Raw genomic sequence first — 57,671 nt, 5'->3', positions numbered from 1 at the left:
CCTTCTCGGGGGCCTTGCCGAGGAACTTCTCGTTGCCCAGCTTGCCCTCGGCCTGCGCCTTGTCCTTCTCGGCGGCGGCCAGGTCCTTGGCGAGGCGCTTGCGCTCGGCGGCCACGTCGATGGCGCCGGACAGGTCGAGCGCCACCTCGGCGCCGGCCACCGGCAGCGTCGCCGTCGCGTGGAACTCCTCGCCCTCCGGCTGGAGCTTCAGGAGCTGGCGGATCGCCGCCTCGTGCGGGGCGAGCGCCGTGCCGTCCAGCGTGAGCCGCGCCGGGACGCGCTGGCCCGCCTTGAGGCCCTGCTCGCCCTTGAAGCGGCGGACCTCGGTGACGACCTGCTGGAGCGTCTCGATCTCCCGCTCGGCGGCGTCGTCGCGGAAGCCGCTGTCCTTCGGCCAGTCGGCGACGACGACGGACTCGCCGCCCGTCAGCGTGGTCCACAGCGACTCGGTGACGAACGGGACGATCGGGTGGAGCAGGCGCAGCGTCACGTCCAGGACCTCGCCGAGGACCCGGCCCGACACCTTCGCCGGCTCGCCGCCCGCCATGAACGTCGTCTTCGACAGCTCGACGTACCAGTCGAAGACCTCGTCCCAGGCGTAGTGGAAGAGGGAGTCGGAGACCTTGGCGAACTGGTAGTCCTCGTAGAACGCGTCGACCTCGGCGACCGTCTTGTTGAGCCGTGACAGGATCCACCGGTCGGTGGCCGTCATCCGCTCCGGCTCGGGCAGCGGGCCCTCGACCGTCGCGCCGTTCATCAGCGCGAAGCGCGTGGCGTTCCAGATCTTGTTGGCGAAGTTGCGGGACGCCTGGACCCAGTCCTCGCCGATCGGCACGTCGGTGCCCGGGTTGGCGCCGCGCGCGAGGGTGAAGCGCAGCGCGTCGGAGCCGTACTTGTCCATCCAGTCGAGCGGGTCCACCACGTTGCCGAAGGACTTCGACATCTTCTTGCCGTTCTCGTCGCGGACGAGACCGGTCAGGGCGACGGTCTTGAAGGGGACCTCGCCGTCCATCGCGTACAGGCCGAACATCATCATCCGCACGACCCAGAAGAAGATGATGTCGTGGCCGGTGAGCAGGACGTCGGTCGAGTAGAACTTCTCCAGGTCCGGGGTCTGCTCGGGCCAGCCCAGCGTGGAGAACGGCCACAGGCCGGAGGAGAACCACGTGTCCAGGACGTCCTCGTCCTGCGTCCAGCCCTCGGCCGCGGTGCCCGGCGGCTCCTCGTCGGGGCCGACGCAGACGACCTGGCCCTCGGGCCCGTACCAGACCGGGATGCGGTGGCCCCACCACAACTGGCGCGAGATGCACCAGTCGTTGAGGTTGTCGACCCAGTCGAAGTACCGCTTCTCCATCTCCTTGGGGTGGAGCGTGACGCGGCCGTCGCGGACGGCGTCACCGGCGGCCTTGGCCAGCGTCTCGACCTTGACCCACCACTGGAGCGACAGGCGCGGCTCGATGGTGGTGCGGCAGCGCGAGCAGTGGCCGACGGAGTGGACGTACGGGCGCTTCTCGGCGACGACACGGCCCTGCTGGCGCATCGCGTCCACGATGGCGGCGCGCGCCTCGAACCGGTCGAGGCCCTGGAACGGGCCCGGGACCGTGATGACCCCGCGCTCGTCCATGATCGTCATGGTTTCGAGGTCGTGCCGCTGCCCGATGGCGAAGTCGTTCGGGTCGTGGGCGGGCGTCACCTTGACGGCGCCGGTTCCGAACTCCGGGTCGACGTGCGCGTCCGCGACCACCGGGATCGTCCGGTTCGTCAGCGGCAGCTTGATGCGCTTGCCGATGAGGTGCGCGTACCGCTCGTCGTCCGGGTGGACGGCGACCGCGGTGTCACCCAGCATCGTCTCGACGCGGGTGGTCGCGACGACGACGCTCTGGTCGCCCTCGCCGTACTTCAGCGAGACCAGCTCGCCGTCGTCGTCCTGGTAGTCCACCTCGATGTCCGAGATGGCGGTCAGGCAGCGCGGACACCAGTTGATGATGCGCTCGGCGCGGTAGATCAGCTCGTCGTCGAAGAGCCGCTTGAAGATGGTCTGGACGGCGCGCGACAGGCCCTCGTCCATCGTGAACCGCTCACGCGACCAGTCGACGCCGTCGCCGAGGCGGCGCATCTGGCCGAGGATCTTGCCGCCGTACTCGCGCTTCCACTGCCAGACGCGGTCGACGAACTCCTCGCGACCCAGGTCCTGCCGCGACTTGCCCTCCTCGGCGAGCTGCTGCTCCACCTTGTTCTGCGTCGCGATACCGGCGTGGTCCATGCCCGGCAGCCACAGCGCCTCGAACCCCTGCATGCGCTTGCGGCGCGTCAGGGCGTCCATCAGCGTGTGCTGGAACGCGTGCCCCAGGTGGAGCGAGCCCGTGACGTTCGGCGGCGGAATGACGATCGTGTACGGCTCCTTCTCGCTCTTGGCGTCAGCGGTGAAGTAGCCGCGCTCTACCCAGCGCTGATACAGCGCCCCCTCTACCTCGGCCGGCGCGTACTGGGTCGGCAGTTCGGAGGTGGGCGCTGGGTTCTGCTGCTGAGAGTTCTCGGTCACGGGGTCAGTTTAGAGGGGTCACAAGCTCGTACTGAAACCGATTCCGGGGGACCGAACCGCACGCGCGTACGTCAGGATGTCGGAAGCACATAAACCTCGGGAGGGAACCTCAGTAATGAGCCACAACCAGCCGGGCCCGTACGGGGGCCAGCCGCAGCAGCCACAGCAGCCCGGACCGTACGGCCAGCAGCCACAGCAGCCGGGTCCGTACGGCCAGCAGCCGCAGGCCCCGCAGCCCGGCTACGGGTACCCGCAGCAGGCACCGCAGCCCGGATACGGCTACCCGCAGCAGGGCCAGCCCGGCGTTCCGCCGCAGCAGCCCTACAGCCAGCCCCAGCAGCCCGGCCCGTACGGGCAGCAGCCGCAGGAGCCCTACGGCCAGTACCCGCCCGCCCCGCCGACGGGTGGCGGGAAGAAGAAGACGGGCCTGATCATCGCGGCGGTCGCCGTGGTGGCGGCCATCGGCGTCGGCGCGTACTTCGTGTTCGGCGGGGGCGGCGCCGGCGCCTCGGTGGCGGACGACGGCGCGCACAAGCTCACGACGCCGGCGACGGTGCTGACCGAGTACAAGAAGAGTTCCGAGACCTCGGACGGCTTCGACGAGCAGGACATGAAGGACGCCGAGAAGGACGGCCTGAAGAACGGCAAGCCCGTCAGCGCCGGTTACGAGGTCAAGGACGCCGCCAACCCGCTGGGCGGCAAGGTGCTCCAGTTCCAGGGCGCGTACGGCGAGGTCGACGACCCCGAGCAGCTCGTCGACGGCATGTTCGCCAAGGCGGCGGACTCCGCGGCGAAGGACGACGGCGACGGCAAGACGAAGGGTTCACTCGTCGGCAGCCCGACCGACTACAGCACCGACGACTACGTGCTGAAGTGCCAGGAAGTGAAGATCGAGAACACCGACACCTCGTCCAGCTCCGCGGGCACTCCCAAGGTGATGCACATGCCGGTCTGCATCTGGGGTGACCACAGCACGGTGGCCATGGTCATGTCGATGCAGATCTCCGATCTGATGAGTGGCAAGACGGCCGATCTCAAGGCCGCCTCGGACATCTCCTCGAAGCTCCGCCAGGAGATCCGCGTCAAGGCGTGACGCCGCGCGCACACGTCGAAGGGGCCCCGGTCGGATGTCCGACCGGGGCCCCTTCGACGCGTCGGCCGTGCCGACCGTGAAGCGACTACGCCGACTTCTGCTCCCCCGCGCCCGGGCCCCGGGAGTCGCGCGGGATCAGCGTCGGGTTCACGTTCGAGTGGACGGCCTCCGCCGTGATGACCACGCGGGCCACGTCCTTGCGGGACGGGACCTCGTACATCACCGACTGGAGGACCTCCTCCATGATGGCGCGCAGACCGCGCGCGCCGGTGCGGCGCAGGATGGCCTGGTCGGCGATGGCCTCCAGCGCCTCGCGCTCGAAGTCCAGCTCCACGCCGTCGAGTTCGAAGAGGCGCTGGTACTGCTTGACCAGCGCGTTGCGCGGCTCGATGAGGATCTGGAGCAGCGCCTCGCGGTCGAGGTTGTGCACGCTGGTGATCACGGGGAGGCGGCCGATGAACTCGGGGATCATCCCGAACTTCACCAGGTCCTCCGGCATGACCTCCTGGAACTGGTCCTTCTCCTCCAGCTCGCGCTTGGAGTGGATCGTCGCGCCGAAGCCGATGCCCTTGGCGCCGGCCCGCGACTCGATGATCTTCTCCAGACCGGCGAAGGCGCCGCCCACGATGAACAGCACGTTCGTCGTGTCGATCTGGATGAACTCCTGGTGCGGGTGCTTGCGGCCGCCCTGCGGCGGGACCGAGGCCGTGGTGCCTTCGAGGATCTTGAGCAGGGCCTGCTGGACGCCCTCGCCGGACACGTCACGCGTGATCGACGGGTTCTCCGACTTGCGGGCCACCTTGTCGATCTCGTCGATGTAGATGATGCCCGTCTCGGCCTTCTTGACGTCGTAGTCGGCGGCCTGGATGAGCTTCAGCAGGATGTTCTCGACGTCCTCGCCGACGTACCCGGCCTCCGTGAGCGCCGTCGCGTCGGCGATGGCGAACGGCACGTTCAGCATGCGGGCGAGCGTCTGGGCGAGAAGGGTCTTGCCCGAGCCGGTCGGGCCGAGGAGCAGGATGTTGGACTTCGCGAGTTCGATCGCGTCGTCGCGGCCCGCGCCCCCGCCGTTCTCCCCGGCCTGGACGCGCTTGTAGTGGTTGTACACCGCCACGGAGAGCGCCTTCTTGGCGGCCTCCTGGCCTACGACGTAGCCCTCGAGGAACTCGTAGATCTCCCGCGGCTTGGGGAGTTCCTCCCAGCGCACTTCGCTCGTCTCCGCGAGCTCTTCCTCGATGATCTCGTTGCAGAGATCAATGCACTCGTCGCAGATGTACACACCGGGACCTGCGATGAGCTTCTTGACCTGCTTCTGACTCTTTCCGCAGAACGAGCACTTGAGCAGATCGCCGCCGTCACCGATGCGTGCCACGAGGTACTTCCCCTTCGCCTGGGAGACGCCACGTTCAGCGGCTCCTGGTGCCTGTATCCGACGGTACCTTGCCGGGCCCCCCGTTCGGGCCCCCCTTGGCACGGTTCACTTCTTACGTGAACCGTGCCGGGGAGTGGCAGACGATACAACGCCTTGTCAGGCGATTGCCTCGTTGTTCATCTTGCGCGTCGAGATGATCTGGTCGACCAGGCCGTACGCGAGCGCGTCCTCGGCCGTGAGGATCTTGTCACGCTCGATGTCCTCGCTGATCTTCTCCAGCGGGGTCGTCGAGTGCTTGGCCAGCATCTCCTCGAGCTGCGTCCGCATGCGGAGGATCTCGTTGGCCGCGATCTCCAGGTCGGAGAGCTGCTCACGGCCTGTACCACCGGAGGGCTGGTGGATCAGCACACGGGCGTTGGGCAGTGCCATGCGCTTGCCCGGGGTTCCGGCGGCGAGCAGGACGGCGGCGGCCGAGGCGGCCTGGCCCATGCAGACCGTCTGGATGTCCGGCTTCACGAACTGCATCGTGTCGTAGATGGCCGTGAGGGCCGTGAACGAGCCACCGGGGCTGTTGATGTAGATGGAGATGTCACGGTCGGGGTCCATCGACTCCAGGCACAGGAGCTGCGCCATGACGTCGTTGGCTGAGGCGTCGTCGATCTGGACGCCGAGGAAGATCACGCGCTCCTCGAAGAGCTTCGCGTACGGGTCGTACTCGCGCACGCCCTGCGAGGTGCGCTCGACGAAGCGCGGGATCACGTAGCGGTTGTCGACCTGCGGGCCGGTGTACAGGCCGCTGCCGGGGATGTTGTTCATGATGGCGGTGTTCCGTCCTGGTGAGGGAGGCAGAGGGCTTGGGGCCGGTGCGCGATCGGTGCGAGCCGATCAGGCGCCGGTGCCGCCGCCGCCCGGAACACCCGTAGCGGCAGAGATGATCTCGTCGATGAGGCCGTACTCCTTGGCCTCCTCCGTGGTGAACCAGCGGTCGCGGTCACCGTCGCGGATGATCCGCTCGACGGACTGGCCGGAGTGCCGGGCCGTGATCTCGGCCATGCGCTGCTTCGTCCGCAGCAGGTACTCGGCCTGGATCTTCACGTCCGAGGCCGTACCGCCGATGCCCGCGGAGCCCTGGTGCATCAGGATGTCGGTGTGCGGCAGCGCGAAGCGCTTGCCCGCGGAGCCGCCGGTGAGCAGGAACTGGCCCATCGAGGCGGCCATGCCCATGCCGATGGTGATGACGTCGTTCGGGATGTACTGCATGGTGTCGTAGATCGCCATGCCGGCCGTCACCGAGCCACCGGGGCTGTTGATGTAGAGGTAGATGTCCTTGTCCGGGTCGGCGGCAAGGAGCAGCATCTGCGCGGTGATCTTGTTGGCGATGTCGTCGTCGACCTGCTGGCCGAGGAAGATGATCCGCTCGCCGAGCAGTCGGTTGTAGACATGGTCGCCGAGGCCACCACCGATGGACGGCTCGCCGGCGGCGGAAGGCATCAGATTCGTCACGTATCCACCTGCTCGTCTCTGACGGCCTCGTGCCGTCTCGCGTCTCTTACTGAGGCCGGGGCCCTCGCTCGGGGACTCCCCTGCCCTCGTATTCATGGACCCTAACGCGCGGCCCCCTCCGGGGAATCCCGCAGAAGGAACTGTTCGCTGTGAGCGCAGGTTGGCGCCTGTCGGGGCCCCTGCGCACCAGGGCACGACAGGCCCCCGGGAGCGCGTCCCGAGGGCCTGTCGTGTGCGACTGCGGTGAGGCTCTAGGCCTCGGTCTTCTCCTCGTCACCGGAGGTCTCCGCGGAGTCCTCCGTGGACGTCTCGGCGGCGGCCTCGGCGGCCTCCTCCTCGTCGTCCGACAGGTCGACGACCTCGCCGTTGGTGTCCTTGACGGTGGCGGCCTCGACGACCACGGCAAGGGCCTTGCCGCGAGCGACCTCGCCGACCAGCATCGGGACCTGGCCGCCTTCGACGACGGCCTGGGCGAACTGGTCCGGGGACATGTTGGAGGAAGCGGCGCGGCGCATGAGGTGCTCGGTGAGCTCCTCCTGGTTCACGTTCAGCTTCTCCTTGTTGACGAGCTCGTCGAGGACGAACTGCGTCTTGATGCCCTTGACCGCCTGCTCGCGGGTCTCGGCGTCGAACTCCTCGGCCGTCTTGCCCTGGATCTCCAGGTACTTGGCGAGGTCGAGGCCCATCTGGCCGAGCTGGTGGTGCTCCAGGTTGTGCTTGCGGGTCTGGACCTCGTCCTCGAGCAGCTTCTCGGGAACGGGGACCTCGACCAGCTCGAGCAGCTTCTCCAGGACGCGCTCCTGGGCCTGCGTGGCCTGGTCGTACTGCTTCATGTTCTCGAGGCGCTTGCGGCTGTCGGCCTTGAGCTCGTCGAGGGTGTCGAACTCGGAGGCGAGCTGGGCGAACTCGTCGTCCAGGGCCGGGAGTTCACGGGCGGCGACCTGGGTGACCTTGACGGTGACCTCGGCCTCCTTGCCCTCGGCGGAGCCGCCCTTGAGCTCGGAGGTGAACGTGGCCTCGGCCCCGGCCTCCAGGCCCTTGACGGCGTCGTCGATGCCGTCGAGGAGCTCGCCGGAACCGATGGTGTAGGAGACGCCGGACGCGACGCCGTCCTCCAGGACCTCGCCCTCGACCTTGGCCTCCAGGTCGATCGTCACGACGTCGCCGTCCTCGGCGGCGCGCTCGACCGGGGAGGTCGAGGCGAAGCGCTCACGGAGCTGCTCCACGGACTTCTCGACGTCCTCGTCGGTGACCTCGACGGCGTCGACCTCGACCTCGATGCCGGAGTAGTCCGGGATCTCGATGGTCGGGCGGACGTCGACCTCGGCGGTGAAGTTCAGCGTCTCGCCGTCCTTCAGCTCCGTGATGTCGACCTCGGGCTGGCCCAGGACATTGAGCTCCGCCTCGTTGACCGCGTCGGTGTAGAACTTCGGGAGGGCGTCGTTGACCGCCTCCTCCAGGACCGCACCGCGGCCGAACCGCTGGTCGATGATGCGGGCGGGGATCTTGCCCTTGCGGAAGCCCTTCACCGTGACCTGCTGGTTGATCTTCTTGTACGCCGCGTCGAGGCTGTCCTTGAGCTCCTCGAAGGGCACCTCAATGCTGAGCCGAACCCGGGTCGGGTTCAGGGTCTCGACGGCGCTCTTCACGGTTCGGTCTCCTTGGGGGCTGACTTTAGGGATCGTGCCCGGCTTGAGAGACACACGGGCATGCAGCTTGCATAGTAACGGCACGCCGGAGCACACCCACAACGCGATCTTGTGGTTCTGTCCGGCGAGGACGCCCGTGGAAGATCCGCGGTCGTCGTGTCGCCGCGGCAACGCTGGTCGGGGTGGCGGGATTTGAACCCACGGCCTTCCGCTCCCAAAGCGGACGCGCTACCAAGCTGCGCCACACCCCGTCGGTGCGACACGTAGGGTACATGCCCCCAGGCGGCGCGGCTGCCGCATTACGGGGGGCGTGCCGGGGCACAGGGCGGGGCGCGTCGCGAGCCCGGCGCGGACGCCGGCGCCGGGGTGTGCGTGCGGGGCCGGGGACCCGCTACGATGCCTTTCGTGCCGCGGTCAGCGACCTGTGGCGCGAGCTGTGCGGGCGTAGCTCAATGGTAGAGCCCTAGTCTTCCAAACTAGCTACGCGGGTTCGATTCCCGTCGCCCGCTCTGTACGAGGGCCTCCGGGCCGGTTCCCATGCGGGACCGGGCCGGGGGCTTTTTCGCTCCCCCGGCCTGTGGCCCGCTCGCGGGTGGTGCTCAGAACTTGATCGCGCTGATGCTGTCCGCGACGGAGTTGAGGAAGTTGTTGATCGCGGGGGCCATTCCGGTCGAGGCCAGGAAGAAGCCGAAGAGCACCGCCACCACGGCGGGTCCCGCCTTGATCGAGCCGCCTCGCATCAGCACCACGAGGACGATCGCCAACAACAGCACCACTGATAGCGAAATGGCCACACTGATCACACCCTAGGTCGGTCCGCTCTCCCGGCCCGGGGGGCCCAGCCCCGCACACCCCCCGCCAGGACCATCGTGCCACCAACGGGGCCTCCGTATGCGGCCGGTGACGCATCGTCGGCCACGCGCGCGTGGGGGCGCGGGGCCCCGACGCCCTCGGGGCGCATGATCGTCGCACGTCGGCGGGGTCGTCGGCGGGCGGGCGCGGGCTCCGGATTCGGCTTGATCGTTTCCATCGGCGCACATGCGGCCCACACCTGCCGCACGCACGTCTTTCGCATGTCACCACCGGTTTTCCGGTATTTCCCCGCGGCGCGCACACAGGAAATTCAAAGAAGTTAAGCGGCTGAATATCCGCCCTGTTGTCGGGCTCACATTCCGACGTGACGATTGCTGATCAAACGGACAATCAGTCAGTGTCGCCCGAGGGTGTTATGCGTCGCTTAAGGTGGATTAGCGGTGTGATAACGGACAGATCGGCAATTCTTTGATGTCGTACGACGTGATGAGAACTCCCGCGAATCCGGGGTAGGCGGGGGGCGATAAGGAGGGCGCGTGTCGAGAGTTTTACGAAAGCGTTCGGGCGCCACTAGGGTGCCTCAGATGTTCCCCACTGCCTTGATCGCCGCCGACGCAGTGCGGGAGGGTCCGTGACCCACCCCCTGTACCCGCACGACGCGCGTCGCACCCCGCTCCCCGCGGCCTCCGTCGCGTCGGTCCGCGACGTCGCCGCCCCGTCCCCCACCGCCGCGCCGCCCGCTCCGGCGCGGGCCCCCGCTCCGCCCGGCGCCGCCGGGCCGAAGAAGCGGGACGCGTTCTTCGACAACGCCAAGTACCTGGCCATCGTCCTCGTCGCGATGGGCCACTGCTGGGAACCCCTGACGGACGACAGCCGTACCGCCGAAGCGCTGTACATGTTCGTCTACACGTTCCACATGCCGGCGTTCATCATCGTCTCCGGCTACTTCTCCCGCGGTTTCGACATGCGGCCGGACCGGCTCAGGCGCCTGATCACCGGCGTCGCCGTGCCCTACATCCTCTTCGAGACCGCGTACACGCTCTTCAAGCGGACCGCGGGCGACGACCCCGATTACCCGTTCAGCCTGCTCGACCCGTGGTTCCTGACCTGGTTCCTGGTCGCGCTGTTCGTGTGGCGGCTCACCACTCCGCTGTGGAAGGTGCTCCGCTGGCCCGTCCCGGTCGCACTGGTCATCGCCGTGCTCGCGTCGGTCTCACCCGACATCGGTGACGACCTGGACCTTCAGCGCGTGCTCCAGTTCCTGCCGTTCTTCGTACTCGGCCTGTTCCTGAAGCCCGAGCACTTCCAGCTCGTACGGCGGCGCGAGGTGCGGATCCTGTCCGTGCCGATCGTGGCCTGCGCGCTGGTGCTGGCGTACTGGGCCGCTCCGCGGATGACGTCGGCGTGGTTCTACCACCGCGACAGCGCGCAGGAGCTGGGCGCGCCCTGGTGGGCCGGGGTCGTCATGACGCTCGCCCTGCTCGGCTGCTCCCTGGCGCTCACCGCCTGCTTCTTCGCGTGGGTGCCGGGGCGCAGGACCTGGTTCACCGTGCTCGGCGCCGGGACGCTGTACGGGTACCTGCTGCACGGGTTCCTGGCGAAGGGGTCCCGGTTCTGGGGCTGGTTCGACGCGGACTGGGTGCACGAGCCGTACGGCGAGGTCGTCGTCACGGTCGTCGCCGCAGGGGTCGTCACCCTGCTGTGCACACCGCCCGTGCGGCGGGTCTTCCGGTTCGCCATGGAGCCGACGATGGAGTGGGCCTTCAAGAAGGACGCCGCCCGGCTGGCCCGCGCGCGGAACGAGGGCTGACGTACTTCACTGGCCCGGCAGCCCGAGGAGCGCGCGCATCGTCGCGTACTTCCGGGTGAGGCGGGCCCGGGTCGCCTCGTCGAGGACGGCGAGGCGGGCCGGGTCCGCGTTGTGGGCCAGGTCGGCTTCCTTGACCAGGCGGGCGCCGGGCGTGGACAGGATGCGCTCCGCGTACGCCTGCGGGGACTCGCCCGGACGTTTCGTCATCGCGCGGACGATGGCCTTGGTCGCCTCCGGGAGCGCGGCCGAGGCCAGCCGGTCGGCGCTGAGGGCGTCGTCCTCGATGGCGTCGTGCAGCCAGGCCGCCGCGACCTGCTCGTCCGTGCCGCCCCGCGCCCGGACACCGGCGGCCACGGCGGCGAGGTGCTCCGCGTAGGGCCGGCCCGCCTTGTCCTGCTGCCCGGCGTGGGCGCGGCGGGCCAAATCCTCGATCTCCTCCAGCGTCATCATGGGGTGACTGTAGACGCGTGTCCTACGGGGTCCGTCGCATCGCCAGCCGGGCGGGCAGGGCCGTCGCCGTCAGGCCGAGGAGCAGCGCCGCGCCCGCGAAGGAGCCGTAGAGGAGCGGGGGGACGTACGGGTTCCGGCCGGTGAGGCCGTTCATCATCGGGATCAGCGTCGCGAGGGCGATGGCCGTGCCGAGGACGATGCCGGCGCCCGCGACCAGCAGCGCCTCCCAGCGGATCATGCGGAGCACCTGGCGGCGGGTGGTGCCGAGCAGGCGAAGGGTGCCGAGTTCGCGGCGGCGGTCCAGGACGGTCATGACCAGGGTGTTGACGGCGGCGACGGCCGCGAAGCCGCCGAGGACCGCGGCCATGGTGGTGTTGGCCCAGGCGTTCAGTTCGCGTTCCATGGATGGGGTGGTGGTGTAGTCGGCGCGCGCGAGGGGGGTGCCGAACGCGGCGAGGGAGCGGGCCGTGCCGCCCTTCGTCCAGAGTTCGGTGTCGTAGGGGTTCGTGACGTGCCCGGTCAAGGCCGCGCGGGGCAGGGTGACTTGGGAGAGTCCGAGGCCGCGCTCGTAGGTGGCGGAGAGGGTCGGGGACGCCTTCGTGCCGTCGGGCAGGCGCAGGGGGACGCGGTCGCCGATGCGCAGGTGTCCGGAGCGGGCGAGCGAGGCGTCCATGGCGATCGTGTCCGGGTCGGTGAGGTCGATCGCGCCCCGGGTGACGTCGAGGTCCTGGACCCGGGCGAGGTCCTTCGCCGTGCCGGTGACGGCCTGCGTGGACGCCGATTCCAGCCAGTGGTCGCCGGCGGAGCCCGCGGGGACGAGGACCGAGGTCTTCAGGAGGCCCACGGAGGCCGAGACGCCGGGGGCCTTCGCCGCCCGGGCGGCCGAGCCGGGGGCCAGGCCCGCGTCGGCCGTGACGATGTGGTCGGCCGTGATGCCCGCTTCTTGCTGGTCGGCGGCGACGTGGTCCTCGCTCGTGTGCATGAAGACCAGCACCGAGGAGAAGGCCATGGCGAGGACGATCGGGGTGATCGCGGAGGCCAGTCGGCGGGCGTTGGACCGCGAGTTGGCGGCGGCCAGCGAGGCGGAGGCGCCCGCGCCGCGCAGCGGGAGGCCGAGGAGGGCGGCGCACAGCCGGGCCACGAGCGGGCCGAGCAGCGCGACGGCGAGCATGAAGCACATGACGATGCCGAGCGCCACGTTGGCCGCGTCGTCACCGCTGAGGGAGGCGGCGAGGGCCGCGAGGACGATGCCGCCCACCGCTGCCGCGATCCCGAGCGGGGTGCGGATCCAGCCGGGGCGCAGCCGTTCGACGGACGCCTCGGCGAGGGCCTGGCCCGGTTTGATGCGGGAGGGGCGGCGGGCCGCCAGGTATCCGGCGAGGAGCCCGGTGAGGACGGCCGTGCCGACGGCGGTGAGCAGCGGGACGTAGGAGACGGAGAGCTGGACGGCGTCGGGGACCGCGCCCTTGTCCTGGAGCCGGCCGAACCACCAGCGGGCGAGCGCGATGCCGGGCAGGCAGCCGAGGGCGCCGGCGAGCGGGGCGACCAGGAGCGTCTCGGTGGCGATGGTGCGGCGGATCTGGCGCGGGGTGGTGCCGATGGCGCGCAACAGGGCGTATTCGCGGGCGCGTTGGCCGACGGAGAGGGCGACCGCGCCGGCCGCGGTGAACACGGCGACCGCGGTGGCGATGCCGCCGAAGGAGCCGCCGAGGGCGATCAGGGTCTCCTTGGCGTAGGCGAGGGCGCCGCTCTCGGCTGCGGCGCGGTCGTCGCCGGTGTGCACCTGGACCGCGGGCGTGCCCGCCAGGGCGTGCCGTACTTGTGAGGTGAGGGTGTCCGCGGTGACGCCGTCCTCGGGGAGCACGGCGATCGCGTCGACGCGGCCGGGGTGTCCGGAGGCGCCGACGGCCTCGGCGTCGGCGAGCCAGACGCCGGGGGCCCGGGTGGTGCCCGAGACGCGGTACGTGTGCGGGCCCCGCGGCGTGGTGAGGCGGACGTGGTCGCCGACCCGGGCGCCGGCCAGGACGACCTCGCCGGCGGCCGGGGCGCGGCCCGCTGTCAGCCGCTCGCCGGTGAAGGCGGTGGAGCCCCAGTTGTGGGCGCTGACGGCGGCGCCCTCGTGCTGGACGGGGAAGGTGACGTCGGCGATCGCGGTACGCGCCCCGGGGGCCGAAGCGGCCTTCGCGACGAGGGAGTCGGGGACGCGGGCGTGGTCGGGGAGCGGGACCGCGGCGTCCTCGCGATCCTCGCCGGAACCGGTGACGTAGTGCGCGCGCTGGTCGGCGGCGACGACGACGGGGGCGCCCGCGTACCGCTCGGCCGGGACCGAGGCGCGCAGGCCCGTCTCCAGGAGGATGCCGCAGGCCGCGACGATCAGGGCGGACATCATCAGGGCGACGAACGTGCCGGCGAAGGCCGCGGGCCTGAAGCGGAGCGCGGAGCGGGCGAGGCCGTTGGGGCGGAACATCAGGCGGCCACCCTCACCGGTGCGGGCGCGGTCAGGGTGCGCATGCGGGCGGCGATGCGATCGGCGCCCGCGCCCTCCAGGTGGTCGACGAGCGCGCCGTCCGCGAGGAACAGGACCTGGTCGGCGTGGGCGGCGGCCGCGGGGTCGTGCGTGACCATGACGACGGTGGCGCCCAGCCGGTCGACGGCGGAGCGCAGCAGGCCCAGGATCTCGGCCGCGGTGGTGGTGTCCAGGGCGCCGGTCGGCTCGTCGGCGAAGATCACGTCAGGGTCGGTGACGAGGGCGCGGGCGATGGCGACACGCTGTTGCTGGCCGCCGGAGAGTTCGCCGGGGCGGCGCCGCCCCTTGTCGGCGAGGCCGACCCGGGCGAGGACGTCGGCGGCCCGGCGCCGGTCGGGGCGCCGTCCTGCGAGGCGCATCGGAAGCAGCACGTTCTGCTCGACGGTGAGCGAGGGCAGCAGGTTGAAGGCCTGGAAGACGAAGCCGAGGCGGGTGCGGCGCAAGGCGGTGAGCTTGTTCTCGCTCATGCCGGTGAGGGTGGTGCCGCCGAGGGCGACCGTGCCGTCGGTGGGGCGGTCGAGGCCGGCCGCGCACTGGAGGAACGTGGACTTGCCGGAGCCGGAGGGGCCCATCACGGCGGTGAACGTGCCGCTGCGCAGGGTGAGGTCGATGCCGCGCAGCGCGTGCACGGTGGAGTTGCCCCGGCCGTAGCTGCGCCGTACTCCGCGCAGCTCGACGGCCCGGTCCCCCGTGCGGAGCGTCTCCGCCTCGTCATGCCGCTTCTTGCGCAGACCCATGGTCGCCCTTTCGTACGTCGTCGGTCACCTGGCGGTGTCGATGTCTCGAACGTACGGACAAGGGGCTGGTCGCAGCCATGAGGGCGGCTGGCGGATCGGGGGTGGGGATAACCCCCACCCGGCACTCCCGGCCCCCTCCCCCACTCCTTTGGTAAACTAACTATTGACGCTTTCTTGACGCCCCCTTTACCACCGGGGTTGTCCCGCACCAAGGAGGAACGGGCCCATCGGACACGCAGACACCTTGATCGCCATGGGGGGCGCCTTCCTCGCCGCCGCCGTCCTCGCCCGGCTCGGCGGGCGCATCGGACTCCCCACCATTCCCCTGTTCATCCTGGCCGGGATCCTGCTCGGCCCGCACACCCCGGGCGTCGTGCTCGTCGACGACCCGCACGAGCTGGAGATGCTCTCCGCGCTCGGCCTGGTGCTGCTGCTCTTCTACCTCGGCCTCGAGTTCCACCTCGACGACCTCAGGGCGGGCGGTCGCAGGATGGCCGCGGCCGGAGCGACCTACCTCGCGCTGAACGTCGGCGCCGGCCTCGGTTTCGGATTCGCCCTCGGCTGGGGCACCTCCGAGGCTCTGGTCCTCGCCGGGGTGCTCGGCATCTCCTCGTCCGCCATCGTCACCAAGGTCCTCGTCGACACCGGACGGCTCGGCAACCCCGAGACGAAACCGATCCTCGGCATCATCGTGGTCGAGGACGTCTTCCTGGCCCTGTACCTGGCCGCGCTGCAACCCATCCTGTCCGGCGCCGACTCCCTCGCCGCCGGGGTGCTCGACGGCGGCAAGGCCTTCGGGTTCCTGCTGCTGCTCGCGCTGGCCGCGCGGTTCGGTACGCGGATCATCGGCACCCTCTTCCACACACGGGACGACGAACTCCTCGTCATCTCCTTCCTCGGCGCGGCCGTCCTCGTGGCGGGCGTCTCGGAGTGGTTCGGGGTCGCCGACGCGATCGGCGCGTTCATGGTCGGTCTGATGCTCGGGTCCACCGCGTCCGGTGAGCGCATCCTCAAGCTCGTGCATCCCCTGCGGGACGCCTTCGGCGCCATCTTCTTCTTCGCGTTCGGGCTCTCCATCGACCCGGGGGACCTGCCGAGTGTCCTGTGGCCCGTACTGGCCGCCGTCGCGGTGACGCTGGTGATGAACGTGCTGGCGGGGCTCGGTGCGGCCCGGGTGTACGGCTTCGGGCCCGGGCCCGCCGCCAACATCTCCACGACGCTGCTGGCCCGGGGCGAGTTCGCGCTGATCCTGGCCACGATGGCCGCGGGGGCGGGTCTCGACGAGCGGCTGTCGCCGTTCATCGCGGGGTACGTGCTGGTGCTGGCCGTTCTCGGACCGCTCGCGGCGGGGCGCTCCGCTTGGCTGAGCCGTGTTCTGCCCGGCCGCGCCTTGAAGGGGCCGGAGCGGGTGGGGGCCGGGGTGTGACGGTTTTCGCCGTGCGGGGTGCGGTCCCCTCGCCGGGCGTGGCGCCGTCGTGGCTGGTCGCGCGGTTCCCCGCGCCCCTGAGATGCGCATTTCGTGCGCCATCTCGGAGGGTGCGCGGGCACCGGAGCCGTCGCAGAAAGGTCCCGGGCCCTAGTCCCGGCAGATCAGCAGCAGCGCCCGGTCGTCGTTGACGTCCTTGGCCACCGCCTCGATGAGGTGCCAGGCCGCGCCGCGGAAACCGCCGGGGACATAGCGGTCGGCCTCGCCGGTGAGGCGGTCTATGCCCTCGGCGATGTCCCGGTCGGAGGTCTCCACCAGGCCGTCGGTGAAGAGCATCAGGACGTCGCCGGGGCGCAGCGTGCCCTTCGTCGCGTCGAACTCGGCGCCGTCGTAGACACCGAGGAGGGGGCCCTCGGCGGCCTTCTCCTCCCAGCGGCCGGTGCCCGCGCTGAGCTGCATGCCCGGCGGATGCCCCGCCGAGTACAGCTCGTAGTCCCCGGACTCCAGGTCGAGGACGAGATGGATCGAGGTCGCGAAGCCCTCGTCCCAGTCCTGGCGGAGCAGGTAGCCGTTGGCGGCGGGGAGGAACGCGTGCGGCGGCAGGGAGCCGAGGAGGCCGCTGAAGGCGCCCGCCAGGAGCAGCGCCCGCGAGGCCGCGTCCATGCCCTTGCCGGACACGTCGGTGAGGACGACCTCCAGGGTGCGGCCGTTGTTGGTGCGGGCCGCGACCACGAAGTCCCCGGAGAACGACTGGCCGCCCGCCGGACGCAGCGCCATCTCGCGGTGCCAGCCCGGCGGCAGTTGCGGGAGCCGGCTCTGGGTACGGATCCGCTCGCGCAGGTCGAAGAGCATCGTGCCGCCGCGCCGCCAGGGCACCCCGACCCGGCTGCGGAACTGCGCCACGAGCAGGCCGAAGAAGCCGCACGCCGCGACCGTGAGGACGGTGCCGGGCGTGACGCCCGCCGCGCGCTGGGAGTAGGGGCCGAGCTGGACGGACTCCACGATCAGCGCCGCGGCGGCGGCCGCGTACAGGCCGAGGAGGCTGGCCGGGCGCAGCACCAGGCCGCCCGCGACGATCGGCAGGACGAGGACGGTGGGCGTGCACCAGACGGGATCGAGGATGGTGAAGCAGGTGATCAGCGGGACCGTGAGGAGGAGTCCGACGAGGGCGATCCAGTCCGAGCCGTCGCCTCGGAAGTAGTCGACCCCGGATTTGCGCACGGCGGTGCGGACCCGGTGCGCACGCTTTCTCATCCGGGCCGTGAACGTCTCCGCCGCCGCGCGCTGTTCGCGCGCCCGGCGCTCTCGTCGTACCGCCATCGCTCGTGGACCTTATCCATCGGGCCAGGATCTGTGCACGGGTGGTCCCACTTGTCCCCCTTTCCGGGCATGATCCGGACCGGGTGCGCCGGTCGGTGAATTGGCTCGCCCATGTCCCGGTTGCCCTGGTAGGGATGGGCTATGACGACCGACGTACGCGTGTTGCGCCAGGACGAGTGGGAGCACTGGTACGGGCGCCTGGAGCTGGCCTTCGGCGGGGTGCCCGAGTCACCGCAGGAGCGGCGGCTGTGGGAGGACCTGACGGATCTCGACCGCTCGGTGGGGGTGTGGGACGGCGCGGAGTGCGTGGGGACGGCGGGCGCCTTCCCGTTCCGGGTCTCGGTGCCGGGCGGCGCGTTCGTGGCCGCCGCGGGCGTGACGATGGTGAGCGTCGCCGCGACGCACCGCAGGCGGGGCATCCTCACGGCGATGATGCGCCGTCAGCTCGATGACGTACGGGCCTGGGGCGAGCCGCTGGCGGTACTGACGGCGTCCGAGCCGGCGATCTACGGCCGGTTCGGGTACGGCGTCGGCAGCCGGCAGTCGCGGCTGGTCATCGACTCCTCGCGGGTGCGGATCGACGCTCCGGACGGCACTGACGACGTACGGCTGCGGTTCGCCGACCCCGGCGAGGCGGCCGACCGGTGCGAGGCCGTGTATCTGCGCACGGTCGGCACGCGGCCCGGGATGCTCGCGCGCTCCCCTGGCTGGGAGCGGCTGCCGCTGCTGGACCCGCCGCAGGGGCGGGGCGGGGCGTCGCCGTTGCAGTGTGTCGTCGCGGAGCGGGACGGGGAGACGGTCGGCTTCGCCCGGTTCCACAACAAGCCGGAGTCGGAGGGGGCGGTGCCGGACGGCCGCGTCCTGGCGCGGGAGGTCACCGCGCTCGACCCGGCGGCGTACGCGGCGCTGTGGCGGTTCCTGTGCGACATCGATCTGACGTCGACGGTGGAGGCGCGCAACCGTCCTGTGGACGATCCGCTGCTCTCTCTCGTCTCCGACATCCGGCGGTGCCAGGTCCGGGTGCGGGACTCCCTGCACGTACGTCTGGTGGAGGTCGGCGCCGCCCTCGAAGCGCGTACGTATCTCACTCCCCTGGATGTCGTGCTGGAGGTGGAGGACGCCTTCTGCCCGTGGAACGCGGGGCGGTGGCGGCTGTCGGGCGACGCGAAGGGCGCCACCTGCGAGCGCACCCGGGAGCGGCCCGATCTCGCCCTGTCGGTGCGGGAGTTGGGGGCCGCGTACCTCGGTGACGTGTCGCTCGCCGAGCTGGCGGGCGCGGGGCGGGTGCGGGAGCTGCGGCAGGGCGCGCTCGCGGAGGCGACGGTGGCGTTCGGCTCACCGGTCGCCCCCTGGCTCCAGCACGGCTTCTAGGGCCTGTCTGCCCGCGTACGTGCCGGGGGCTGGCACGTCGGGCACCAGAAGAGGTTGCGGGCCGCCAGCTCCGCCGTGCGCACGGGCGTCCCGCACAGGTGGCAGAGCTGGGCGGCGCGCCGGTAGACGTAGACCTCGCCGCCGTGGTCGTCGACGCGCGGCGGGCGGTTCATCGCCTCGGGGGTGTGCTCGGGGCGGACCGTGTCGATGCGGTTGAGACGGACGCCCTCGCGCATCAGCGCCACCAAGTCGTCCCAGATAGCCGCGAGTTGGTCCCGCGTGACGTCCTTGCCGGGGGTGTACGGGTCGATGCCGTGGCGGAAGAGGACCTCGGCCCGGTAGACGTTGCCGACGCCCGCGATGACCTTCTGGTCCATCAGGAGCGCGGCGATCGACGTACGGCTGCGGGAGATCCGCGCGTACGCCTTGGCCGGGTCGTCACCGGGCCGCAGCGGGTCCGGGCCCAGGCGCTCGTGTATCGCCCGCTTCTCCGCGTCGGTGATCAGGGCGCAGGTCGTGGGGCCGCGCAGGTCCGAGTAGTACGCCTCGTTCAGCAGGCGCAGGCGGACCGTGTCGGTCGGCGGCGGGGCGGGGGCCTCGCCGAGGGTGTACTTGCCGAAGAGGCCCAGGTGGATGTGGACCCAGGCGGGGTCCTGCGGGGCGCCGAAGCCGAGGAAGAGGTGTTTGCCGTGGGCCTCGGCGCGGGTCAGTTCCTGGCCGGTGAGGAGTGCGGCGGCGTCGGAGAACTTGCCCTGCGGGCTGTCGGCCCGCGCCGTCCGGCCCGCGAAGCGTTCGGCGTGGTCCTGGGCCAGGCGGTGGATCGTGTGGCCCTCGGGCACGGGACTTCCTCTCGGGGCGGGCGCTGTTCGGCGGGGCGGGGTCAGGGAGACGGGGCTCGTCCCGCGGACCCCGCTCCTCGAACGCCGGAGGGGGTGGACGCGTCTACTGCTGCGGGTGGTGGGCCGGGATCTCGGGGAGCTCGCCGGTCTCCTCGAAGCGCGCCAGCATGTCGATGCGGCGCTGGTGGCGCTCCTCCCCGGAGTACGGGGTGCTCAGGAAGATCTCGACGAACTTGGTCGCCTCCTCCTGCGTGTGCATCCGGCCGCCGATGGAGATCACGTTCGCGTCGTTGTGCTCGCGGCCGAGCGCCGCGGTCTGCTCGCTCCAGGCGAGCGCCGCACGGACGCCCTTGACCTTGTTCGCGGCGATCTGCTCACCGTTGCCGGAGCCGCCGATCACGATGCCGAGGGAGTCCGGGTCCGCCGCCGTCTTCTCCGCGGCGCGCAGGCAGAAGGGGGGGTAGTCGTCCAGGGCGTCGTAGATGTGGGGTCCGCAGTCGACGGGCTCGTGGCCGTGGGCCGTGAGCCATTCGACCAGGTGGTTCTTGAGTTCGTAGCCGGCATGATCCGAGCCGAGGTACACGCGCATGGAACCGAGTGTGGCACGTCGGGCGCCGGGTAGCCGCGACCGGGGCACCACCCCGTCCGTCCGGCGTCCGGACGTAAGAGCCACGTAACGAAGACAACAATCCGGATTCAGGTCTTCCGTCCTGGCTCCTTCTGCGCTTTGAATGCCAGGGCTCGTACCCCGAGAACCTAAGGATCCGTTCATGACTTCGCAGTCATCCCTTGCGACGGAAGACACTCCGCCCAGCGGCCCGCAGGGCCCCGGCGGCGGTGGCGACGGCCTTCAGGCCGGTCTCAAGAACCGCCATCTTTCCATGATCGCCATTGGCGGTGTCATCGGTGCCGGTCTGTTCGTCGGGTCAGGCTCCGGTATCGCGGCGGCAGGACCGGCCATCCTGATCTCGTACGCGCTCGTCGGCGCGATGGTCGTGATGGTGATGCGCATGCTCGGTGAGATGGCCGCCGCCCGGCCGACCTCGGGCTCCTTCTCCGCCTACGCCGACCAGGCGCTCGGGCGCTGGGCCGGGTTCTCCATCGGCTGGCTGTACTGGTTCTTCTGGGTCGTGGTGCTCGCCGTGGAGGCGACCGCCGGGGCCAAGATCCTCAACGGCTGGGTGCCGGGCGTCCCGCAGTGGGGCTGGGCGCTGATCGTGATGGTCGTGCTGACCGCCGTGAACCTGGCGGCCGTCGGCTCCTACGGCGAGTTCGAGTTCTGGTTCGCGGGGATCAAGGTCGTCGCCATCGGCGCGTTCGTGATCGTCGGTCTGCTCGCCGTCTTCGGGCTGCTGCCGGGGTCGGACAACCCGGGCAGCGGCTTCGCGCATCTGACGGATTCCGGCGGATTCTTCCCCGAGGGTCCCGGCGCGATCCTCACCGGTGTCCTGATGGTCGTCTTCTCCTTCATGGGCAGCGAGATCGTCACGCTCGCCGCCGGTGAGTCCGAGGACCCGCAGAAGGCCGTCACCCGCGCCACCAACTCGGTGATCTGGCGCATCGGCATCTTCTACCTGGGCTCCATCTTCATCGTGCTGACCCTGCTGCCGTGGAACGACGCCTCGATCGTGAAGGACGGCAGCTATGTCGCCGCGCTCAACTCGATCGGCATTCCGCACGCCGGGCAGGTCATGGACGTCATCGTGCTGACGGCCGTCCTGTCGTGCCTGAACTCCGGGCTCTACACCGCCTCCCGGATGGCCTTCTCGCTCGGGCAGCGCGGGGACGCGCCGAAGGCGTTCGCGCGGACCACGTCGCGGGGTGTGCCGCGCACCGCGATCCTCGGCTCGGTCGTCTTCGGCTTCCTCGCCGTCTGGTTCAACTACCAGTGGCCGGACACCGTCTTCGACTTCCTGCTCAACTCCTCCGGCGCCGTCGCCCTGTTCGTGTGGCTCGTCATCTGCTTCACGCAGTTGAAGATGCGCGGCATCATCCTGCGCGAGCAGCCGGAGAAGCTCGTCGTGAAGATGTGGCTGTTCCCGTACCTGACGTGGGCGACGATCGCGATGATCTCGTTCGTGCTCGTGTACATGCTGACGGACGACGCCGGGCGGGAGCAGGTGCTGCTGTCGTTGCTGGTGGCCGCGTTCGTGGTCGGGTTCTCGTTCGTGCGCGAGCGGGTGCAGCGGTCCCGCTGAGCTACGAGGTGTCACTTCCGGAGGCGGGGCCCAGCACGGTGAACGTGTTCTTCACCCTCTCGTACGTCGTACGGGCCCCGTCCTCCGCCCGGGGCTGGTACCAGGTGCCGATCTGGTAGGACTGCGCGCCCTGCTCGAAGCCGAGGAGTTCCGCGTGCCAGCGCTCGCCCTTGAGCGTGAACAGGTACTCCCAGACGACGGCGGGGCGGCCCCGGAAGGTGGTGCGTTCGAGGCGGATCTTCTCGTAGTCCTGGCCCTGGTGGGCGTCGAGTTCCGCCTTCTTCCAGGTGGCGAGGAGGTCGTCCTTGGCCAGCGCCGACTGGGCCACCAGTTCCTGGGTGCCGTCCGGGGAGGTGTAGTGCACCTCGGACGCCGTCTTCACCACGCGGTTCCAGCCGCTGGGCGGCGCCCACGCGTACCCGGCCTCGCGGCGTGAGCCGGGCGGCAGCGACCGGGGTGTCGCGGGCGGGCGCGAGGTGCCCTCGACGGTGGGCGGCCGGGACGTGGCCGTCGAGGTGCCACCACGGGCCCCCGCCCCGTCCCCGGAGGAGCCGCCGCCCGGGAGGGTGAGGACGAGGGCCACGGCGACGCCCGCGGTCAGTGCCCCGCCCGCGGCGATCAGGGCGCCCCGGCGGCGGCTCGGCCGCGCGCCGGGCTCGGGCGCCGGTTCGGGCGCCGGTTCGGGCACGGTTGCGGGCGGTGGGCCGCTCGGCGCCCCCGTCAGGGTCGGTGTCGGCGGTGGGCCGGCCGGGCGGCGCAGGCCGATGTCGAGGGTCGCGGCGGCGGGGGCCGGCGGGGTGAGGGCGCGCAGGACCTCTTCGAGGTCGGGGCGGTCCTCCGGTTCCTTCGCCAGGAGACGGGCCAGGAGCGGCCCCAACCAGCCCGCCTCCGGCGGCAGTCGGGGTTCCTCGTACAGGACGGCGTGCAGGGTCGCCAGGGTCGTGTCGCGGCTGAACGGGGAACGGCCGCCGAGCGCCGCGCACAGCGTCGTCCCCAGGGACCACAGGTCGGAGGGCGGCCCCTGCGGGTGGCCGGAGATCCGCTCGGGCGCCATGTAGTCGGGCGAGCCGATGAGCATGCCGACCATGGTGAGCGCCGTGGCGTCCTGGATCGCGGCGATGCCGAAGTCGGTGAGCATGACGCGGCGCCGCCCCGACCGTTCCAGCATGACGTTGCCGGGTTTGATGTCGCGGTGCAGGACACCGCCGGCGTGCACGGGGCGCAGCGCCTCGGCGAGACCCCGGCCGATCTCGGCGACCGGTGCCACGCCGAGCGGGCCGTCCGCGACGAGGATCTGCTCCAAAGAGCGGCCGTCGACCAGTTCCATGACGATCCACAGGCGTTCGCCCTCGTCGACCACGTCGTACACGCGCACCACGTTGGGATGGTCGATCCGGGCGGTCGCGCGGGCCTCGCGCAGGGTGCGCTCGCGGCGGGTGCGGGCGTCCTCGGGGTCGAGGCCGTCAATGCGCATCTCCTTGACGGCGACGGGCCGGTCCAGCATTTCGTCGACCGCGCGCCACACGCGCCCCATGCCGCCCTGGCCTATATGTGCGTCCAAGCGGTAGCGCGCTGCCACCACTAATCCCCGTACGCCTCCGCTGACATTCCCTGGCAATCGACTGCACCCCCGAAACACATAATCGACACTTCACGCCGTCCCAGCATAGTGCGGAGAAATCTTGTGGTACCTCTTCAAGTACTGCGAATTCGGACGCGGGCGGGGATGCACGGGAAACACCTAGGGGGACGAACATGAGTTCAAGGCGTCAGGCCAAAATCGCTGCTTCACTGCTTACCGCGACGATCTCGACCGTCATGGTCCTGCCTTTCACGGCCACCGCGGACGACGGCCCAGGTCCGGGCAGCGACAAGGGCGGCAAGGCCATGAGCGCGGCGCCCTCGGGCGTGAAACTGACCACGGGGCTCTCCGAGAAGATCTCGGTCGACAACAAGACCAGGGAAACGAATGATCTCGTCGCCAGCGTGAGCAATCAGGGCAGCAAAGGAAGCGGGAAGATCAATCTCCTCGTCGTCGGTTTCGACGGAATGGTGATCAAGGATGTGCCGGGCTGCACGGCCATCGGCACGGCCGATCTGCCGAAGGGTTCGAACAGCGGATTCACCTGCGGGACAGCCGATCTGGCGGCCGGGAAATCACGGACGTACAAGATTCTCGCCACGTTCGATCTCACCAGGACCGGGAAGATCTGTCTGCCGGTGACGACCGGGGACGGGAAGAAGACGTTGTGGCAGCAGGGGCCGGTGCCGTTCGGCACGACCAGTCCCTCGCCGAACGCGCCCGTGACACCGCTGCTGCTCGGCACGGAGAACAAGCCCGCGACGCCCGCGAGCGACCAGGGCGACGATCAGGGCGACGACCGGAAGGACCTGCCGTCGACCGGTGTCGGGGACGACGTGCTGCCGCTCGGCACGGCGGGGGCCGCGCTGCTCGCCGCGGGCGCGGCGGGCCTGTGGTGGGCGACGCGCACATCGGCGGAACGCACACGGAAAAGCTGACGGCACCTGTCAGGTTTTGCGGGGACAGTACGACCCATGACACCGCGCAACGACATCTCCGTCAGCACGTCTCCCGCCGTCCTCCGGCCGGGCGACGCCGGTTACGACGACGAACTCGCCGGATTCCAGACCGGGTTCACCCACCGGCCCGACGCGATCTACGCGGCGGCCGGACCGGAGGACGTGGTGGCCGCCGTGCGCCACGCGGCGGCCGGGGGGCTCCCGGTCGGCGTCCAGGCCACCGGCCACGGCCTGCCGGGCGACGCCGAGGGCGGGGTCCTCATCAGTACGCGCCGGATGGACGAGGTCACCGTCGACCCGGTGGCCCGCACCGCGCGGGTCGGCGCCGGAGCCCGCTGGGGCGCCGTCGCCGCGGCGGCCACCGAGCACGGCCTCGCCCCGCTCAACGGGTCGGCGCCCGGCGTCGGCGTCGTCGGCTACGTCCTCGGCGGCGGGCTGCCCGTCCTGGCTAGGGAGTTCGGCTACGCCGCCGACCACGTCACCGCCGTCGACGTGGTGACCGCCGACGGCGCGTCCCGCCACGTCACCGCCGACAGCGACCCCGGCCTGTTTGGGGGTCTGCTCGGCGGCGGCGCCAACCTCGGCGTGGTGACCGCCCTGGAGATGGGTCTCGTACCGGTGACCCGGCTGTACGGCGGTTTCCTCGCGTACGACGGACGGGCCACCGACCCCGCGGACATCCTGCGCGCCTACGCGCGGTGGACGGCGACCGTCCCGGCCACGCTCACCTCGTCGCTCGCCGCGCTCGTCTACCCGGACCTGCCGATGCTGCCGCCGCATCTGCGCGGCCAGTACGTGGTCTCGGTGCGGATCGCGTCCACCGGCAGTGCCGAGGAGGGCGAGCGTCTCGTGGCGCCGCTGCGCGCCGCGCTCGGTCCCGCCGTCACGGACACCCTGCGCGAGATGCCGTACGGCGAGAGCCCGTCGATCCACAACGACCCGGAGTTCCCGCACGCCTACTACGGGGACAGTGTGTTCCTGGACGAGCTGGACGTCGCGGCCGTCACCGGACTGTTCGCGCGGTGCGGGCCCGCCGCCGACGCGATGCACGTGGTCCAGCTCAACCATCTGGGCGGCGCCCTGTCGCGGCCCGCGCCCAACGCGGTCCCCTACCGGGACGCCGGATGGCTGGTGCGGATCCTCTCGCCGCTCGACGGCTCGTCCAAGGAGGCCGCGCGGGCGCATCAGGGGCGCGCGTTCGCCGCCGTGGCCGGGCACACCCTCGGGCGTTCCCTGAACTTCGCCTTCGGCGGCGGGGACCGCCCGGAGGGGCTGTACGACGCAGGTACCCGAAAGAGGCTCGCCGATCTGAAGGCCGCGTACGACCCGGCGAACCTCTTCCGGAGGAACTACAACCTGCGCTGAAGCCCGGCCGGTCCTACTTGTCGGCCGTGTCGGCCGTGTCGGCCTTGTCGGCGAACTTCCAGGCGGTGGGCAGCGCGCCCATCGCCAGGGCCGCCTTCAGGGCGTCACCGAGCAGGAACGGGGTGAGGCCCGCCGCGATCGCCGCCGTCAGGCTCATGCCGGTGGACAGCGCCAGGTAGGGGACGCCGACCGCGTAGATGATCGCCTCGCCGAGCAGCATGATCCCGGCGGTGCGCAGCGCGGAGCGGTCCCCGCCGCGGCGGGCCAGGGACCCCATGACGGTCGCGGCGAGCAGCATGCCGAGCACGTAGCCGAACGAGGGCATCGCGTAGCCGGAGCCGCCCTCGGCGAACCACGGCAGGCCGGCCATGCCCGCGAGCGCGTACAGGGCGATCGAGAGGAAGCCGCGGCGGGCGCCGAGCGCGGTGCCGACGAGGAGCGCGGCGAAGGTCTGGCCGGTGACGGGCACCGGGGAGCCCGGCACGGGGACGGCTATCTGCGCGGCGATGCCGGTGAGGGCGGCGCCGCCGACGACCAGCGCCGCGCTCTTGGCGACCACGGCGGCCCTGGTGCGGGAGGCGGGGAGGAGGTCGGCCAGGACCTTGCCCGGACGGGCGACTGCTGCGGCGGTACTCATGGGGACTCCGGGTTCTGGGTTCTTGAGGACCGTGAGGTCGGGCAGGGTGGGACTCCGTGACGTTATCCCAGGGCGACTGAGCCGATCACGGTCACCGCTCGACAAAGGCGGGGGCCGGGAGTTGGTGGGCTCCGTACAAAGAGGCGTCTGTACACCGCGCGGGGGGTGATGCTTCTCACTGACGAGTCGGCTGTCCGGAGCCGTTTTGCGGTGTGGGGCGCCCGGCGGGGAGACTGTAGGTTCCCGCCAATCCACCTGTGAGTCCCGAGAGCCGGCTGAACCCCTATGCACGACCGCGTCCCCACCGACGAACCCCTCTCGGGCGGCCTCAAGCAGCGCCATCTGACCATGCTCGGCCTCGGCGGCGTCATCGGCGCGGGGCTGTTCGTCGGATCGGGGGCCGGGATCGCGGTCGCCGGTCCGGGGATCGTCGTCTCGTATCTGATCGCGGGCGCGCTCGCGATGTCGGTGATGCGGATGCTCGGGGAGATGTCGGCGGCGATGCCCGTGTCCGGCTCGTTCTCGGTGCACGCGGAGCGGGCGCTCGGGCGGTGGGCCGGGTTCAGCGTGGGGTGGCTGTACTGGTTCATGCTCGTGGTCGTGCTGGCCGTCGAGGCGACGGGCGCCGCGCAGATCGCGCACGGCTGGGTGCCGGGCGTGCCGCAGTGGGCGTGGGTGCTGCTGTTCATGGTGGTCTTCACGGCGACGAACCTGGCGGCCGTGAAGAACTTCGGCGAGTTCGAGTTCTGGTTCGCGACGCTCAAGGTCGGCGCGATCGTGCTCTTCCTCGTCATCGGCACGCTGGCGATCTTCGGGGTGCTGCCCGACACGGACCCGGTCGGCCTCACCCATCTCACCGGTGACGGCGGGTTCCTGCCGCGGGGCTGGCAGGGCGTCGTCTCCGGGGTACTGGCGGTCGTCTTCGCCTTCGGTGGCCTGGAGGTCGTCACGATCGCCGCGGCGGAGTCCGACGACCCGGTGCGCTCGGTGGCGCGGGCGGTGCGCAGCGCCGTGTTCCGGATCCTCTTCTTCTACGTGGGTTCGATGCTGGTGATCGTGACGGTGCTGCCCTGGACGGTGCAGAAGGCGGGCATCAGCCCGTACGTCACCGTCCTGGACTCGCTCGGTGTCCCGTCGGCGGGCCAGATCATGAACGTCGTGGTCTTCGTGGCGCTGCTGTCGGCCCTGAACGCCAACCTCTACGGCTCGTCCCGCATGGTGTTCTCGCTCGCCGAGCGCGACGAGGCGCCGAGGGCGCTCCTCAAGGTGGCCGGCGGGGTGCCGCGCCGGGCGGTGCTCGCGTCGGTGGCGTTCGGCTTCGTCTCCGTCCTGCTCAATCTGGAGTGGCCGGACACGGTCTTCCTCTACATGCTCAACTCGGTCGGCGCCGTGCTGCTGTTCGTGTGGGCGCTGATCGCGGCGTCCCAACTGCGGCTGCGGCGGCGTCTGGAGGCCGAGGCGCCCGAGCGGCTCCGCTTGAAGATGTGGGCGTTCCCGTGGCTGACCTGGGCGGCGCTGGCCGCGATGGCGGTGGTGTTCGGGCTGATGCTGGCCGACGACACGGCCCGGCCGCAGTTGCTCTGGTCGACCGGGGCGACGGCGGCGGTGCTCGTGGTCGCGGGGGTGCGCGAGGTGCGCGCGCGGCGTGCCTGATCCGTCGCCGGGGGTGTGGCCCACAGGGGACATCCGGTCTTCACGGAAGGTGGCCCATAGAGGCCATCGGAAGCCCGGTTCTTGACGGCACCTGAGCCGTCACAGAGCATCAACGTTCACAGAACGTCGACGTCCGTATCGCAACGTGTGAGCTTCGTGTCCGTATAACGGAAACGTATTCCCACTGAGCGGTGCGTCCGCTCAGACTGTGGGCCGTTTTATGTGGGCCTCACGAGGTCGACGCTCTCTTCCCGTCTCAGCTACCGAACAGGGCAAATCCATGTCTCGGACGTCCGCGCAGCCACCCATCCAGGAGACGGCCGCGTCGCCCGGCGGCCCGCCCGTCGACGCGTCGTCGCTCTCGCCCGGTCTGAAGCAGCGCCATCTTTCCATGATCGCACTCGGTGGTGTGATCGGCGCCGGCCTCTTCGTCGGCTCCGGCACCGCCATCGCTGCCGCCGGTCCCTCGATCATCCTCGCCTACGCCATATCGGGCGCCCTCGTGATGCTCGTGATGCGCATGCTCGGCGAGATGGCGGCGGCGTACCCCGCGTCCGGTTCGTTCTCGGTCCACTCGGAGCGGGCGATCGGCCCGTGGGCCGGGTTCACGGCGGGCTGGGCGTTCTGGTTCCTGCTGTGCGTGGCGGTGGGCCTGGAGGGCATCGGCGCCGCGGGCATCGTGCACGGCTGGGTGCCGGGCGTGCCGGAGTGGGCCTGGGTGGCCCTGTTCATGCTGGTGTTCACCGGCACGAACCTGGCGGCCGTGAAGAACTTCGGCGAGTTCGAGTTCTGGTTCGCGACGCTCAAGGTCGGCGCGATCGTGCTCTTCCTCGTCATCGGCGTGCTGGCCATCTGCGGCGCCCTGCCGGACGTCGACGCCCCCGGCATGTCCAACCTCACCGGCCACGGCGGCTTCATGCCCAACGGCACGGACGGCCTGATCGTCGGCCTGCTCGCCTCCGTGTTCGCGTACGGCGGTCTGGAGACGGTCACGATCGCCGCCGCGGAGTCCGAGCACCCGGTGGAGGGTGTCGCCAAGGCGGTCCGTACGGCGATGTGGCGCATCGCCCTGTTCTACGTCGGCTCGATGGCGGTCGTCGTGGTCCTCCTGCCGTGGACCGCGAAGGAGATCCCGACCAAGGGCCCCTACGTCGCGACCCTCGACCACCTGGGCATCCCGGGCGCCGGCCAGATCATGAACGTGGTCGTCCTGGTCGCGCTCCTGTCCGCCATGAACGCCAACATCTACGGCTCCTCGCGCATGGCCGGTTCGCTGGTCGCGCGCGGCATGGGGCCGAAGGCGGTCGGCCGGATCTCGGGCGGGGTGCCGCGCGTCGCCGTCCTGCTGTCGGCGTCCTTCGGCTTCGTCTGCGTCCTGCTCAGCTACTGGCGCCCGGACGACGTCTTCGCCTGGCTGCTCAACACCATCGGCGCGATCATCCTCGTCGTCTGGTTCTTCATCGCGTTCTCGCAGCTCATCCTGCGCCGCAAGCTGGAGCGCGAGGCACCGGAGAAGCTGGTCGTGAAGATGTGGGCGTACCCGTACCTGACGGTCGCGGCGCTCCTCGCGATGGTCGTCGTCTTCGTGCTGATGGCCCGTGAGCACGACACGCGCGTGCAGCTCCTCTACACGGGCGGCCTGACGCTCGTGCTCGCGATCGTCGGCTACGTGCGCCAGCGGGCGGCCGAGAAGAAGTAGCCGCGCCCCCTCGCCCGACACACCCCCCGGAGCCTTCGCTCCGGGGGTTTACTCATGCGCTCTTGCTGTTAGCCTGCACTTGCGAATAACTTGCAATAAGCAGTCGGAGGGCACGGAGAGACATGGCCACGTACACGCTTCCTGAACTTCCGTACGACTACGCGGCGCTCGAACCGGTCATCAACCCGCAGATCATCGAGCTGCATCACGACAAGCACCACGCGGCGTACGTGAAGGGCGCGAACGACACCCTCGAACAGCTCGCGGAGGCGCGCGACAAGGAGGCGTGGGGCGCCATCAACGGCCTGGAGAAGAACCTGGCCTTCCACCTCTCCGGGCACATCCTGCACAGCATCTACTGGCACAACATGAACAGCCCCAAGGACGGTGGCGGCGGCGAGCCGCTCGCCGCCGACGGGGTCGGTGACCTGGCCGACGCGATCACCGAGTCGTTCGGCTCCTTCGCCAAGTTCAAGACCCAGCTCACCAAGGCGGCGGCGACCACGCAGGGTTCCGGCTGGGGCGTCCTCGCCTACGAGCCGCTCAGCGGCCGCCTCATCGTCGAGCAGGTCTACGACCATCAGGGCAACGTCGGCCAGGGCTCCACGCCCGTCCTGGTCTTCGACGCCTGGGAGCACGCCTTCTACCTCCAGTACAAGAACCAGAAGGTCGACTTCATCGAGGCCATGTGGCAGGTCGTCAACTGGCAGGACGTGGCCAAGCGGTACGCCGCCGCGAAGGAGCGCGTGAACGCCTTGCTGCTCGCGCCCTGACCCTCTGAAGCGTCCCGCCTCGTGATCGTCTTCTCAGCCTTCGCGCGGGCGGGCGGAAGGACGACAGACCCCCGTGAGGACGTGACTCACGGGGGTCTGTCGGCTCTGTCGGCTCTGTCGGTACGACGTCAGTCGAAGATCGGGCCCTGCGTACGCGTCCGCTTGATCTCGTAGAAGCCCGGGACCGAGGCGACGAGCAGCGTGCCGTCCCACAGCTTCGCCGCCTCCTCGCCCTTGGGGGCGGGGGTGACGACCGGGCCGAAGAACGCGATCTGGTCGCCGTCCGCGCCGGGGACCGCGATGACCGGGGTGCCGACGTCCTGGCCGACCAGGTCGATGCCCTCCTTGTGGGAGGCGCGCAGCTCGGCCTCGTAGGGCGTCTTGTCCCAGTGGTCGAGGAGGGAGGCGGGCAGGCCCACCTCCTCCAGGGCGCCGGCGACGGCCTCCTTCGTGGGGCCCTCGCCGCGGTTGTGGATACGGGTGCCGAGCGCCGTGTACAGGTCACCGAGGACCTCGGCGCCGTGCTCCTGCTGCGCGGCGATGACGACGCGGACCGGGCCCCAGGCCTGGGTGCGCATCATCTCCTGGTACTCCTCGGGGAGCTCGTCCAGGCGCGGCTCGTTCAGCACGGCGAGGCTCATCAGGTGCCAGCGGACCTTGATGTCGCGGACCTTCTCGACCTCCAGGACCCAGCGCGACGTCATCCAGGCCCAGGGGCAGAGCGGGTCGAACCAGAAGTCGACGGGGGTCTTCTCGTCCACAGTGGACATAGCTCTCCTCGGAAGTCACCGGGTGGTCTCGCCTGCGGCAACGCGAGCCGCGTCGCGCGCATTCCCGGATGTCCGCCGCAGGGGGCGCGTGCGAGGATCGTAGGCGTTCGACGGGCCTCACGAGGGCCGGGAGGACGCCCTATGAGAACGTCACGAAGGAGTGCCGCCGTGCCCGGAGAGAATCTGTCCCGCGACGAGGCCCGCGAGCGGGCGGGTCTGCTGTCCGTCGAGGGGTACGACGTCGCGCTCGACCTGCGTTCGGCGGTCGGTGAGACGGCCGGCGAGGGCCCGCGCACATTCCGCTCCGTGACCACGATCCGGTTCCGGGCGAACGAGCCGGGGACCTCGACCTTCGTCGACCTGATCGCGCCGTCGGTGACGTCGGTGTCCCTGAACGGCGAGGACCTGGACCCGGCCGCCGTGTTCGACGGCAGCCGCATCCACCTGGAGGGTCTGGCCGAGGACAACGAGCTGGTGGTCGACGCCCAGTGCGCGTACTCGCGTACGGGCGAGGGCATGCACCGCTTCGTCGACCCGGAGGACGGCGAGGTCTACCTCTACACGCAGTACGAGCCCGCCGACGCGCGGCGTGTCTTCGCCAACTTCGAGCAGCCCGACCTGAAGGCGCCCTACCGGTTCAGCGCGCAGGCGCCCGAGGGCTGGACGGTCTGGTCGAACGGCGTCGGCGAACTGGCCGACGGTGTCTGGCAGTTCGCGGAGACCAAGCCGATCTCGACGTACATCACCGCCGTCGTGGCCGGCCCGTACCACTATGTGACCGACAGCTACGAGCGGGTCCTGGAGGACGGGACCAAGCTCGTCGTGCCGCTGGGCGCCATGTGCCGCAAGGGTCTCGCGCCGTACTTCGACGCCGACGACGTCTTCCTCGTCACCAAGCAGGGGCTCGACTTCTTCCACGAGCACTTCGACTACCCGTACCCCTTCGGCAAGTACGACCAGGCGTTCGTGCCCGAGTACAACCTCGGCGCCATGGAGAACCCGGGCATGGTCACGTTCCGCGAGGAGTTCATCTTCCGCGGCAAGGTCACGCAGGCGTCGTACGAGCGCCGGGCCAACGTGATCCTGCACGAGATGGCCCACATGTGGTTCGGCGACCTCGTGACCATGCGGTGGTGGGACGACCTGTGGCTGAAGGAGTCCTTCGCGGACTTCATGGGCGCCTTCTCGATGGTGGAGGCGACGCGGTTCACCAACGGGTGGATCACCTTCGCCAACAACCGCAAGTCGTGGGCGTACCGCGCCGACCAGCTCCCGAGCACGCACCCGATCACCGCCGACATCCGGGACCTGGAGGACGCGAAGCTCAACTTCGACGGCATCACCTACGCCAAGGGCGCGAGCGTCCTCAAGCAGCTCGTCGCCTACGTGGGACGGGACGCGTTCCTGGAGGGCGCGCGCCGCTACTTCAAGCGGCACGCGTACGGCAACACGCGCCTCGGTGATCTGCTGTCGGTCCTGGAGGAGACCAGCGGGCGCGACATGGCGACGTGGTCGCGGTCCTGGCTCCAGACGGCCGGCGTCAACTCCCTCACCCCGCAGACCCTGCTGAACGCCGAGGGCCGGATCACCGAGCTGGCCGTGCTCCAGGAGGCCGCCGAGTCCCACCCGGAGCTGCGTCCGCACCGCGTCGCGGTCGGCCTGTACCGGCGCACGCCCGAGGGCGCCCTCGAACGGTACGCGCGCGCCGAGGTCGATGTGGAGGGGCCGCGGACCGTGGTCGCCGAGCTGGCCGGGGCCGAGGCGCCGGAGCTGGTGCTCGTCAACGACGACGACCTGACGTACTGCAAGATCCGGTTCGACGAGACCTCCCTCGCGACGCTGCGGGACCAGCTCGGCGACCTGTCCGACCCGCTGGCCCGCGCGCTGTGCTGGACCGCGCTGTGGAACCTGACGCGGGACGCGCTCATGCCGGCCCGGGACTTCGTGGACCTGGTGCTGCGGTTCGCGGGCCGCGAGTCGGACATCGGGGTCCTCCAGATGCTGCACGCGTGGGCCCGGTCCGCGGTGACGCACTACGCGGCGCCCGAGTGGCGCGAGGAGGGCGGGCGGCTGCTCGCCGAGGGCGCGCTGCGGGAGCTGCGGATCGCCGAGCCCGGCAGCCAGCACCAGCTCACGTGGGCGCGGTTCTTCACGTCGGTCGCCTCAGGGCCTGCCGATCTGCAGTTGCTCCAGGGCCTGTTGGCAGGCACCGCGAAGATCGACGGCCTGGCGGTCGACCAGGAGCTGCGCTGGGCGTTTTTGGACACGCTCGCCGCGTACGGCGCGGCCGACGAGAGCGTGCTCGGCGCGGAGCTGGCGCGGGACGACACCGCGTCCGGCAAGCGGCACCAGGTGCGGTGTCTGGCGGCCCGGCCGTCACAGGCCGTGAAGGCGCAGGCGTGGGCGCAGGTCGTGGAGTCCGACGCGCTGTCGAACGCGCTGGTGGAGGCGGTGATCGCCGGGTTCCAGCAGCCGTCGCAGCGGGAGCTCACGGCGCCGTACGCGCAGAAGTACTTCGCGGCGATCGAGCGCGTCTGGGAGGAGCGGTCCATCCAGATCGGCATGGACGTGGTGCGGGGGCTGTTCCCCTCGCTCCAGGATTCGCCCGGGACGCTGGAGCTGACCGACGCGTGGCTGGCGGCGCACGAGGGGGCGGCTCCCGCGCTGCGGCGGCTCGTCCTGGAGGCCAGGGACGATCTGGCGCGGGCGCTGCGCGGACAGGCGTGCGACGCCGCCACGATGGGGTGACGGGGGCGGACGGGGCGGGTGTTACGGAATGTGTGGAGGACCGGCCGTAACCCCTGCGCGGCCTGGTCTTTTCGGCAGGCGGCGGACCGGACTTTAGGGCAGCCTTGTCCGGTTTTGTCGACGGGACTGTAACAGCGGTTAGCGGAGGTGTTCCGGGCGGGAATGCCCGGAACATGAACCACAACACCCCGGCTCCCCTGTCCCCCCGTCCCCTCCGCCACCTCGTCGAGTCCCAGCGGCGCGTCATGAGCGGCGCGCAGTTGAAGGCGCACGGGGTCACCGCCGCCGCGGCGCAGGAGCAGTGCCGCCCCGGCGGGCCCTGGCAGCGGGTCCTGCCCGGGGTGTTCCTGCTCCATCCGGGGCCGCCGACCGGCGAGGAGCGGTTGCACGCGGCGTTGTTGTACGCGGGCCGGCCCCGGGACGGGCGGCCCCGGACGGACGGTGTACCGGCGCAGCCCGCCGCCGGCGACGCGCACGGCGTGCCCGTCGTGCCGTACGCGGACGCCATGGTCACGGGGGCGGCGGCCCTCGCGCTGCACGGCTTCGACTCCGCTCCCCCACTGCTCTCGCTCGACCATGTCGACGTCCTCGTGCCGCGCACCCGGCGGCTGCGGTCGACGGAGTTCGCGCGGCTCGTCCGCACGACGGCCATGCCGGTGCCCGTGCAGGTGTCGGGGGTTCCGGCGGCGCCGGTGGAGCGGGCCCTCGCGGACGCGATCGGGCAGCTCTCCGACGCGGCGGCCGTACGCCGGCTGCTGACCGAGGCGGTACGCGGCGGGCACTGCGAACCCGCCTCCGTGGTAAGGGAGTTGACGCGGGCCCGGCTGCTGTCCCGGCCGCACGTGGTGGACGCCGTGGACTCGCTGCTCGCGGAGGGGCGGGCGATCGCCGAGGACCGGCTGTTCGCGATGGTGCGCGAGTACGGGCTGCCCGCCCCGCTGTGGAACGTGGACCTGCGGCTGCCCGGCGGCCCGCACCTCGGCGGTGTCGACGCGTACTGGCCCGACCACGCGGTGGCCGTGGAGCTGGACACCCGGACGCCGCGGCAGACCGATGAGGGCCTCGCGGTGTGGAGCGAGTACGCCGGTAAGCGCGAGCACCTGGAGCGGCTGGGCATCACCGTCGTGCACCTCACGCCGCGGAAGCTGCGCGAGGCGCTGGAGCAGCAGGCCGCCGTGGTGCGCACGGCGCTGATGGCCTCCGGCGACCGGGAGCCCGCGGCGTACGTCGTGGTGCTGCCCCGCTAGAGATCAGTCAGCCCTTGCGCAGGACGAGTTCGGTGTTGCGGTCGCCGGGGGTGCCGGAGAGCGTGGCGCGGGCGCCGGGGGCGTTGCGGGAGAGTTCGCGGTAGAGGGCGGCGAGGCCCGTCTGGCTGAGGTCGGTGTAGTCCGTGCGGTGCGGGGCGGACGACTCGATGAGGGTGGTGAACAGGGAGAGCGTGCCGTCGTGGTTGTCGGCGATCTCGATGATGCGCGCCAGTTGGGGGAAGTCGACGTGGGAGGCGGTGGAGATCTCCCAGTAGCCGCCGGTGCCGTGCTCACCGGGGTGGGGGGTGATGGCGTTCTTGTGGCTGTGGCCGTTGATCCAGGCGAGGACCGGGCGGTGGCGGGCGAGGAGGGCGGCGAGTTCCGTACCGCCGTGGCGCCGCTCGCCGGGGTTGCGGGGGTCCTCGCGCAGGTTGCGCATCGAGGCGCTGGTGTGGTGCGAGAAGACGATCACGTGGTCGCCGCGCTTCTCGGCCGCCGTCAACTGTGCGGCCAGCCAGCGGAGTTGGCCGGTGCCGATCGAGCCCTGGTAGTGGCCGCCGGGGTCGGTCGTGTCGAGACTGATGCCGAGGATGTCGCCCGAGACCCGGAACGCGTAGTACTGGGTGCCCTCGGCGAGGTTGGCCCGCGTGTAGCCGTGGCCGACGGGGCCCGGGCCCGTGTGGGCCGGGTCGAGGTGGGCCGCGACGTACTCGGCGGGGGTGAAGGGGGCGCGGGACTCGTCCGGGGTGACGGAGCGCATGGCGCGGGCGTGGGTGGTCAGGAGGTCTTTGAAGGCGGCGCCCTCGGGGTCGCCGCCCTGCTCCACGTTGTCCCAGATCGGCTTGGCCTCGGCGGCGGGCAGTTCCATCAGCTTGCGACCGCCCACGGCGAACTCGGCGAAGAACGGGTCGCCGGGCGCGTAGCAGCCGCCGGGCAGCGAGTCGTGGTTGCCGACGGTCGAGTACCAGGGGAGGTTCAGGCCCGGGCTGCGCACCTCGGCGAGGGCCGCTTCGAGGAAGCCGGGGATGCGGGGGAAGCCGTGGCGCCGCTTGTCGGCGTCGCGCAGGTCCGCGTCGGGGTGCCAGTAGAGCGGGAGCCCGCTGTTCTGGACGCCTTCGTAGTGGCGCGGGTCGCCGGTGTTGGGGGTGATGCGTCCGCCGCTCATCGCCGTCAGGAACCAGCCGAGCTCCGAGCGGGCGTTGTTGTCCGTGTTGTCGCCGGTCGTCATGACGAAGTGCAGCGGGGACGCGGTGACGGGGGCGCCCCGCAGCGCGTTGACCCGCTCGACAAGGGCGACCGCGCCGGCCACCGAGAGCGCTTCCTGCGGGCGCCAGGCGCTGGCCGTCTGGGAGCGCAGGTACTCGTAGCGCAGCGGGTGTTGTACGTCGACGAGGTGCAGGTCGGTGAATTGGACGAAGGCGGCGAGCGCGGCGCGGCGGACCTCGCGGCCCGCGCGGGGCGCCCGCAGGTCGGAGCGGACGACGCGCGGCCAGGCCGGTCCGTCGCCGAGGCGGCGGTAGCCGGCGCCGGTCGCGGCGGTGGCGACCGAGGCGAGGGTGGTGCCGCGTGTGTAGGGGGTGAGCGGGGCTGCGGGGCCCTCGCGGGAGGAGAGGCGGGGGGCGGGCGCGGGTCCCGCGGCGGCGGTGGAGCCGCCGGGTCCGAGGGCGTAGCCGAGACCGGCGGTCAGGGTCGCCGCGCCGGTGGCGGCGAGGAGCGTACGGCGGTCGAGTGCGGCGGCTTTGGTGACGGAGCGTGTGCGTGACATGGCGCGGTCTCCCCGAGTGCGAACGCGTCGACAGTGACCGCGGGCCGGACGGCACCGGGGGCCGGGCCGGACTTCCCGCTCGTACTGGATCGTCGGCAGCGGGGATGGCCTGGGCGTGAACGGCGACGCAACGTGCGACGCCGATCGCCGTACGTGGATCACCGCGCGGCGCCGGGGAGGGCGCCTTGTCATGTGCGAAGGGGGACGTGCCCGCCTCGCCGTCACCCCGTGTTCATCTCTCAGGGAAGGACGTGCCCGTTGGGCGGGCGCTCGCGCCACAGGCGCAGTCCGACGTCGACGAGTTCCACCCGGGGCAGGTCGGTGACGGCGGCGAGGTCGTGCCAGGCCGCCATGTCCGTGGAGCCGCCCTGCTCGTGGCGGAGGGTCCCGCCGGTGACGGTGGCCTCGTAGACCAGGCGCAGGCCGTGGAAGTCGGCGACCGAGCCGAGCTTGCGGGGGTAGCGGCGCAGGACGGAGTGGACGCCGAGGAAGGTGACGGGCTCGACGGCGTAGCCGGTCTCCTCGTCGACCTCGCGGACGACGGTGTCGTAGGGGTCCTCGCCGTGGTCCATGCCGCCGCCGGGCAGGGTCCAGCGCCTGCTGCCGTCACCGGCGACCCAGCGGGCGAGCAGGACCTGATCCTCGCGCACGCACACGGCGTACGCCGCGACCCTCAGCTCTTTGTGCATCCCCCGACGCTAACGGAGAGTTCATGATCTCCACGGAGTGTTCAAGGACCGGCAGGACTACGTCCCGGTAGCGGGCGTTCTGTCCCCCATGGCGTATGGCGGAAGTACGCCATGGCCTCATCCCGCCTCGGACAACTCTCCCCAAACCATGGTCACTTGCGTAAAGCTGAGCGGTCATCCGGCACCGAATTCCGGAGCCCTTCGAACACACCCTTGTTGTCCCACCTTCACGTACAGGGATGCTGATGACCCCCGATCCCCAGCGCGCACCCATATCCGGCGCGAGACGCGCGGCCCGCCTCGCGGCCGCCGCCGGTCTGGTGGCCGCGCTCACCGCGGCCGGGCCGATACCCATGGCCCTCGCCGCCGACGCGACCCCGGCGGACGCCACTCCGTCCGCCGACCCCGCCGTCAAGGCCGCCGGCGCGAAACTCGGCGCGCACGACGCCGAGCTCCTCGCCGACGCGAAGGCCGACGGCAAGAAGAACGTGACCTTCATGGTCGCCACCGCGCCCGGCGCCACCGAGCAGGTCGCCGCGCAGCTCGACGCCGTCAAGGGCGCCTCCGTGGGCCGCACCTACGACAAGCTCGGCTACGTCCGGGCGACCGTGCCGACGGGCCGGGCCGACGCCGCCATCGAGGCCGCCGAGAAGCTCACCTCCGTGCACGGCATCGACCTGCGCCAGGAGATCGAGCTCGACGACCCGACCCCGGCCGCGGACACCACCAAGGACGCGTCGCACAAGGCCTCCGGTGCATACAGCGGGCCCGGCAGGAACACGCCGGCCAAGAACCCGTACAACCCGTCCTTCGAGACGGGCGCCGTCGACTTCGTGCAGGACAACCCGAGGGCCGACGGCCGCGGTGTCACCATCGGCATCCTCGACTCCGGCGTCGACCTGGGCCACCCCGCGCTCCAGAAGACGACGACGGGCGAGCGCAAGATCGTCGACTGGGTCACCTCGACCGACCCGATCGTCGACAGCGACGCCACCTGGCGGCGGATGAGCACCCAGGTGGCCGGCCCGACGTTCAACGTCAACGGGCGTACGTACAAGGCCGCAGCGGGCTCGTACGGGTTCAACATCTTCTCCGAGGCGGCCACCGCCGGAGGCGACGCCAAGGGTGACGCGAACCGGGACGGCGACACCACCGACACCTGGGGCGTCCTGTACGACGCCGCCGCGGGCACGGTGACCGTCGACCTGAACAACAACGCGGACTTCACCGACGACACCCCGATGAAGCCGTACAAGGACGGCTACCAGATCGGCTGGTTCGGCACGGACGACCCGTCCACCGACGTCGTCGAGCGGCAGCCCTTCGTCGTGGAGATCCGCAAGGACGTCCCCACGGACCCGTACGGCGGCGACTGGGTCGGCAAGAAGGCCGACTTCGTCAACATCGGCGTCATCGAGTCCGAGCACGGCACGCACGTCGCGGGCATCACCGCCGCCAACGCGCTGTTCGGCAACAAGAACATGAACGGTGCCGCGCCCGGCGCCAAGCTCGTCTCCTCGCGCGCCTGCACCTGGACCGGCGGCTGCACCAACGTCGCGCTCACCGAAGGCATGATCGACCTCGTCGCCAACCGCGGCGTCGACATCGTCAACATGTCGATCGGCGGCCTGCCCGCGCTGAATGACGGCAACAACGCCCGTGCGGCGATATACACGCGCCTCATCGACACCTACGGCGTGCAGCTCGTGATCTCCGCGGGCAACTCGGGCCCCGGCGCCAACACCATCGGCGACCCCGGCCTCGCCGACAAGGTCCTCTCCGTCGGCGCCTCCATCTCCAAGGAGACCTGGGCCGCCAACTACGGCTCCCAGGTGGAGAAGGCGTACGCGATGATGCCGTTCTCCTCGCGCGGCCCGCGTGAGGACGGCGGTTTCGCGCCGGTCATCACCGCGCCCGGCGCGGCGATCAACACGACCCAGACCTGGCTGCCCGGCTCGCCGGTCGCCGAGGCGGGCTACTCGCTGCCGGCCGGCTACTCCATGCTCCAGGGCACGTCAATGGCCTCGCCGCAGGCCGCGGGCGCCTCCGCGCTGCTGCTGTCCGCCGCGAAGCGCGCCCACATCGACCTGACCCCGGCCGACCTGCGCACCGCGCTCACCTCGACCGCGAACCACATCAAGGGCGAGCAGGCGTACGCCGAGGGCTCCGGGCTCATCGACATCGAGGACGCGTGGGACGCGATCGAGGACGGGGCGAGCGCGCACACGTACACCGTGAAGGCGCCCGTCGACACCGCGATCGACGACGCGCTGAAGACGCCGGGCTTCGGCACCGGCATCTACGACCGCGAGGGCGGTCTGAAGGCCGGGCAGAAGAAGACGTACGACGTGACCATCACGCGTACGTCGGGCTCGTCCAAGCCGGTGCTGCACAAGCTGTCGCTGAAGAACAACTCCGGTGACACGTTCCGCATCGTCGGCTCCAGCCGTGTGCTGCTTCCGCTGAACAAGGCCGTCACCGTGAAGGTGCAGGCCAGGCCGGAGTCGGCCGGGCTGCGCAGCGCCGTCCTGGAAGTGGACGACCCGAAGACCGAGGGCGTCGACCAGCAGATCATGGCGACCGTCGTCGTCGCCAAGCCGCTGGCCGCGCCGTCGTACACCTTCACCGCCAAGGGCTCGGTGCAGCGCAACAGCACCACGTCCTACTTCCTGACGGTGCCCGAGGGCGCCAAGGCGCTCCAGGTGCGGATGAGCGGGCTGAAGGCCACGAGCCAGACCCGCTTCATCTCGATCCACCCCTACGGCGTCCCGGTCGACGAGACGTCGACGCCGAGCTGCTACCCGAACTACGAGAACCCGGCCAACACCTGCCGCCCGGACCTGCGTTCCTACGCGGACCCGCAGGCCGGTGTCTGGGAGATCGAGGTCGAGTCGCGCCGTACGTCGCCGCTGCTCGACAACCCGTACACGCTGGACGCCGCCGTGCTGGGTGTCTCCTTCGACCCGGCCGTGCGGACGCTGCCCGAGGCGAAGGTCGGCACGCCGGCCCGCGTCGACTGGAAGGTGACCAACACCTTCGCCGCCATCGACGGCGGGAAGCTCCAGGGCGGCCCGCTCGGCTCGTCGAAGTCGGCGCGCCCGACCATCGCGGACGGCGCCACGCAGACGTCGACGGTCGAGGTGCCCGCGGGCTCCGACAAGCTGAACGTCTCCATCGGCAACGTCTCCGACCAGGCCGCCGACCTCGACCTGACGGTCAAGAACGCGGCCGGCACCGTCGTCGCGACGTCCGCCGACGGTGACTCCGAGGAGGCCGTCAGCATCCCGAAGCCGGCCGCCGGTACCTACACGATCGAGGTGGCGGGCTACTCGGTGCCGTCCGGTTCGACCGCGTACGACTACGTCGACGTCTTCTTCTCGCCGGCCCTCGGCTCGGTGAAGGTCGACGAGGCGAAGGCCGTCAAGCTGGCCAACGGCGCCTCCACCGACGTGGCCGCCGAGGTCGTCGCCGCGGCTCCCGCGCCGCAGGGCCGTGAGTTCTTCGGCGAGGTGCGGCTGCTGAACGAGCGCGGTGTCGCCGCGGGCGTCGGCAGCGTGAAGATCGAGAAGGTCACCGAGTAAGCGCGGGTGGCTTGAGCGCGGGGGCGGTCGCCGGTGGCGACCGCCCCCGTTCATGTGTCTCACGCGTTCCGAGGCGGCCCGTCGTCGCACGGGATGGAGCGCGAGCCCGGCAGGGCCTTGAGCACCATCGCGCGCAGCGACGCGCGGTCTGCACCCATGGCCCAGTTGTCCGGCTCCCGTCCGCCCACCGGGATGGCGACCAACGGCTGGTCCCCGGTCTTCAAACGCGGGATCGCGTCGTGGTCCATCGGGAACGTGAGCGTCCTCGCCCCGCCCGTCTCCGGTTTGTAGTAGCGCGTGACGCGGAGCGTGATCCGGTCCTGGCCGGTGCCCGGCACCGGCTCCACCCGCACGACCGTGCCCTCCGCGATGGTGCGGGAGCAGGCCACGACGCCCTCCGGGGACAGTTTGGCGCCCCCGCTGCCCGGCACACCGCTGTCGGCGGCCGACTTGCTGTCCCCGGCGTCCGCCCCCATGCCACCGCTCTGCGCGACGGCCCACACCATGACGCTGACCACCGCCAGGCCGCCCGCCGCGACGAGCCCGCCGAGTGCGAGCCGCAGGGGCCTGCGGCGACGTACCGGCGCGGGCGCGGGCGGGCGCAGCGGCTCCGGGTCGCGGCGGGCCGCGAGCGCGTCGCCGAGCCCCTGGACCTGTTCGCGCAGGAGCGCGACGTCGGCCATGACGGCCGCCGCCCCGGGGTCGTCGCGGGGCAACGGCTCCCCGGTGATCGCCGACATCAGGAGCCGGTCCTCGCGTGCGTTGTCGTCCACGTCACACCACCTCCTGTTCGCGCAGCCGCGCCCGCAGCAGACGCACGGCCGTGTGCAGCCGGCTCTTGACGGTGCCCTCGGGCACGCCCAGCTCGGCCGCGATGTCCCGGACCGGCAGATCGGCGTAGAACCGCAGCACGACCACCTGCCGCTGCTGGCCGGGCAGCTCGTCGAGGCCCTGGGCCACCGCGAGGGACAGGACACGGCTGTCGGCGGCGTCCCGGGAGTCCTCCTGGCGCAGCGAGGCGAGCCGCTCCCCGAGGCGTTCCTGGCGGCGGCGCGCCCGGTGCCAGTCCATGGCGAGGTTGGAGGCGACGACCGCCGCCCACGCCGAGACGTCGCGCGGCGCGTCCTGCCCCTTCGCCGCCCGTTCCAGGAGCCGCAGCCGTACCTGCTGGACCCCGTCGGGCAGATCGGCGTACGGCACGCCGCCCAGCGACAGGACGGCCCGCACCCGGTCCTCGACCCCGCCGTCGAGCGGGTCCGGCACGTCCGGTGACCGCCCCCATGGCTTTCTGCGCAGCAATTGCCCCTCCCCTGCCCGCGTGTGCCCTACGACGCGGCAGGACGCCGGAACGTTCGACTCCGTCTGTGGCGAACCCCACGTGTCCCGTACCTCGGACAATCGATTGGACAAGGCGGCCCTGGACAGACACATCATGGACACACCCGCCCGGCCGGATGGCCGCACGCAAGCACGGAGGAACCCTGTGAAGGTCGGAATCGTCGGAGCCACCGGTCAGGTCGGCACGGTCATGCGCAAGATCCTCGTGGAGCGTGCCTTCCCGGTCGACGAGCTGCGTCTGTTCGCGTCGGCGCGCAGCGCCGGGACGGTGCTGGACGGCGTGACCGTCGAGGACGCCTCCACGGCCGACTACACGGGCCTGGACATCGTGCTGTTCTCCGCCGGTGGCGCCACCTCGAAGGTGCTCGCGGAGAAGGTCGCCTCGCAGGGCGCCGTCGTGATCGACAACTCGTCGGCCTGGCGCAAGGACCCCGAGGTCCCGCTGGTCGTCTCCGAGGTGAACCCGCACGCGATCGCGGACCGCCCCAAGGGCATCATCGCCAACCCGAACTGCACGACGATGGCCGCGATGCCGGTCCTTCGCCCGCTGCACGACGAGGCGGGCCTCGAAGCCCTGGTCGTCGCCACCTATCAGGCCGTCTCGGGCTCGGGCCTCGCCGGTGTGGCCGAGCTGCACGGGCAGGCGCAGAAGGTCGTCGCCGAGGCCGACAGGCTGACGCACGACGGCGGGGCCGTCGACTTCCCCGAGCCGAACGTCTACAAGCGGCCCATCGCGTTCAACGTGCTGCCGCTGGCGGGCTCCATCGTGGACGACGGCCTGAACGAGACGGACGAGGAGCAGAAGCTCCGCAACGAGTCCCGCAAGATCCTGGAGATCCCGGAGCTCAAGGTCTCCGGCACCTGCGTGCGCGTACCGGTCTTCTCCGGCCACTCCCTCCAGGTCAACGCCCGCTTCGCCCGCCCGATCTCCGTCGAGCGCGCCACGGAGCTGCTGGGCGGCGCGCCGGGCGTCGAGCTCTCCGACATTCCTACGCCGTTGCAGGCCGCGGGCCAGGACGCGTCGTTCGTGGGCCGTATCCGCGGTGACGAGACGGTCGAGAACGGGCTGTCGCTGTTCATCTCCAACGACAACCTCCGCAAGGGCGCTGCGCTGAACGCGGTGCAGATCGCGGAGCTGGTGGCGCAGGAGCTGTCCGCCAAGTAGGGGGCGGTCTGCCGGATTCTGGCCGTTGCCGGGTGCGCGTCTCGTCGTGGCTGGTCGCGCAGTTCCCCGCGCCCCTGGAGGCATGCGGCTCCGCCGCGGCCCCAGGGGCATGAGGCAGCGCACGAAATGCGCACCTCAGGGGCGCGGGGAACTGCGCGACCAGCCCCCACCGGCCCCGCACCCGGCCACCGTGCTCTCAGGGCCGCCGCACCTCGAAGTGCAGGCAGCCGTACTCCACGGCCCGGACGTGGACCAGGACCACGTCCGGGTCGGCGAACGCCTCGTCGAAGGCGGAGTCGAAGCCGTCCGTCGCGGCGGCGGGGATCTCCAGGAGCCGCCCGCCCGCGATGTGCCCGCGGGTGTCGTAGCGGCGCAGGGTGCGCAGCGCGCCGGCCCTGTCGAACGAGTAGCGGCCGGGGTCGGGGGCGTAGCCCGGACAGTCCTCGGCGGCGGCGTGCAGGAAGACCGGGCCCTGCTCGTCGTACGCGCCGGGTTCGGCGCCCGTCGCCGCGGCCCAGCGGCGCAGCGGCGCGTAGGAGACGAGGGCGATCCGCTCGCCCGCGCGGATCGGCCGCAGGCAGCAGCGCAGCGGGGAGCCCGCGTCGTCGTCGGTGGCGGTGCGGGGGACGCAGGCGCGGCCCGCGTCGTCGGTGGTGCGGAGTTCCTTGAGGGCGGCGGCCCCGATGGGGCGTGCGGTGTACCGGGTCATTCCTCGCAGGGTGGTCCCGCGCGCCCGTGTTCACCGGCGGAAAACGGACATCGCGCTCGTACGTCCCCGCGTGGAAGGATGACCGGAACGTCACCAGCGTAGAACACGTAACCGCACTAGGAGATGACCGCGTGCCTGGCACCAATCTGACCCGCGTAGAGGCGCAGCAGCGGGCGAAGCTGCTCACCGTTGACTCGTACGAGATCGATCTCGACCTCTCCGGCGCGCAGGAGGGCGGCACGTACCGGTCGGTGACCACCGTGCGCTTCGACAGCGCCGAGGCGGGCGCCGAGACGTTCATCGACCTCGTGGCGCCGACCGTGCACGAGGTGGTCCTCAACGGGACCGCCCTCGACGCCGCCGCCGTCTTCCAGGACTCGCGGATCGCGCTGAACGGCCTGGAGCAGGGGCCCAACGAGCTGCGTGTCGTCGCCGACTGCGCGTACACGAACACCGGCGAGGGGCTGCACCGTTTCGTCGACCCGGTCGACCAACAGGCCTATCTGTACACGCAGTTCGAGGTGCCGGACGCGCGGCGCGTGTTCGCGAGTTTCGAGCAGCCGGATTTGAAGGCCACCTTCCAGTTCACGGTGAAGGCGCCCAGCGGCTGGACGGTGATCTCGAACTCGCCGACCCCGGAGCCCAAGGACGACCTCTGGGTCTTCGAGCCGACGCCGCGCATGTCGACGTACGTCACGGCGCTCGTCGTCGGCCCGTACCACTCCGTGCACTCCTCCTACGAGGGCCCCGGCGGGCAGAGTGTGCCGCTCGGCATCTACTGCCGGCCCTCGCTCGCCGAGCACCTCGACTCGGACGCGATCTTCGAGGTGACGCGGCAGGGCTTCGACTGGTTCCAGGAGAAGTTCGACTACGCGTACCCGTTCGCCAAGTACGACCAGCTCTTCGTGCCGGAGTTCAACGCGGGCGCGATGGAGAACGCGGGCGCGGTCACCATCCGCGACCAGTACGTGTTCCGCTCGAAGGTGACGGACGCCGCGTACGAGGTGCGGGCGGCGACGATCCTGCACGAGCTGGCCCACATGTGGTTCGGCGACCTGGTCACCATGGAGTGGTGGAACGACCTGTGGCTGAACGAGTCGTTCGCCACCTACGCGGAGGCCGCCTGCCAGGCGTACGCGCCGGGCTCCAAGTGGCCGCACTCGTGGACGACGTTCGCCAACTCCATGAAGACGTGGGCGTACCGCCAGGACCAACTGCCGTCCACGCACCCGATCATGGCCGAGATCAACGACCTCGACGACGTGCTGGTCAACTTCGACGGCATCACGTACGCGAAGGGCGCCTCCGTCCTCAAGCAGCTCGTCGCCTACGTCGGCGAGGACGAGTTCTTCCGGGGCGTGCAGGCGTACTTCAAGCGGCACGCCTTCAAGAACACGCGCCTGTCCGATCTCCTCGGCGCCCTGGAGGAGACCAGCGGCCGTGACCTGAAGTCCTGGTCGAAGGCGTGGCTGGAGACGGCCGGGATCAACGTGCTGCGCCCCGCGATCGAGACGGACGAGCAGGGCGTCATCACGTCCTTCGCGGTCCGCCAGGAGGCGCCCGCGCTGCCCGAGGGCGCGAAGGGCACCTCGACGCTGCGCCCCCACCGCATCGCGATCGGCCTGTACGACCTCGACGGCGACGGCAAGCTGGTGCGCGGCGAGCGGATCGAACTCGACGTCACGGCGAGCGGGTCGACGCCGGTGCCGCAGCTCGTCGGCAAGCGCCGCCCGGCCGTGATCCTGCTCAACGACGACGACCTGTCGTACGCGAAGGTCCGGCTCGACGAGCAGTCCCTCGCCGTCGTCACGGCGCACCTGGGCGACTTCGAGTCGTCGCTGCCGCGCGCGCTGTGCTGGGCGTCGGCCTGGGACATGACGCGCGACGCCGAGCTGTCCACCAGCGCCTACCTGGACCTGGTGCTCGCCGGTGTCGCCAAGGAGTCCGACATCGGCGTCGTGCAGTCGCTGCACCGTCAGGTGAAGCTGGCCATCGACCTGTACGCGGCCCCGGCCCACCGGGACACGCTGCTCGCCCGCTGGACCGAGGCGGCGCTGACCCATCTGCGGACCGCGGAGGCGGGCAGCGACCACCAGCTCGCCTGGGCGCGGGCGTTCGCCGCGACGGCCCGCACGCCGGAGCAACTGGACGTCCTGGAAGGCCTGTTGGACGGCAGCCGGACCATCGAGGGCCTGGCCGTCGACACCGAGCTGCGCTGGGCGTTCGTGCAGCGGCTCGCGGCGGTCGGCCGGTTCGACGAGACGGAGATCGCCAGCGAGTACGAGCGGGATCGCACCGCGGCCGGTGAGCGGCACGCGGCGACCGCCCGCGCCGCGCGCCCGACACCGGAGGCGAAGGCGGAGGCCTGGGCCTCGGTCGTCGAGTCGGACAAGCTGCCCAACGCGGTGCAGGAAGCGGTCATCGCCGGTTTCGTCCAGACCGACCAGCGGGAACTGCTCGCGCCGTACGCGGACCGGTACTTCGCCGTGGTCAAGGACGTGTGGGAGTCCCGCTCCCACGAGATCGCCCAGCAGATCGCGGTCGGGCTCTACCCGTCGGTGCAGGTGTCGGACGACACCCTGGCGCAGACGGACGCGTGGCTGTCGTCGGCCTCGCCGAGCGCGGCGCTGCGCCGCCTGGTCTCCGAGTCCCGGGCGGGCGTGGAGCGGGCCCTGCGGGCGCAGGGGGCGGACGTCTAGCCCGGTCCCGGTATGCGGGACCGCAGTTCCCCGCGCCCGCCAGGGGCGTGGGGAACTGCGCGACCGGTCCCGACGGGAGCCGCACTCAGCGACGACGGATGCCCCTGCGGCGACACCGCGCCGTCACGCCCGGAGCGCGTCGAGGACCCGCCGCACGCTCGCCCCGTTCTCCGCACCCGCCCGCACGGCCGCCACCACATGCCGTACGGGACGGTCGGCGCCCAGCGCGCACATCACGACGCCGTCCCGCCGGGCCGCCGCCATCCGCGGGACGAGCGCGACCCCCCATGCCCGCCTCGACCATCGCGAGGATCGCCGTCCACCCGGCCGCGCTGTGGGCCTGTTCGGGGACGAACCCGGCGGCCTCGCAGGCGGCGACGGTGATGTCGGACCAGGGCCCGGAGCCGCCGAAGATCCATGGCTCGCCCGCGAGGTCGGCGAGGCGCGGTTCCGGTCTTCCGGCGAGCGGGTGCCCGACGGGCAGGGCCACGTCCAGCGGGTCGGCGAGCAGCGGGACCCGGGTGAACTTCGGGTCGCGGGCGGTCGGCGCGTGCACGGCGAGGGAGAGGGCGAGGTCGACGTCGCCGGAGGCGAGGAGTTCGTAGGACCGGGCCGCCTCCGCCTCGCGCACGCGGACGGTGATCCGGGGGTGGCTGGTGCGCAGCGCCTTCACGGCGGGGACGACGAGCGCGGGTACGGCGGTGGAGAACGCGGCGACCCGTACCGTACCGGCCTCACCGTGCGCGTACTGCTCCAACTCGGCGTCGGCATGCTCCAGTTGGGTGAGGACGGCGTCCGCGTGGCGCAGCACGAGGTGCGCCGCGTCGGTGAGCCTGACCCGCCGCCCCTGGGCTTCGAGGAGGGGCACGCCGAGCTGTTTCGCCAGGTTGGTGAGTTGCTGCGACACGGCGGAGGGCGTCATGACCAGCGCCCGCGCGGTGGCGGTGACGGTGCCGTGCTCGCGCAGGGTGCGCAGGATCAGCAGCTTCTTGATGTCCCACCGGTCGGGCCTCGGCGCGCGCTCACTCATGCGGCACAACGTAACGCGGCCTGCGCTGACGCCGAGCCGACGCTGCGCCCGGAGGAGGTCGAGGCGCGGCGGCGGGTCGCCGCCGGGCCGGGTGCCGCCTCTGATGGAGCCGGAGCTCGGGGCCGTCGCGGCTACGGAAGGGCGGTCAGCCACTCCAGCAGCAGGCGGTTGACCTCGTCGGGTCGCTCCTGCTGGAGCCAGTGCCCGGCCCCGTCGAGCACGTGCGAGGCGACGAGCCCCGGCAGTGTCTTCGGGTAGGCCGCGACGGCGTCGGCGAGCCAGGTCGTGGACGCGTCGAGCGCGCCGCCGATGAAGAGGGACGGCTGAGTGACCGGGGCGCCGTCGTAGGGCTCCAGGTCGGCCCAGTCCCGGTCCATGTTGCGGTAGCGGGCGAGTGCGCCGCCGAACCCGGTGCGTTCGAACTCGGCGGCATAGAGGTCGAGTTCGCTCTCTGTCAGCCAGCCGGGCAGCCGGCCCGCCGGGAAGCGGTCCCGCAGTCGTCCGCCCCGGGTGACGAAGTGCGGGTCGGGGGCGTCGGGCCCCGGCATGGTGTCGGCGGAGAGGGCCGCGTAGAACCCGGCCAGCCAGCCGCGCACGTCGGGCTCGATCTCGGCCTCGGCGCGGCCGGGCTCCTGGAAGTAGGAGACGTAGAACTCCTCGGGGCCGCCCGCCATCCCCGCGAACACCTCGGTGGGGCGGGGTCCGCCGCGCGGCGCGTACGGCACGCTCAGCAGGCCGACGGCGCGAAAGACGTCCGGCCGCAGCAGCGCCGAGGCCGCGGCGATGTTCGCTCCCCAGTCGTGCCCGACGACCACGGCGGACTCCTCCCCGAGGGCGCGCACCACGGCGGCGTTGTCCGCGACGAGCTCCGTCATCCGGTACGCCTCGATCCCGGCGGGCCGCGAGGAGCGCCCGTATCCGCGTACGTCGACAGCGACGGCCCGGTACCCGGCGGCGGCCAGGGCGGGGAGCTGGCGGCGCCAGGAGTACCAGGACTCGGGGAAGCCGTGCAGGAGCAGGACGAGGGGGCCCGAGCCCTGTTCGACGAGGTGGGTGCGGCCTGCCGGGGTGGCGACGAGGCGGTGCACGGGGGCGGCGGTCGGCTGCGTCATGGGGACCTCCGAAAGGGGGGGGCGCTGCGGTTCCCCGATCCTCTCCCCGGCCGCCGCGCACCGTCGCCCCTTGTTGCCGGTCCGGCAAATTCAGCGGCGCCGCGGTGCCTTGCCCGCCGCCGAGGCGAGGACGACACCGGCCAGGATCAGCGCCATGCACAGCACCTGGGAGCGGCCCATCGCCTCGCCGAGCACGGCGTGGGAGAGCAGCGCCACGCAGACCGGTTGCAGGTAGTAGACGCCGCCCGCGCGGGCGGCGCCCACCAGCGCGATGGCCTTGTTCCAGGCGAAGAAGGCGACGGCCGACGAGACGACGCCGACGTACAGGAGCGGGCCGACCGTACCCGCGCGCACCTCGAAGCCGCCTTGCGCGGCCACGCTCACCGCGTACGCGGGCAGCAGCATCAGGGCGCCGAGCACGAAGGTCGCGAACAGGAACGCCACGCCGCCGATCTCCCGGGGTCTGCGGCGCAGCAGGGCGCTGTAGGAGCCGAAGCAGAGCGCGGCGGCGACCACCCACAGGTCGCCGGGGGCGACGTCGGGGGTGGGTGAGCCGTGGCTGACGAGGAGGACGACTCCGGCGCAGGCGAGGAGGGTGCCGGTGACGCGGCGGGCGCCGAGGCGGGCCCCGCCGAGCCGTTCGTACAGCGCCATCAGGACCGGCGACGCCGCCATGATCATGCCCATGTTGCCGGCGGATGTGGTCAGTCCGGCCTGGTTGACGAGGGTGTTGTAGACGGTGACGCCGAGCAGCGAGGCGAGGGCGAGGTAGCCCAGGTGGCGGCGGAGCAGGGCCCGTTGGCGCCAGGCGGCGCGCATCCCGAACGGGGCGAGTGCCACGATCGCGACGATCCAGCGCCAGAACGCGTGCTGGACGGGCGGCACGCTGTCGTGCAGGGCGCGGGAGGTGACGAAGCTGCCGGACCAGACGAGGGTGGCGAGCGCGGCGAGGGCGAGTCCGGCGCCCAGTCCCCCGGCCGCCCGGCCGGGCGCGGCGCTCGGGTCGACGGGGGTACGGGTGCGGTCCAGGACTGCCATCGGGCCTCTCTGCGTCTCTGCGTCTTCGCTGAGTTCATCTCTGCGGGGCTCTGTCTGTCGTGCGGAGCCACCGTCGCAGGGGCCGACCGATCGCGTCCATCGAATCTTTACGGTGATGACGTTCAGCAGAACTGAACGGTCGTGCGGTGACTCATCCCTCCAGGTACGCCAGCACGGCCAGCACCCGGCGGTTGTCGCTCTCGCCGGGCAGCAGGCCGAGCTTGGTGAAGATGTTGCCGATGTGCTTGGCCACGGCCTTCTCGGTGACGAACAGGGCCTCCGCGACACCGGCGTTGGAGCGCCCCTGCGCCAGCAGCCCGAGGACCTCGCGCTCACGGGCGGTCAGCGAACCCAGCTTGCGGTCGCGGACCTTGCGGGCGAACAGCTTCGAGACGACCTCGGGGTCCATCACGGTGCCGCCGCCCGCGACCTGCCCGATGGTGCGCAGGAACTCGCCGCCGTTCGTCACCCGGTCCTTCAGCACGTAACCGACCGCGCCCGCGCCGTCCGCCAGCAACTCGTGCGCGTACAGGGGCTCCACGTACTGCGAGAGCAGCAGCACGGGGAGCCCGGGCACCTGTTCGCGGGCGGCGAGGGCGGCGCGCAGCCCCTCGTCGCTGAAGTCGGGCGGCAGCCGTACGTCGACGACCGCGACGTCGGGGCGTTCCTCGACGAGGACCTTGCGCAGCTCGGTGCCGTTGTCGACGGCGGCGACGACCTCGTGGCCGTACGCGCCGAGGAGCCGGACCAGGCCGTCCCTCAGCAGGAAGTGGTCTTCGGCGACGACAACGCGCACGGCACCTCCAGCGAGATCTGGGTCGGCCCGCCGACCGGACTGTTGACCGCGAGGACACCGTCGAAGGTGGCCAGGCGGCGCTCGATCCCGGCCAGGCCGCTGCCCCGGGCCGGGTCGGCGCCGCCCCGGCCGTCGTCGGTGACGCCGACCCGCAGGGCCGCGCGCGCGGGGTCGTAACCGATGTCGATCCACAGCCGTTCGGCGTCGCCGTGCTTGGCCGCGTTGGTCACGGCCTCGGCGACCGCGAAGTAGACGGCGGACTCGACGGGCGCGTCCGGGCGGCCGTCGAGGTCGACGGTGATCTCGGCCTCCAGGGGGCTCAGCAGCGCCAACGACCGTACGGCGTCGGCGAGTCCGCGGTCGGCGAGGACCGGCGGGTGGATGCCGCGGACGAGGTCGCGCAGCTCCTGGAGGGCGGCGACGGAGGAGGCGCGGGCCTCGGCGAGCAGGGCGCGCACCGCCTCCGGGTCGTCGGCGAGCCGGTGCTCGGCGGCGTCGAGGGTCATGCCCATCGCCACGAGGCGGGCCTGGGCGCCGTCGTGCAGGTCCCGCTCGATGCGCCGCAGTTCGGCCGCGGAGGTGTCCACGGCGTCGGAGCGGGTGGCGGCCAGATGGGCGATGCGGGCGGCCATCAGCTCCTGCTCGCTCGGGGCGAGCCTGGCCCGGACGTAGCGGGCGTGCCGGTCGACGGTGGCGGGGGCGAGCCGCAGGCCCGCCGTCAGGACGGCCAGGCCGAGCACGCCCGCCATGACGGCACTCGGCACGTCCGTGACGTGGATCACCGTGTACCAGAGGCCGTCCCAGCCGGTGCCCCGGTCCGCCAGGTCGGGGCCGAACACCGCGAGGAGGAGACCCCAGACCCCGTACAGGACGAGGGCGCCGGGGGCGCAGGCGATGAGGCCGCCGACGAACGAGTACCTCGCCGCCCAGCGCCACTCGCGCGACCGCTGGGCGTCGCCGCGCAGCCACCGGTAGCGGTCGAGGGGGTGACGGCTCTCCCGCTTCCCGCCCGACGGGATTTCCGGCGTCGCCTCGACGGCGACGCCCGACCACGCTTCGGCGAGGGCGCGCTCGCGGTCCACGGCGCGGCGCATCCCGGCGGCGGCCCACGGCAGCAGCCCCGGAACCGGTGTCCACACCGCGACATGGATCATCGTCGACCAGTGCGCCGCCACCAGTGACAGCCACCACAAGCGGTGACAGCGCCGCAGCGCCTCGACCCTCTTCATCTCCCCCAGCTCCCCTGCTCGTCCGGTGCTCGTGCGAGCTACCGCAACGAGTATGTGGCGAACTCCCCGGGGAAGTCGGTGGAGTTAACTCCCCCATCCACGTCCCGCGCCGCCCACGCCGCGTATCCGTCGGGCCGCACCAGCAGGGCGGTGCGCCGGTCGCTCGCCCAGTGGGCGACCTGCACCCCGTCGCTCTTGTGCCCGGTCCCCACGGGCAGGATCAGCACGAACTCCCCTGCGCGCAGGACCTCGTAGAGCCGTGTGCCGTCGGCGAGCGCCACGTCGGGCACCCGCCTGCCGACCAGCGGGTGCGCGCCCCTGGGCGCCGGGTAGGCGAAGCCGATGCCGGTGATCTGACCGACGGCGCGCCTGCGGACGGGCGCGACCCGGTCGAGGACCGTGGTGAGACCGGCGCGGGCGGCGAGCGTCCACGGGCGCTTCGCCATCGCCATCCGTACGATGCCGCCGCTGCTGCGCAGGACGGCCCTGCCCACGGGATGCCGCTCGGCCTCGTAGGTGTCCAGCAGGGCGTCCGCAGCGCGGCCGTTGACGACCGCGGCCAGTTTCCAGCCCAGGTTGGCGGCGTCCTGGAGCCCGGTGTTCATGCCCTGCCCGCCCGCCGGGGTGTGCACGTGCGCGGCGTCGCCCGCGAGCAGGACGCGGCCCACGCGGTAGGCGGGGGCCTGGCGTTCGTCGCTGTGGAAGCGGGACATCCAGCGGGCGTCGTGCATGCCGTAGTCGCGGCCGAGGGCGAGCCGGGCGGTCTCCTTGATCTCGTCGAGGCCGAGGGGTTCGCCGTCGGGCACGTTCCGGGACCGGTTCCAGCCGATGAAGCGGTGGTAGCCGTCGCCGAAGGGCGCGATGAAGGCGAAGGCGTCACCGGCGGCGTTCACCGTGAGCAGGTTGTCCGGCTGTTCGGCGAGGCGGACGTCGGCGAGGACGACCGAACGGATGACGGACCTGCCCGGGAAGGGCAGGCCCACGGCGTCGCGCACGGCGCTGCGCATGCCGTCGGTGCCGACGACGTAGGCGGCGCTCAGCTCCGCGGGCCGCGGCTCCGCCCCCTCGCCCGAGCGCCGCAGCACCTGGACGGTGACCCCGTCCGTGCCCTGGACCAGGCCCGTCACCTCGGTCTCGTGGGCGAAGGAGACCCCGGCCTCGACCGCCCGCCGCTCCAGCGCCTTCTCGACCTCGTACTGCGGGACGACGAGGAGATGGTTGAAGCGGGACGGCAGGGTGGTCAGGTCGACGGAGAGGCGGCCGAACAGGCGGAGCCGGTCGAGCCGCTGCCCCTTCTCCTCGATCCCGTCGGCCAGACCGCGGGCGTCGAGCTGCTCCAGGGTGCGGGCGTGGACGACGAAGGCGCGGGACAGGTTGCTGATGCCGGGCGGGCGCCGCTCCACGAGGGTGACGGGGACCCCGGCGGCGGCGAGGTCCCCGGCGAGCAGCAGGCCGGTGGGGCCAGCGCCGACGACGATGACGGAACGGTCGTACGCGGTGCCGTGGTGCGCGGTGCCGGTCATGAGGGCCTCCTACGACTCCGACGGGACGTGACGCCCGTAGCGAGCCCTCATGGTGCGGTGCCGCTCCGGCCCCGCGGAAGAGGCCGTGGGAACGCGTCGAGGGCACGCACCGCGGCGAACCGTGCGGTGCGTGCCCTCGACGGGGAAACTCTGCGGGTCAGCCCTGCTTCGGCCGCTTGCGGGACTTGTCCCCGAGCGTCACGAGACCGGCGATCACCAGGAACAGGACGATCGGGGCGGCCACGTAGAGGCCGAGCGTGTCGATCACGCTCAGGCCCTTACCCGGGTCGTCGCCGTCGTCGCGCGTGAGCGCGAGCGCGGGGGACGACATGAGCAGCATCATCAGCGTCGTACCGGAGGCCAGGGCGCCGGCGCGCAGGGCGTTCTTCTTGTCCACGGTCCAAACGTAGCGAACGCGTCAGCGGCGCGCGCGCCCGGGGGGTCTGTTGGGGCCGCTCCACGGGGGCCCGTCCGGCTCCGTGAACACCCGGAGCAGGGCGTGCGCGCGCGGGGACGCGGTCAGCTCCTCCAGGGTGACGGGGCGGCCCGCTTCGTCCGCGACGGGCAGCCGCCAGTTCGGGTACTCCCTCCAGGTGCCGGGCAGGTTCTGCGGGCGCCGGTCGCCCACCAGGTCGGGCAGCCAGCAGCCGACGAGGCGGGCCGGGGTGCGCAGCAGGAAGCGGTGCACGGCCCTGACAGCCTCCTCCTCGTCCTGGTCGCCCTCGGGCAGCAGGCCGAGCCGCGTGAACAGCGCGAGCCATTCGGCGATCTCCGCCGCCGCCTCGGCGGGCGTCACCGTGGACAGGGCGAGACTCTCGCGCAGCCGTACGTCGTCGCCGCGGAGCCGGGCCGCGGTGGACGGCAGGTCGTGGGTGGTGGCGGTGGCGACGCAGTCGGTGCGCCACTGTTCGGCCGGGACCGGGCTGCCGTCGCCGTCGGGCGGATAGTTCCGCTCGAACCACAGCACCGACGTGCCGAGCACCCCGGCCTCGCGCAGCCGCTCGCGCACCCCCAGCTCGACCGTGCCCAGGTCCTCGCCGATGAGGTGCGTGCCCGAGCGCGACGCCTCCAGAAGGAGCACGGCCAGCATCGCCTCGGCGTCGTAGTGCACGTACGTGCCCTCGGTGGGCGCCTCGCCCTCGGGGATCCACCAGAGCCGGAAGAGGCCCATCACGTGGTCGATACGGACGGCGCCCGCGTACCGCATGAGGTTGCGCAGGAGGTCGCGGAAGGGCGCGTAGCCGGTCGCGGCGAGACGGTCGGGGCGCCAGGGCGGCAGGCCCCAGTCCTGGCCGCGCGCGTTGAACGCGTCGGGCGGCGCGCCCACGCTCATGCCCTGCGCGAAGACGTCGCGCTGCGCCCAGGCGTCGGAGCCGCCGGGGTGCACGCCGACCGCGAGGTCGTGGACGAGCCCGATCGGCATGCCCGCGGCGCGCGCGCCGCGCTGGGCGTCGGTCAGTTGGGTGTCGGTGAGCCAGGCGAGGCGGCTGTGGAAGTCGACGCGGTCGGCCAGTTCCCGGCGGGCGCGGGCCGTCTCGGGCGAGCGCGGGTCGCGCAGTCCGGCCGGCCAGGTGTGCCAGTCGGGGCCGTGCCGTTCGGCGAGCGCGCTGTAGGTGGCGTGGTCCTCCAGAGCGGTGCCCTGCTCGGCGAGGAAGTCGGCGTAGGCGGCCCGGCGGCCGGGGGTGAGCGGCACGGCGTGGACCGCTTCGAGTGCGTCCCGCTTGAGCGCCCACACGGCGTCCCGGTCGATCAGCCCGTCCTTGCGCAGGACGGCTTCGCGCAGCCGCGCGGCCTCGCCCGCGCGCGCGAACGGCGAGGGGAGGTACGGGTATTCGGGGATGTCCTCGATCCGCAGGTGCACGGGGTCGGGGAAGCGGCGGGACGAGGGGCGGTACGGGGAGGGGTCGGTGCCGCCCTCGGGACCGCTCGGAACCGCCGCGTGCAACGGGTTGACCTGGAGGAAGCCGGTGCCGTGGGTGCGGGCCGCCCAGGACGCGAGGTCACCGAGGTCGGCGAGGTCGCCCATGCCCCAGGAGCGGCCGGAGAGCAGGGAGTAGAGCTGGACGAGGAGGCCGTGGGTGCGCTCGGGCGGCAGCGGGGCGCTGCGCGGTGCGGCGATCAGGTGGGCGGTCGCCGTGGCACCGGCGCGCGTCTCCGCGGTGAGGACGTGCACGCCGGGCGGGGGTTCCTGGGGCGCGCCGGCGGGCGGCGGGTACGTCCAGGCGTCCGCCGGACCGTCGGGCGGCGCGGGGGCGGCGGTCAGCCGGGTGCCTTCGGGGAGGGCGTCCAGCCAGGCCGGCCGTGTCCCGTCGAGCCACCACACCACGGTGGGCGCGAGCAGCCGTCCGGCCGTCTCCGCCTCCCGCGCGGCCAGCGCGTCCTGGACCGCCCGCGGCGTGCGGGCGTCCACGCCGAGCGCGCCGAGCGCCGCCGTGACGGCCGTTTCGCAGGCGCGGACGGTGGTGCCCGGGGCCGGGGAGTAGGAGGTGGCGACGCCGTGGAGCTCGGCGAGCCGGGCCAGGCTCATCCCGCGGCCAGGCCGCTCGGGGTGGGCTCTGAAGTCAGGGGGGCCGCGTCGGTGAGGGGCGGCTCGGAGGTCAGCGGGGCGTAGTCGGCGAAGCAGGGTTCGCTGGTCAGCGGGGGTTCGGCGGAGAACGTGGTGGTGTCGGCGCCGGTCGTCGCGGTGTCCGCCTGTTTGGAGAGGGCGGAGAGCAGAAGGTGTGCCGATGCGGCCACGGGGGCCTCCTTCGTCGGAGTTCTACGGGGGGACTGCTCGTCGTGCTCGTACGTGCCGTCGTTCGTGTCGTCGTTCGTGTCAGGAGTCGGAAGTCCTACCCAGTGGACACGCGGACAGACCTGAACGGGCGGACATCGTGGCGCTGGTCACACCGCGGGGCGTCGGGAAGAACAGGTGTGCGGGGCACGGAAAACCGGAAGTCCTGCGGCCGTCCCGCCGCTCCCCTCGGGGCAATTGCGGCACAACGGCCACGGACGTTGACACTCCGTACCGGACAGTGGTGGGCTCGGTGACCAGCCTGGGGCACGACCCTCCGCCCGACCATCCGGGCCGCCGCGCCTTCACCGTTCCAGGCCACCGACCGTGCACCGTTCGGGCCACCGCCCAGGCGGGCCCACCGACCGACCGAGGAGTCGTTGTGCAGCTCCGGCGCAGGAAGGGGGCGGTCGCCGTCGCGGTCGCCGTCATCGCGGGGACGCTGGGCGGGACCACGGGCGCGGTGGCGGCGCCGCCGCTCCCCCGGCCGGCCGCGGGCGAGCCTGTGTCGGAGTCGCGGATTCCCCCGGTGTGGCCGCGCCCCCAGTCGCTGAAGGCGTCGGCGCACGGCGTGCCGGTCCCGGCCGAGGTGGTGCTCGTGGCGCCGCCCGGCACCGACGCCCGGGCCCTGGACACGCTGCGGTCCCTGCTGCGTTCGGCGGGCGCGCGGGAGGTCCGGCGGGTCGACAGCGAGGCGGCGGTGCCGTCAGGACCCGGCCTCGTGGTGCGCCTCGGCTCCGTGGCACCCCCGAGCCGGTCCGGCGCCGCGGACCACCGCACCGGCCCGGGGAGCGGCGGCGCGGGCGTGCTCGACGTGACGCTGCGCGGGCTGGGCGCCGCCGCCCGCCGCGACCTGCCCGCCGGCGGTTACCGCCTGGCCGTGGGGCACGCGGCGGGCCGGCCCACCGTCGCCATGGAGGGCGTCGGCGAGGACGGTCTCTTCCACGCCGTGCAGACGCTGCGGCAACTGATCGTGGGGCGGACGGTCGCCGGGGCCGTCGTGCGGGACTGGCCGGGTACCGCCGTGCGCGGACTGACCGAGGGGTTCTACGGGACGCCGTGGACCACCGCGGAGCGGCTCGCGCAGCTCGACTTCATGGGCCGCACCAAGCAGAACCGCTACCTCTACGCTCCCGGGGAC

44 protein-coding genes, 2 tRNA genes and 1 pseudogene (2 of these 47 running past the window's edge) are annotated in these 57,671 nt (G+C 71.7%); 17 read left to right on the top strand and 30 right to left on the bottom strand.

Features of this window, described 5'->3' with window-relative positions; genetic code table 11:
* Nucleotides 1-2,542 carry the 5' portion of a valine--tRNA ligase gene (locus tag ACIRF8_RS04380; RefSeq protein ID WP_404210702.1) on the bottom strand. Its footprint begins 89 nt before the window's first position, so only the first 2,542 of its 2,631 coding nucleotides appear in the window; it begins with the start codon at nt 2,540-2,542; its stop codon lies off the left edge, out of view.
* 115 nt (nt 2,543-2,657) lie between these two features.
* Here ACIRF8_RS04380 and ACIRF8_RS04375 point away from each other — a divergent pair, with 115 nt between their 5' ends.
* The gene (locus ACIRF8_RS04375; RefSeq protein ID WP_404210701.1) at nt 2,658-3,635 is read left to right on the top strand and encodes a hypothetical protein; all 978 of its coding nucleotides are present in this window, start codon (nt 2,658-2,660) and stop codon (nt 3,633-3,635) included.
* An 85-nt stretch (nt 3,636-3,720) separates the two neighbouring features.
* On the opposite strand, the gene clpX is transcribed toward ACIRF8_RS04375, so the two are convergent.
* The 5 genes from clpX to ACIRF8_RS04350 form a co-directional block, all read right to left on the bottom strand.
* A complete protein-coding gene (clpX, locus tag ACIRF8_RS04370) occupies nt 3,721-5,007 on the bottom strand; it encodes an ATP-dependent Clp protease ATP-binding subunit ClpX (protein ID WP_404210700.1) in 1,287 nt (428 codons plus the stop codon).
* 156 nt (nt 5,008-5,163) lie between these two features.
* Nucleotides 5,164-5,823 (bottom strand): ATP-dependent Clp protease proteolytic subunit, encoded by a 660-nt coding sequence (locus ACIRF8_RS04365; protein ID WP_164303251.1) that lies wholly within the window; start codon nt 5,821-5,823, stop codon nt 5,164-5,166.
* 69 nt (nt 5,824-5,892) lie between these two features.
* Nucleotides 5,893-6,498, bottom strand: a complete 606-nt coding sequence (locus ACIRF8_RS04360) for an ATP-dependent Clp protease proteolytic subunit (RefSeq protein ID WP_404212273.1) — start codon at nt 6,496-6,498, stop codon at nt 5,893-5,895.
* Nucleotides 6,499-6,761: 263 nt separating this feature from the next.
* Nucleotides 6,762-8,159, bottom strand: coding sequence for a trigger factor (gene tig / locus ACIRF8_RS04355; RefSeq protein WP_404210698.1), 1,398 nt, complete (start codon nt 8,157-8,159; stop codon nt 6,762-6,764).
* A gap of 174 nt (nt 8,160-8,333) precedes the next feature.
* A tRNA-Pro gene (locus ACIRF8_RS04350) sits at nt 8,334-8,410 on the bottom strand.
* A gap of 187 nt (nt 8,411-8,597) precedes the next feature.
* Between ACIRF8_RS04350 and ACIRF8_RS04345 the strand changes: the two genes are divergently transcribed.
* Nucleotides 8,598-8,668, top strand: a tRNA-Gly gene (locus tag ACIRF8_RS04345).
* Between the two features lie 90 nt (nt 8,669-8,758).
* Here ACIRF8_RS04345 and ACIRF8_RS04340 read toward each other — a convergent pair.
* Nucleotides 8,759-8,953, bottom strand: coding sequence for a hypothetical protein (locus ACIRF8_RS04340; RefSeq protein ID WP_207822950.1), 195 nt, complete (start codon nt 8,951-8,953; stop codon nt 8,759-8,761).
* 650 nt (nt 8,954-9,603) lie between these two features.
* Between ACIRF8_RS04340 and ACIRF8_RS04335 the strand changes: the two genes are divergently transcribed.
* On the top strand, nt 9,604-10,782 hold the full coding sequence (locus ACIRF8_RS04335; protein WP_404210695.1) for an acyltransferase family protein: 1,179 nt from the start codon (nt 9,604-9,606) through the stop codon (nt 10,780-10,782).
* Nucleotides 10,783-10,788: 6 nt separating this feature from the next.
* Here ACIRF8_RS04335 and ACIRF8_RS04330 read toward each other — a convergent pair whose 3' ends face one another.
* Genes ACIRF8_RS04330 through ACIRF8_RS04320 form a run of 3 tightly spaced genes read right to left on the bottom strand, consistent with a single transcriptional unit; the run spans nt 10,789 to nt 14,496 of the window.
* Nucleotides 10,789-11,232, bottom strand: a complete 444-nt coding sequence (locus tag ACIRF8_RS04330) for an HD domain-containing protein (RefSeq protein ID WP_404210693.1) — start codon at nt 11,230-11,232, stop codon at nt 10,789-10,791.
* Nucleotides 11,233-11,254: 22 nt separating this feature from the next.
* Entirely contained in the window at nt 11,255-13,699 is a 2,445-nt protein-coding gene (locus ACIRF8_RS04325) for an ABC transporter permease (RefSeq protein WP_404210691.1), read from the bottom strand.
* Entirely contained in the window at nt 13,699-14,496 is a 798-nt protein-coding gene (locus ACIRF8_RS04320) for an ABC transporter ATP-binding protein (protein ID WP_404210689.1), read from the bottom strand. Before ACIRF8_RS04320 ends, ACIRF8_RS04325 begins: the two co-directional genes overlap by 1 nt.
* Before the next feature lie 253 nt (nt 14,497-14,749).
* On the opposite strand from ACIRF8_RS04320, the gene ACIRF8_RS04315 reads away from it, so the two are divergent.
* Nucleotides 14,750-15,922, top strand: coding sequence for a cation:proton antiporter (locus ACIRF8_RS04315; RefSeq protein ID WP_404210687.1), 1,173 nt, complete (start codon nt 14,750-14,752; stop codon nt 15,920-15,922).
* A 150-nt stretch (nt 15,923-16,072) separates the two neighbouring features.
* Here ACIRF8_RS04315 and ACIRF8_RS04310 read toward each other — a convergent pair whose 3' ends face one another.
* Entirely contained in the window at nt 16,073-17,242 is a 1,170-nt protein-coding gene (locus ACIRF8_RS04310; RefSeq protein ID WP_404210685.1) for a PP2C family protein-serine/threonine phosphatase, read from the bottom strand.
* A gap of 141 nt (nt 17,243-17,383) precedes the next feature.
* Here ACIRF8_RS04310 and ACIRF8_RS04305 point away from each other — a divergent pair, with 141 nt between their 5' ends.
* A complete protein-coding gene (locus ACIRF8_RS04305) occupies nt 17,384-18,613 on the top strand; it encodes a GNAT family N-acetyltransferase (RefSeq protein WP_404210683.1) in 1,230 nt (409 codons plus the stop codon).
* Here ACIRF8_RS04305 and ACIRF8_RS04300 read toward each other — a convergent pair.
* Both ACIRF8_RS04300 and ACIRF8_RS04295 read right to left on the bottom strand, forming a co-directional pair.
* Nucleotides 18,610-19,452 (bottom strand): Fpg/Nei family DNA glycosylase, encoded by an 843-nt coding sequence (locus ACIRF8_RS04300; protein WP_404210681.1) that lies wholly within the window; start codon nt 19,450-19,452, stop codon nt 18,610-18,612. The genes ACIRF8_RS04305 and ACIRF8_RS04300 overlap by 4 nt on opposite strands.
* Before the next feature lie 103 nt (nt 19,453-19,555).
* Nucleotides 19,556-20,041, bottom strand: coding sequence for a ribose-5-phosphate isomerase (locus tag ACIRF8_RS04295; protein WP_404210679.1), 486 nt, complete (start codon nt 20,039-20,041; stop codon nt 19,556-19,558).
* A gap of 181 nt (nt 20,042-20,222) precedes the next feature.
* Between ACIRF8_RS04295 and ACIRF8_RS04290 the strand changes: the two genes are divergently transcribed.
* Complete coding sequence (locus ACIRF8_RS04290) at nt 20,223-21,650, top strand: amino acid permease (protein WP_404210677.1); 1,428 nt, start codon at nt 20,223-20,225, stop codon at nt 21,648-21,650.
* 1 nt (nt 21,651) lies between these two features.
* Here the strand turns inward: ACIRF8_RS04290 and ACIRF8_RS04285 are convergent, their stop codons facing one another.
* Entirely contained in the window at nt 21,652-23,184 is a 1,533-nt protein-coding gene (locus ACIRF8_RS04285; RefSeq protein WP_404212271.1) for a serine/threonine-protein kinase, read from the bottom strand.
* Nucleotides 23,185-23,405: 221 nt separating this feature from the next.
* On the opposite strand from ACIRF8_RS04285, the gene ACIRF8_RS04280 reads away from it, so the two are divergent.
* Both ACIRF8_RS04280 and ACIRF8_RS04275 read left to right on the top strand, forming a co-directional pair.
* The gene (locus ACIRF8_RS04280) at nt 23,406-24,170 is read left to right on the top strand and encodes a hypothetical protein (RefSeq protein ID WP_404210675.1); all 765 of its coding nucleotides are present in this window, start codon (nt 23,406-23,408) and stop codon (nt 24,168-24,170) included.
* A 36-nt stretch (nt 24,171-24,206) separates the two neighbouring features.
* Nucleotides 24,207-25,556 (top strand): FAD-binding oxidoreductase, encoded by a 1,350-nt coding sequence (locus ACIRF8_RS04275; protein WP_404210673.1) that lies wholly within the window; start codon nt 24,207-24,209, stop codon nt 25,554-25,556.
* A gap of 13 nt (nt 25,557-25,569) precedes the next feature.
* Here ACIRF8_RS04275 and ACIRF8_RS04270 read toward each other — a convergent pair whose 3' ends face one another.
* Nucleotides 25,570-26,193 carry a biotin transporter BioY gene (locus ACIRF8_RS04270; RefSeq protein WP_404210671.1) on the bottom strand — a complete coding sequence of 208 codons (624 nt, stop codon included), beginning with the start codon at nt 26,191-26,193 and terminating at the stop codon, nt 25,570-25,572.
* Between the two features lie 285 nt (nt 26,194-26,478).
* Between ACIRF8_RS04270 and ACIRF8_RS04265 the strand changes: the two genes are divergently transcribed.
* From ACIRF8_RS04265 to ACIRF8_RS04255, 3 genes are all read left to right on the top strand, one after another.
* The gene (locus tag ACIRF8_RS04265; RefSeq protein ID WP_404210669.1) at nt 26,479-27,846 is read left to right on the top strand and encodes an amino acid permease; all 1,368 of its coding nucleotides are present in this window, start codon (nt 26,479-26,481) and stop codon (nt 27,844-27,846) included.
* 280 nt (nt 27,847-28,126) lie between these two features.
* Nucleotides 28,127-29,545: an amino acid permease gene (locus ACIRF8_RS04260; RefSeq protein ID WP_404210667.1), complete on the top strand. Its 1,419-nt coding sequence runs from the start codon at nt 28,127-28,129 to the stop codon at nt 29,543-29,545.
* A 122-nt stretch (nt 29,546-29,667) separates the two neighbouring features.
* Nucleotides 29,668-30,318 (top strand): superoxide dismutase, encoded by a 651-nt coding sequence (locus ACIRF8_RS04255; RefSeq protein ID WP_404210665.1) that lies wholly within the window; start codon nt 29,668-29,670, stop codon nt 30,316-30,318.
* Between the two features lie 128 nt (nt 30,319-30,446).
* Here the strand turns inward: ACIRF8_RS04255 and ACIRF8_RS04250 are convergent, their stop codons facing one another.
* Nucleotides 30,447-31,088 carry a DsbA family protein gene (locus ACIRF8_RS04250; protein WP_404210663.1) on the bottom strand — a complete coding sequence of 214 codons (642 nt, stop codon included), beginning with the start codon at nt 31,086-31,088 and terminating at the stop codon, nt 30,447-30,449.
* A 168-nt stretch (nt 31,089-31,256) separates the two neighbouring features.
* Here ACIRF8_RS04250 and pepN (ACIRF8_RS04245) point away from each other — a divergent pair, with 168 nt between their 5' ends.
* Both pepN (ACIRF8_RS04245) and ACIRF8_RS04240 read left to right on the top strand, forming a co-directional pair.
* Nucleotides 31,257-33,836, top strand: coding sequence for an aminopeptidase N (gene pepN, locus ACIRF8_RS04245; protein ID WP_404210661.1), 2,580 nt, complete (start codon nt 31,257-31,259; stop codon nt 33,834-33,836).
* 173 nt (nt 33,837-34,009) lie between these two features.
* A complete protein-coding gene (locus ACIRF8_RS04240; protein ID WP_404210659.1) occupies nt 34,010-35,083 on the top strand; it encodes a hypothetical protein in 1,074 nt (357 codons plus the stop codon).
* A gap of 7 nt (nt 35,084-35,090) precedes the next feature.
* Here ACIRF8_RS04240 and ACIRF8_RS04235 read toward each other — a convergent pair whose 3' ends face one another.
* Together ACIRF8_RS04235 and ACIRF8_RS04230 are read right to left on the bottom strand one after the other, a co-directional pair.
* Nucleotides 35,091-36,848: a TIGR03767 family metallophosphoesterase gene (locus ACIRF8_RS04235; protein ID WP_404210657.1), complete on the bottom strand. Its 1,758-nt coding sequence runs from the start codon at nt 36,846-36,848 to the stop codon at nt 35,091-35,093.
* Nucleotides 36,849-37,087: 239 nt separating this feature from the next.
* Nucleotides 37,088-37,537, bottom strand: coding sequence for an NUDIX hydrolase (locus ACIRF8_RS04230; RefSeq protein ID WP_404210655.1), 450 nt, complete (start codon nt 37,535-37,537; stop codon nt 37,088-37,090).
* 245 nt (nt 37,538-37,782) lie between these two features.
* Here ACIRF8_RS04230 and ACIRF8_RS04225 point away from each other — a divergent pair, with 245 nt between their 5' ends.
* Nucleotides 37,783-41,118 (top strand): S8 family serine peptidase, encoded by a 3,336-nt coding sequence (locus ACIRF8_RS04225; RefSeq protein ID WP_404210653.1) that lies wholly within the window; start codon nt 37,783-37,785, stop codon nt 41,116-41,118.
* Between the two features lie 59 nt (nt 41,119-41,177).
* On the opposite strand, the gene ACIRF8_RS04220 is transcribed toward ACIRF8_RS04225, so the two are convergent.
* A complete protein-coding gene (locus tag ACIRF8_RS04220; RefSeq protein WP_404210651.1) occupies nt 41,178-41,891 on the bottom strand; it encodes a hypothetical protein in 714 nt (237 codons plus the stop codon).
* Between the two features lies 1 nt (nt 41,892).
* A complete protein-coding gene (locus tag ACIRF8_RS04215; RefSeq protein WP_404210649.1) occupies nt 41,893-42,417 on the bottom strand; it encodes a sigma-70 family RNA polymerase sigma factor in 525 nt (174 codons plus the stop codon).
* 184 nt (nt 42,418-42,601) lie between these two features.
* Between ACIRF8_RS04215 and ACIRF8_RS04210 the strand changes: the two genes are divergently transcribed.
* The gene (locus ACIRF8_RS04210) at nt 42,602-43,621 is read left to right on the top strand and encodes an aspartate-semialdehyde dehydrogenase (RefSeq protein ID WP_404210647.1); all 1,020 of its coding nucleotides are present in this window, start codon (nt 42,602-42,604) and stop codon (nt 43,619-43,621) included.
* Between the two features lie 196 nt (nt 43,622-43,817).
* On the opposite strand, the gene ACIRF8_RS04205 is transcribed toward ACIRF8_RS04210, so the two are convergent.
* Nucleotides 43,818-44,330 carry a DUF1203 domain-containing protein gene (locus tag ACIRF8_RS04205; RefSeq protein ID WP_404210645.1) on the bottom strand — a complete coding sequence of 171 codons (513 nt, stop codon included), beginning with the start codon at nt 44,328-44,330 and terminating at the stop codon, nt 43,818-43,820.
* 131 nt (nt 44,331-44,461) lie between these two features.
* Here ACIRF8_RS04205 and pepN (ACIRF8_RS04200) point away from each other — a divergent pair, with 131 nt between their 5' ends.
* Entirely contained in the window at nt 44,462-47,029 is a 2,568-nt protein-coding gene (gene pepN, locus ACIRF8_RS04200; RefSeq protein ID WP_404210643.1) for an aminopeptidase N, read from the top strand.
* 123 nt (nt 47,030-47,152) lie between these two features.
* On the opposite strand, the pseudogene ACIRF8_RS04195 reads toward pepN (ACIRF8_RS04200), so the two are convergent.
* From ACIRF8_RS04195 to ACIRF8_RS04155, 9 genes and pseudogenes are all read right to left on the bottom strand, one after another.
* Nucleotides 47,153-48,059: pseudogene (locus tag ACIRF8_RS04195) on the bottom strand (LysR family transcriptional regulator).
* A gap of 131 nt (nt 48,060-48,190) precedes the next feature.
* Entirely contained in the window at nt 48,191-49,171 is a 981-nt protein-coding gene (locus ACIRF8_RS04190; protein WP_404210641.1) for an alpha/beta fold hydrolase, read from the bottom strand.
* Between the two features lie 90 nt (nt 49,172-49,261).
* Nucleotides 49,262-50,209 (bottom strand): DMT family transporter, encoded by a 948-nt coding sequence (locus tag ACIRF8_RS04185; protein WP_404210639.1) that lies wholly within the window; start codon nt 50,207-50,209, stop codon nt 49,262-49,264.
* 151 nt (nt 50,210-50,360) lie between these two features.
* A complete protein-coding gene (locus ACIRF8_RS04180) occupies nt 50,361-51,005 on the bottom strand; it encodes a LuxR C-terminal-related transcriptional regulator (protein ID WP_404210637.1) in 645 nt (214 codons plus the stop codon).
* Nucleotides 50,969-52,234, bottom strand: coding sequence for a histidine kinase (locus tag ACIRF8_RS04175; RefSeq protein ID WP_404210635.1), 1,266 nt, complete (start codon nt 52,232-52,234; stop codon nt 50,969-50,971). Before ACIRF8_RS04175 ends, ACIRF8_RS04180 begins: the two co-directional genes overlap by 37 nt.
* 38 nt (nt 52,235-52,272) lie before the next feature.
* On the bottom strand, nt 52,273-53,757 hold the full coding sequence (locus ACIRF8_RS04170; protein WP_404210633.1) for an FAD-dependent monooxygenase: 1,485 nt from the start codon (nt 53,755-53,757) through the stop codon (nt 52,273-52,275).
* Nucleotides 53,758-53,914: 157 nt separating this feature from the next.
* The gene (locus ACIRF8_RS04165) at nt 53,915-54,154 is read right to left on the bottom strand and encodes a hypothetical protein (protein WP_404210631.1); all 240 of its coding nucleotides are present in this window, start codon (nt 54,152-54,154) and stop codon (nt 53,915-53,917) included.
* A gap of 21 nt (nt 54,155-54,175) precedes the next feature.
* Entirely contained in the window at nt 54,176-56,284 is a 2,109-nt protein-coding gene (malQ, locus tag ACIRF8_RS04160; RefSeq protein WP_404210629.1) for a 4-alpha-glucanotransferase, read from the bottom strand.
* The gene (locus tag ACIRF8_RS04155) at nt 56,281-56,493 is read right to left on the bottom strand and encodes a hypothetical protein (protein ID WP_404210627.1); all 213 of its coding nucleotides are present in this window, start codon (nt 56,491-56,493) and stop codon (nt 56,281-56,283) included. The genes malQ and ACIRF8_RS04155 overlap by 4 nt, the downstream gene beginning before the upstream one ends.
* A 419-nt stretch (nt 56,494-56,912) precedes the next feature.
* On the opposite strand from ACIRF8_RS04155, the gene ACIRF8_RS04150 reads away from it, so the two are divergent.
* Nucleotides 56,913-57,671: the start of a beta-N-acetylglucosaminidase domain-containing protein gene (locus ACIRF8_RS04150; protein WP_404210625.1), read on the top strand. 2,220 nt of this gene lie beyond the right edge of the window; 759 of the gene's 2,979 nt are visible here — the first part of the coding sequence; it begins with the start codon at nt 56,913-56,915; the stop codon falls past the right edge of the window.

The sequence above is a fragment of the Streptomyces sp. NPDC102406 genome, from assembly GCF_044765725.1.
GTDB lineage: Bacteria > Actinomycetota > Actinomycetes > Streptomycetales > Streptomycetaceae > Streptomyces.
Note: the sequence above shows the minus strand (reverse complement) of the source record. Positions and strands in the feature narration are given on the sequence as shown.

Excerpts from the sequence above, each read along its gene's own strand:
- ACIRF8_RS04290 (WP_404210677.1), top strand. The coding sequence starts at position 20,223 with ATGACTTCGCAGTCATCCCTTGCGACGGAAGACACTCCGCCCAGCGGC.
- ACIRF8_RS04175 (WP_404210635.1), bottom strand. The coding sequence starts at position 52,234 with ATGAAGAGGGTCGAGGCGCTGCGGCGCTGTCACCGCTTGTGGTGGCTG.
- ACIRF8_RS04230 (WP_404210655.1), bottom strand. The coding sequence starts at position 37,537 with ATGCACAAAGAGCTGAGGGTCGCGGCGTACGCCGTGTGCGTGCGCGAG.
- ACIRF8_RS04225 (WP_404210653.1), top strand. The coding sequence starts at position 37,783 with ATGACCCCCGATCCCCAGCGCGCACCCATATCCGGCGCGAGACGCGCG.
- ACIRF8_RS04170 (WP_404210633.1), bottom strand. The coding sequence starts at position 53,757 with ATGACCGGCACCGCGCACCACGGCACCGCGTACGACCGTTCCGTCATC.
- ACIRF8_RS04325 (WP_404210691.1), bottom strand. The coding sequence starts at position 13,699 with ATGTTCCGCCCCAACGGCCTCGCCCGCTCCGCGCTCCGCTTCAGGCCC.
- ACIRF8_RS04315 (WP_404210687.1), top strand. The coding sequence starts at position 14,750 with ATGGGGGGCGCCTTCCTCGCCGCCGCCGTCCTCGCCCGGCTCGGCGGG.
- ACIRF8_RS04320 (WP_404210689.1), bottom strand. The coding sequence starts at position 14,496 with ATGGGTCTGCGCAAGAAGCGGCATGACGAGGCGGAGACGCTCCGCACG.
- ACIRF8_RS04260 (WP_404210667.1), top strand. The coding sequence starts at position 28,127 with ATGTCTCGGACGTCCGCGCAGCCACCCATCCAGGAGACGGCCGCGTCG.
- ACIRF8_RS04280 (WP_404210675.1), top strand. The coding sequence starts at position 23,406 with ATGAGTTCAAGGCGTCAGGCCAAAATCGCTGCTTCACTGCTTACCGCG.
- ACIRF8_RS04255 (WP_404210665.1), top strand. The coding sequence starts at position 29,668 with ATGGCCACGTACACGCTTCCTGAACTTCCGTACGACTACGCGGCGCTC.
- ACIRF8_RS04265 (WP_404210669.1), top strand. The coding sequence starts at position 26,479 with ATGCACGACCGCGTCCCCACCGACGAACCCCTCTCGGGCGGCCTCAAG.
- ACIRF8_RS04250 (WP_404210663.1), bottom strand. The coding sequence starts at position 31,088 with ATGTCCACTGTGGACGAGAAGACCCCCGTCGACTTCTGGTTCGACCCG.
- ACIRF8_RS04310 (WP_404210685.1), bottom strand. The coding sequence starts at position 17,242 with ATGGCGGTACGACGAGAGCGCCGGGCGCGCGAACAGCGCGCGGCGGCG.
- ACIRF8_RS04235 (WP_404210657.1), bottom strand. The coding sequence starts at position 36,848 with ATGTCACGCACACGCTCCGTCACCAAAGCCGCCGCACTCGACCGCCGT.
- ACIRF8_RS04360 (WP_404212273.1), bottom strand. The coding sequence starts at position 6,498 with ATGCCTTCCGCCGCCGGCGAGCCGTCCATCGGTGGTGGCCTCGGCGAC.
- malQ (WP_404210629.1), bottom strand. The coding sequence starts at position 56,284 with ATGAGCCTGGCCCGGCTCGCCGAGCTCCACGGCGTCGCCACCTCCTAC.
- ACIRF8_RS04205 (WP_404210645.1), bottom strand. The coding sequence starts at position 44,330 with ATGACCCGGTACACCGCACGCCCCATCGGGGCCGCCGCCCTCAAGGAA.
- ACIRF8_RS04270 (WP_404210671.1), bottom strand. The coding sequence starts at position 26,193 with ATGAGTACCGCCGCAGCAGTCGCCCGTCCGGGCAAGGTCCTGGCCGAC.
- ACIRF8_RS04240 (WP_404210659.1), top strand. The coding sequence starts at position 34,010 with ATGAACCACAACACCCCGGCTCCCCTGTCCCCCCGTCCCCTCCGCCAC.
- ACIRF8_RS04375 (WP_404210701.1), top strand. The coding sequence starts at position 2,658 with ATGAGCCACAACCAGCCGGGCCCGTACGGGGGCCAGCCGCAGCAGCCA.
- ACIRF8_RS04285 (WP_404212271.1), bottom strand. The coding sequence starts at position 23,184 with ATGGGGCGCGTGTGGCGCGCGGTCGACGAAATGCTGGACCGGCCCGTC.
- ACIRF8_RS04190 (WP_404210641.1), bottom strand. The coding sequence starts at position 49,171 with ATGACGCAGCCGACCGCCGCCCCCGTGCACCGCCTCGTCGCCACCCCG.
- ACIRF8_RS04365 (WP_164303251.1), bottom strand. The coding sequence starts at position 5,823 with ATGAACAACATCCCCGGCAGCGGCCTGTACACCGGCCCGCAGGTCGAC.
- ACIRF8_RS04185 (WP_404210639.1), bottom strand. The coding sequence starts at position 50,209 with ATGGCAGTCCTGGACCGCACCCGTACCCCCGTCGACCCGAGCGCCGCG.
- ACIRF8_RS04305 (WP_404210683.1), top strand. The coding sequence starts at position 17,384 with ATGACGACCGACGTACGCGTGTTGCGCCAGGACGAGTGGGAGCACTGG.
- ACIRF8_RS04275 (WP_404210673.1), top strand. The coding sequence starts at position 24,207 with ATGACACCGCGCAACGACATCTCCGTCAGCACGTCTCCCGCCGTCCTC.
- ACIRF8_RS04295 (WP_404210679.1), bottom strand. The coding sequence starts at position 20,041 with ATGCGCGTGTACCTCGGCTCGGATCATGCCGGCTACGAACTCAAGAAC.
- ACIRF8_RS04330 (WP_404210693.1), bottom strand. The coding sequence starts at position 11,232 with ATGATGACGCTGGAGGAGATCGAGGATTTGGCCCGCCGCGCCCACGCC.